Annotated in this window: 49 protein-coding genes, 7 tRNA genes and 1 riboswitch (1 of these 57 running past the window's edge); of the genes, 12 read left to right on the top strand and 44 right to left on the bottom strand. The window is 60.1% G+C overall.

The features are described from left to right. The 4 genes from FGQ61_RS04835 to FGQ61_RS04820 form a co-directional block, all read left to right on the top strand. A protein-coding gene (locus FGQ61_RS04835; protein ID WP_138374755.1) for a bifunctional metallophosphatase/5'-nucleotidase crosses the window boundary here: on the top strand, window positions 1-1001 show its 3' end. Its footprint begins 1024 nt before the window's first position; 1001 of the gene's 2025 nt are visible here — the last part of the coding sequence; the start codon falls outside the window, past its left edge; the stop codon is at window positions 999-1001. A 129-nt stretch (window positions 1002-1130) separates the two neighbouring features. Then, complete coding sequence (locus FGQ61_RS04830; RefSeq protein ID WP_138374754.1) at window positions 1131-1898, top strand: mechanosensitive ion channel family protein; 768 nt, start codon at window positions 1131-1133, stop codon at window positions 1896-1898. A 92-nt stretch (window positions 1899-1990) separates the two neighbouring features. After that, a complete protein-coding gene (locus FGQ61_RS04825) occupies window positions 1991-3907 on the top strand; it encodes a BMP family ABC transporter substrate-binding protein (RefSeq protein ID WP_138374753.1) in 1917 nt (638 codons plus the stop codon). After that, window positions 3904-4614 carry a metallophosphoesterase family protein gene (locus FGQ61_RS04820; protein WP_117799696.1) on the top strand — a complete coding sequence of 237 codons (711 nt, stop codon included), beginning with the start codon at window positions 3904-3906 and terminating at the stop codon, window positions 4612-4614. Before FGQ61_RS04825 ends, FGQ61_RS04820 begins: the two co-directional genes overlap by 4 nt. Before the next feature lie 125 nt (window positions 4615-4739). Here FGQ61_RS04820 and rplA read toward each other — a convergent pair whose 3' ends face one another. From rplA to FGQ61_RS04765, 11 genes are all read right to left on the bottom strand, one after another. Next, window positions 4740-5447 carry a 50S ribosomal protein L1 gene (gene rplA, locus FGQ61_RS04815; protein ID WP_022093892.1) on the bottom strand — a complete coding sequence of 236 codons (708 nt, stop codon included), beginning with the start codon at window positions 5445-5447 and terminating at the stop codon, window positions 4740-4742. Window positions 5448-5564: 117 nt separating this feature from the next. Then, window positions 5565-5993, bottom strand: coding sequence for a 50S ribosomal protein L11 (gene rplK, locus FGQ61_RS04810; protein WP_022093893.1), 429 nt, complete (start codon window positions 5991-5993; stop codon window positions 5565-5567). A gap of 120 nt (window positions 5994-6113) precedes the next feature. After that, a complete protein-coding gene (nusG, locus tag FGQ61_RS04805; protein WP_099432095.1) occupies window positions 6114-6650 on the bottom strand; it encodes a transcription termination/antitermination protein NusG in 537 nt (178 codons plus the stop codon). Between the two features lie 3 nt (window positions 6651-6653). Then, on the bottom strand, window positions 6654-6992 hold the full coding sequence (secE, locus tag FGQ61_RS04800) for a preprotein translocase subunit SecE (RefSeq protein WP_006234983.1): 339 nt from the start codon (window positions 6990-6992) through the stop codon (window positions 6654-6656). A gap of 76 nt (window positions 6993-7068) precedes the next feature. After that, window positions 7069-7144, bottom strand: a tRNA-Trp gene (locus tag FGQ61_RS04795). Window positions 7145-7157: 13 nt separating this feature from the next. After that, entirely contained in the window at window positions 7158-7307 is a 150-nt protein-coding gene (rpmG, locus tag FGQ61_RS04790) for a 50S ribosomal protein L33 (protein ID WP_022093895.1), read from the bottom strand. A gap of 279 nt (window positions 7308-7586) precedes the next feature. Next, window positions 7587-8777 carry an elongation factor Tu gene (gene tuf / locus FGQ61_RS04785; protein WP_035137538.1) on the bottom strand — a complete coding sequence of 397 codons (1191 nt, stop codon included), beginning with the start codon at window positions 8775-8777 and terminating at the stop codon, window positions 7587-7589. A 96-nt stretch (window positions 8778-8873) separates the two neighbouring features. Next, window positions 8874-8950: transfer RNA gene (locus tag FGQ61_RS04780), tRNA-Met, on the bottom strand. A gap of 3 nt (window positions 8951-8953) precedes the next feature. After that, window positions 8954-9029 (bottom strand) — tRNA-Thr (locus FGQ61_RS04775). 10 nt (window positions 9030-9039) lie between these two features. Beyond that, window positions 9040-9121 (bottom strand) — tRNA-Tyr (locus FGQ61_RS04770). A gap of 813 nt (window positions 9122-9934) precedes the next feature. After that, window positions 9935-10009 (bottom strand) — tRNA-Thr (locus FGQ61_RS04765). 224 nt (window positions 10010-10233) lie between these two features. On the opposite strand from FGQ61_RS04765, the gene FGQ61_RS04760 reads away from it, so the two are divergent. After that, window positions 10234-11574, top strand: coding sequence for a DNA-binding protein (locus FGQ61_RS04760; protein ID WP_138374752.1), 1341 nt, complete (start codon window positions 10234-10236; stop codon window positions 11572-11574). Between the two features lie 27 nt (window positions 11575-11601). Here the strand turns inward: FGQ61_RS04760 and FGQ61_RS04755 are convergent, their stop codons facing one another. From FGQ61_RS04755 to disA, 6 genes are all read right to left on the bottom strand, one after another. Continuing rightward, the gene (locus FGQ61_RS04755; protein ID WP_006234978.1) at window positions 11602-12279 is read right to left on the bottom strand and encodes an NYN domain-containing protein; all 678 of its coding nucleotides are present in this window, start codon (window positions 12277-12279) and stop codon (window positions 11602-11604) included. Window positions 12280-12282: 3 nt separating this feature from the next. Continuing rightward, window positions 12283-13203 carry a 23S rRNA (guanosine(2251)-2'-O)-methyltransferase RlmB gene (gene rlmB / locus FGQ61_RS04750; protein WP_138374751.1) on the bottom strand — a complete coding sequence of 307 codons (921 nt, stop codon included), beginning with the start codon at window positions 13201-13203 and terminating at the stop codon, window positions 12283-12285. A 186-nt stretch (window positions 13204-13389) separates the two neighbouring features. After that, complete coding sequence (gene cysS / locus FGQ61_RS04745; RefSeq protein ID WP_138374750.1) at window positions 13390-14856, bottom strand: cysteine--tRNA ligase; 1467 nt, start codon at window positions 14854-14856, stop codon at window positions 13390-13392. A 3-nt stretch (window positions 14857-14859) separates the two neighbouring features. Then, entirely contained in the window at window positions 14860-15354 is a 495-nt protein-coding gene (gene ispF, locus FGQ61_RS04740) for a 2-C-methyl-D-erythritol 2,4-cyclodiphosphate synthase (RefSeq protein ID WP_138374749.1), read from the bottom strand. Then, window positions 15344-16072 (bottom strand): 2-C-methyl-D-erythritol 4-phosphate cytidylyltransferase, encoded by a 729-nt coding sequence (ispD, locus tag FGQ61_RS04735; protein WP_138374748.1) that lies wholly within the window; start codon window positions 16070-16072, stop codon window positions 15344-15346. Before ispD ends, ispF begins: the two co-directional genes overlap by 11 nt. Next, on the bottom strand, window positions 16072-17112 hold the full coding sequence (gene disA, locus FGQ61_RS04730) for a DNA integrity scanning diadenylate cyclase DisA (RefSeq protein WP_369796797.1): 1041 nt from the start codon (window positions 17110-17112) through the stop codon (window positions 16072-16074). Before disA ends, ispD begins: the two co-directional genes overlap by 1 nt. 373 nt (window positions 17113-17485) lie before the next feature. Here disA and FGQ61_RS04725 point away from each other — a divergent pair, with 373 nt between their 5' ends. The 3 genes from FGQ61_RS04725 (at window position 17486) to FGQ61_RS04715 (ending at window position 19921) form a co-directional block, all read left to right on the top strand. Beyond that, the gene (locus FGQ61_RS04725) at window positions 17486-18064 is read left to right on the top strand and encodes a manganese efflux pump MntP (RefSeq protein ID WP_117745788.1); all 579 of its coding nucleotides are present in this window, start codon (window positions 17486-17488) and stop codon (window positions 18062-18064) included. A 120-nt stretch (window positions 18065-18184) separates the two neighbouring features. Then, on the top strand, window positions 18185-18616 hold the full coding sequence (locus tag FGQ61_RS04720; protein WP_035137547.1) for a helix-turn-helix domain-containing protein: 432 nt from the start codon (window positions 18185-18187) through the stop codon (window positions 18614-18616). Beyond that, window positions 18617-19921 (top strand): type II toxin-antitoxin system HipA family toxin, encoded by a 1305-nt coding sequence (locus FGQ61_RS04715; protein ID WP_138374747.1) that lies wholly within the window; start codon window positions 18617-18619, stop codon window positions 19919-19921. It abuts the gene before it with no gap. A 126-nt stretch (window positions 19922-20047) separates the two neighbouring features. Here the strand turns inward: FGQ61_RS04715 and FGQ61_RS04710 are convergent, their stop codons facing one another. The 18 genes from FGQ61_RS04710 to FGQ61_RS04625 all read right to left on the bottom strand — a co-directional run bounded on the left by FGQ61_RS04710 (window position 20048) and on the right by FGQ61_RS04625 (window position 42565). After that, the gene (locus FGQ61_RS04710) at window positions 20048-21505 is read right to left on the bottom strand and encodes an aminoacyl-histidine dipeptidase (RefSeq protein ID WP_138374746.1); all 1458 of its coding nucleotides are present in this window, start codon (window positions 21503-21505) and stop codon (window positions 20048-20050) included. Between the two features lie 214 nt (window positions 21506-21719). Beyond that, complete coding sequence (locus FGQ61_RS04705; RefSeq protein WP_138374745.1) at window positions 21720-24362, bottom strand: ATP-dependent Clp protease ATP-binding subunit; 2643 nt, start codon at window positions 24360-24362, stop codon at window positions 21720-21722. Between the two features lie 192 nt (window positions 24363-24554). Then, window positions 24555-25244: a TetR/AcrR family transcriptional regulator gene (locus tag FGQ61_RS04700; protein ID WP_138374744.1), complete on the bottom strand. Its 690-nt coding sequence runs from the start codon at window positions 25242-25244 to the stop codon at window positions 24555-24557. Further along, window positions 25228-29667, bottom strand: a complete 4440-nt coding sequence (locus tag FGQ61_RS04695; protein WP_138374743.1) for an acyl-CoA dehydratase activase — start codon at window positions 29665-29667, stop codon at window positions 25228-25230. Before FGQ61_RS04695 ends, FGQ61_RS04700 begins: the two co-directional genes overlap by 17 nt. Before the next feature lie 281 nt (window positions 29668-29948). Beyond that, window positions 29949-30497: a DUF2798 domain-containing protein gene (locus FGQ61_RS04690; protein WP_117848029.1), complete on the bottom strand. Its 549-nt coding sequence runs from the start codon at window positions 30495-30497 to the stop codon at window positions 29949-29951. A gap of 320 nt (window positions 30498-30817) precedes the next feature. Further along, on the bottom strand, window positions 30818-32386 hold the full coding sequence (locus tag FGQ61_RS04685) for a threonine/serine exporter family protein (protein WP_212745437.1): 1569 nt from the start codon (window positions 32384-32386) through the stop codon (window positions 30818-30820). A 334-nt stretch (window positions 32387-32720) separates the two neighbouring features. Continuing rightward, the gene (gene lysS / locus FGQ61_RS04680) at window positions 32721-34685 is read right to left on the bottom strand and encodes a lysine--tRNA ligase (protein WP_138374742.1); all 1965 of its coding nucleotides are present in this window, start codon (window positions 34683-34685) and stop codon (window positions 32721-32723) included. Window positions 34686-34764: 79 nt separating this feature from the next. Continuing rightward, window positions 34765-35235 carry a transcription elongation factor GreA gene (greA, locus tag FGQ61_RS04675; protein WP_006234960.1) on the bottom strand — a complete coding sequence of 157 codons (471 nt, stop codon included), beginning with the start codon at window positions 35233-35235 and terminating at the stop codon, window positions 34765-34767. 106 nt (window positions 35236-35341) lie between these two features. Next, entirely contained in the window at window positions 35342-35617 is a 276-nt protein-coding gene (gene tatA, locus FGQ61_RS04670; RefSeq protein ID WP_022094895.1) for a twin-arginine translocase TatA/TatE family subunit, read from the bottom strand. A gap of 112 nt (window positions 35618-35729) precedes the next feature. Then, window positions 35730-35806, bottom strand: a tRNA-Pro gene (locus tag FGQ61_RS04665). Window positions 35807-35855: 49 nt separating this feature from the next. Then, window positions 35856-36752: a 4-(cytidine 5'-diphospho)-2-C-methyl-D-erythritol kinase gene (gene ispE, locus FGQ61_RS04660; protein ID WP_138374741.1), complete on the bottom strand. Its 897-nt coding sequence runs from the start codon at window positions 36750-36752 to the stop codon at window positions 35856-35858. A gap of 2 nt (window positions 36753-36754) precedes the next feature. After that, window positions 36755-37051, bottom strand: coding sequence for a Veg family protein (locus tag FGQ61_RS04655; RefSeq protein WP_006234957.1), 297 nt, complete (start codon window positions 37049-37051; stop codon window positions 36755-36757). A gap of 130 nt (window positions 37052-37181) precedes the next feature. Then, on the bottom strand, window positions 37182-37628 hold the full coding sequence (dtd, locus tag FGQ61_RS04650) for a D-aminoacyl-tRNA deacylase (protein ID WP_138374740.1): 447 nt from the start codon (window positions 37626-37628) through the stop codon (window positions 37182-37184). A 3-nt stretch (window positions 37629-37631) separates the two neighbouring features. Continuing rightward, a complete protein-coding gene (rdgB, locus tag FGQ61_RS04645) occupies window positions 37632-38273 on the bottom strand; it encodes an RdgB/HAM1 family non-canonical purine NTP pyrophosphatase (protein WP_138374739.1) in 642 nt (213 codons plus the stop codon). Window positions 38274-38416: 143 nt separating this feature from the next. Next, on the bottom strand, window positions 38417-39142 hold the full coding sequence (rph, locus tag FGQ61_RS04640; protein WP_138374738.1) for a ribonuclease PH: 726 nt from the start codon (window positions 39140-39142) through the stop codon (window positions 38417-38419). 55 nt (window positions 39143-39197) lie between these two features. Next, entirely contained in the window at window positions 39198-40082 is an 885-nt protein-coding gene (gene murI / locus FGQ61_RS04635) for a glutamate racemase (protein ID WP_117778584.1), read from the bottom strand. 53 nt (window positions 40083-40135) lie between these two features. Then, window positions 40136-41047 (bottom strand): HAD family hydrolase, encoded by a 912-nt coding sequence (locus FGQ61_RS04630; protein ID WP_138374737.1) that lies wholly within the window; start codon window positions 41045-41047, stop codon window positions 40136-40138. Between the two features lie 33 nt (window positions 41048-41080). Beyond that, window positions 41081-42565, bottom strand: a complete 1485-nt coding sequence (locus tag FGQ61_RS04625; protein ID WP_229025912.1) for a Mur ligase family protein — start codon at window positions 42563-42565, stop codon at window positions 41081-41083. A 317-nt stretch (window positions 42566-42882) separates the two neighbouring features. On the opposite strand from FGQ61_RS04625, the gene FGQ61_RS04620 reads away from it, so the two are divergent. The 3 genes from FGQ61_RS04620 (at window position 42883) to FGQ61_RS04610 (ending at window position 47132) form a co-directional block, all read left to right on the top strand. Then, window positions 42883-44931, top strand: a complete 2049-nt coding sequence (locus tag FGQ61_RS04620; RefSeq protein ID WP_138374735.1) for an ABC transporter permease subunit — start codon at window positions 42883-42885, stop codon at window positions 44929-44931. Between the two features lie 190 nt (window positions 44932-45121). After that, complete coding sequence (asnB, locus tag FGQ61_RS04615; RefSeq protein ID WP_138374734.1) at window positions 45122-46999, top strand: asparagine synthase (glutamine-hydrolyzing); 1878 nt, start codon at window positions 45122-45124, stop codon at window positions 46997-46999. Between the two features lie 57 nt (window positions 47000-47056). Then, window positions 47057-47132: transfer RNA gene (locus FGQ61_RS04610), tRNA-Val, on the top strand. A gap of 138 nt (window positions 47133-47270) precedes the next feature. Here the strand turns inward: FGQ61_RS04610 and FGQ61_RS04605 are convergent. The 9 genes from FGQ61_RS04605 to FGQ61_RS04565 all read right to left on the bottom strand — a co-directional run bounded on the left by FGQ61_RS04605 (window position 47271) and on the right by FGQ61_RS04565 (window position 56657). Then, entirely contained in the window at window positions 47271-48554 is a 1284-nt protein-coding gene (locus FGQ61_RS04605) for an aspartate aminotransferase family protein (protein WP_138374733.1), read from the bottom strand. Between the two features lie 69 nt (window positions 48555-48623). Then, complete coding sequence (gene argB / locus FGQ61_RS04600; protein ID WP_117765156.1) at window positions 48624-49604, bottom strand: acetylglutamate kinase; 981 nt, start codon at window positions 49602-49604, stop codon at window positions 48624-48626. Between the two features lie 81 nt (window positions 49605-49685). After that, entirely contained in the window at window positions 49686-50951 is a 1266-nt protein-coding gene (gene argJ, locus FGQ61_RS04595) for a bifunctional glutamate N-acetyltransferase/amino-acid acetyltransferase ArgJ (RefSeq protein ID WP_171021512.1), read from the bottom strand. Window positions 50952-51085: 134 nt separating this feature from the next. After that, window positions 51086-52156: an N-acetyl-gamma-glutamyl-phosphate reductase gene (gene argC, locus FGQ61_RS04590; RefSeq protein WP_138374731.1), complete on the bottom strand. Its 1071-nt coding sequence runs from the start codon at window positions 52154-52156 to the stop codon at window positions 51086-51088. 267 nt (window positions 52157-52423) lie between these two features. Continuing rightward, complete coding sequence (locus FGQ61_RS04585) at window positions 52424-52834, bottom strand: pyridoxamine 5'-phosphate oxidase family protein (protein WP_138374730.1); 411 nt, start codon at window positions 52832-52834, stop codon at window positions 52424-52426. Between the two features lie 54 nt (window positions 52835-52888). Beyond that, complete coding sequence (locus FGQ61_RS04580; protein WP_138374729.1) at window positions 52889-53335, bottom strand: pyridoxamine 5'-phosphate oxidase family protein; 447 nt, start codon at window positions 53333-53335, stop codon at window positions 52889-52891. A 30-nt stretch (window positions 53336-53365) separates the two neighbouring features. Then, a complete protein-coding gene (locus FGQ61_RS04575; protein WP_138374728.1) occupies window positions 53366-54166 on the bottom strand; it encodes an energy-coupling factor transporter transmembrane component T family protein in 801 nt (266 codons plus the stop codon). Next, window positions 54166-56070: an energy-coupling factor transporter ATPase gene (locus FGQ61_RS04570; RefSeq protein ID WP_138374727.1), complete on the bottom strand. Its 1905-nt coding sequence runs from the start codon at window positions 56068-56070 to the stop codon at window positions 54166-54168. Before FGQ61_RS04570 ends, FGQ61_RS04575 begins: the two co-directional genes overlap by 1 nt. Then, entirely contained in the window at window positions 56067-56657 is a 591-nt protein-coding gene (locus tag FGQ61_RS04565; RefSeq protein ID WP_138374726.1) for an ECF transporter S component, read from the bottom strand. Before FGQ61_RS04565 ends, FGQ61_RS04570 begins: the two co-directional genes overlap by 4 nt. Before the next feature lie 5 nt (window positions 56658-56662). Beyond that, window positions 56663-56855: riboswitch (FMN riboswitch) on the bottom strand. 525 nt (window positions 56856-57380) lie between these two features. Here FGQ61_RS04565 and FGQ61_RS04560 point away from each other — a divergent pair. Beyond that, on the top strand, window positions 57381-57620 hold the full coding sequence (locus FGQ61_RS04560) for an IS110 family transposase (RefSeq protein ID WP_171021510.1): 240 nt from the start codon (window positions 57381-57383) through the stop codon (window positions 57618-57620). Window positions 57621-57671 lie beyond the last annotated feature (51 nt).

The raw sequence follows: 57671 nt of genomic DNA, 5'->3' as shown, positions 1-57671 counted from the left end.
GCCTTGAAGCCGTCCGCAACAAGATCAAGCCGCTCGACGAGGCCTTTGAAAACGAATCGAACAAGGTGCTCGGCACATCCACCACCAACTATTTCTACGGCGAGGACGCCGCAGGCACGCATGGTTGGGAAATGGTGCGCACCACCGATTTCCGTCCCAGCAAGGAGGGCGACACCACCAAGGCCCAGACCATCGGCCGCGTGATTTGCAGCTCCTATCTTGACCTGACGGGCGCGGACCTCGCTATCGAAAACGCTGGCGGCATCCGCGGCGGCATCGCGGCGGGCAACGTGACCGCCGGCAACGTCATCGCCATCTCGCCCTACGGCAACACCGTGGAGACCTGGACCATGACCGGCGCGGACTTCCTCGCAGCGCTCGAGCACTCGCTACAAATCAGCGACGATTGCAACGACAGCTACGAGCTTCAGCAGGCTTATGTGGCGGCCGGTCACACCGAGCAGGAGGCGCAAGACAAGTACAAGTGGCGCGATGACTCTGGCAGCGTTCTCCCCTTTGGCGGCATCAACGTGACGATTGATTGGACGCAGCCCGAAGGCAAGCGCATTGTGAGTGCCACACTCACCAAAGACGGCAGCACGCTCGACCCCGCCAAGACCTATACCGTCGCCACCAACAACTACATCATTACCAACACGACCGACTTTCCCACCTTTGCACACGCCACCAAGTACACCGAGTGGGGCACGTGCGAGGCGGCGCTGAGGGCGCTGATTGGGCAGAACGGCTGGGAGAGCAAGATGGCCGGGCTCGCCGGCACCATCAGCTTCGGCTCCGTAGCCGTGGACCCCACGCCCACACCGGCCCTGACGCCTAAGCCCTCGCCTAAGACGGACACGACGACCACGAAGGTCAGCACCAAGAAGACGAGCGGTAAGCTCGCCGCAACGGGAGACCGCACGCTGGCAGTAGTTGGCGCGTGCCTTATCGGCGGCATCATCGTCATCATCCTCGGCATTATCTGGAAGCGTCGACGCTAAGCTACACCGCCGGGCCTTGCAGCCCCGCCGCGTAAACCTTATATCGAGCACAGAAGCCCGTCTGAATTTGATCGGACGGGCTTCCTGGTGGGTATCATGGTTGGACGATCATTAGGAGGTTTTCCCTACATGGAATTGTTTGAGCCGATTCTTCATTTCTTTGAGCAACGGTGGGTCCACAACATCATCTGGGCCGTCATCTTGGCGATAGGCACCGCCGTCGCCGCCGAGGTCGTATCCAAGACCCTGAACCATCTGCTTAACCGTGACGATAACCCGCTTCCGGCATCAAGTATCTTCATCAACATCGCGCGCGCTGTCATCTGGATGATTGGCGGCAGCTTTATCCTCGACAACTGCTTTGGCATTAACGCAAACGCGCTCGTCGCCGCTCTTGGCGTCGGCGGCATCGCCATCTCGCTCGGCTTTCAGGACACGCTGTCAAACCTTATCGGCGGCATGCAAGTGACCTTTATGGGCATCATCAAACCCGGCGACAATATCGAGGTCGGCGGCGTATCCGGCGTGGTCCAAGACATCACTTGGCGTCATACAACGATTGAGGATGCCTGTGGACAGACCATCATCGTCCCCAACTCCAACATCTCCAAGAACACGCTCGTGCATTTGATGCCCTTTGGGCGCGTGGCTGTGCCCGTTGCCGTAAAGGACACGTCCAAGTGGGCCTCGCTCGACGCGCTGGCAGACGAGCTGACCAGCGCCACCAAGGCCGCCGTGCTTCCCATCTCGGGCTTTGACAAGGAGCCGTATGTGCTCTTTAGCGAGATCGGCGACTTTGGCATCAAGGGCAAGATCATCTTTATCGTCAGCGACGACAGCACCACTTTCACCGCTGCCGACGCCTGCATCCGCGCCATCGCCCCCATCATTGCCTAAACCACCACAAAGGGGACAGGCACCTTTGTTGTGGTTTTCATTCGTGGTACCATGGTTTATATAGTTGTTTAAACGACTAAGGGAGCAACATCATGGAAGAGGCCTACCGTCAAGCACGCAAGCGCGGCGAGCAAGGACGTCGACGCGCCATTAGTCAAAGCGAGTATCCGTACCTCACGGACCTCGATAGCTTGGTTGCCCAGCTCCCCTTAGGCCAGCGAGAGAATGTCGGCCTGAGAGACATTCCGCTCGAAATGGTCGTCGGTACGGTTACCAAGGGCCGTCAGTCCGCCTTTTCATGCAACTTTATGCCCCTGCTGCCGTTTGGCACCGAGTTCGCCCGCAAGTGGTCCAACCTCTACGACATCCAGGTAACCGAGGGTTATCGCGACCCCATCATCGTCACCGAGTTCATGCATCGGTTCTATGTCCAGGAAGGCAACAAACGCGTCAGTGTCCTCAAATTCCTGGACGCTCCGACGGTTTCGGCCAAGGTCACCCGTCTCTACCCCGGCACATGGGATTCCGTCGAAAGCCGCCTGTACGGCGAGTTCTGCGCGTTTTGGCGCGTCTGCCCCCTATACGAGATCGAGTTCTCGCGTGAGGGAAGCTACGAGACGCTCGCCAAGATGCTCGGTCAGAACCTTATCGAAAAATGGCCGCAGAAAAAGGTCGACTACCTGCGCCACACCTTCCTGCTCTTTAAGCGCGCCTACCTTCGCGCAGGCGGCGACCACCTGGACATTACGCCCGCCGACGCCATGCTCGTCTACCTCAATGTGTACAACCAGGACCGCCTGCTGGATACGCCGACGGATATCGTCGTAAACCGCCTGTGCAAGATCTGGCGCGAGCTGGTTATTGCCGGCAAAAATGACGAGGACAAGGTCGATCTTGTCGAAGCACCGAGCGTCGACGAGGAGGAGACGCCCGCCAAGTCCACCTCTGGCGTGCTCAACTTCTTTATGGGCAAGACCGTCTACTCGACGGCCAACCCCCTGCGCATCGCCTTTATCCATGAGTTCCCCTGTGCGACGTCGAGCTGGGACAGCCTGCACGACCAAGGGCGTCAGTATCTCGATGAGCACTTTGGCGGTATCGTGCGCACCGAGGCGTTCGAGGACTGTCACGATCCGGATGTGTTCTACGCCGCCGTGGAAACGGCTGTCAAACATGGAGCAAACGTCATCTTCTCGACCTCGCACCGCCTGATGGAATACACGCTCAGGGCTGCCGTTGAGTATCCCCGGGTTCGGTTCCTCAACTGCTCTATCGGCCTTCCCCATCAAAGCGTCCGTTCGTACTTTGGCAAGATGTACGAGGCCAAGTTTCTGCTGGGCGCCCTTGCGGCCAGCATGGCGGACAACCACCGCATCGGTTACCACGCGTCGGTCTTCGCCTCGGGCGCACTCAGCGAGATCAACGCCTTTGCGATTGGCGCCTCGCTGCTCGACCCGCGCGCGCAGGTCATCCTCACCTGGGGCGATGTTCCCGCCGGCGGTCTTGCCGAAGCCATGTGCCGCGAAGGCTTAAGCGTCATGACCGGCGCTGACATGTCAAAGTCGCTCGAAGACCCAACGGCCTACGGGCTTCACCGCTTGGTCGACGGCAAAGTCACCGGCATCGCCATGCCCGTATGGAACTGGGGCCGTTACTACGAGCTCATCGTTCGCAGCCTTCTTCACGGCACGTGGGACGAGACCAGCGACGACAACCAAGTGCGCGCTGTCAACTACTGGTATGGCATGAGCTCCGGCGTTATCGACATTCGTTACGCTCCGGGCCTACCCTACCAAACGCGCAAACTCGTGCAGTTGCTCCGCAACGGCATTGTTGTGGGATCCATCAACCCCTTTGGCGGCGAGCTCCACAGCCAGAACGGCGTGGTACAGATCGAAGGCTTCCCTCCGCTGCCGAGCACGCAGATTGTCGAGATGAATTGGCTGGCGGACAACGTGGTAGGCACCATTCCGCAGCTCGACGATGAGCCGAAAGTCCCTGCCCTATGAAAATCCTTGCCATAGCCGATACCGAAGAACGATGCCTTTGGGAGTGCTTTCGCAAGGAACGCTTTGAGGGAGTCGACCTGATTTTGTCCGCCGGCGATCTGGACCCGGACTATCTTGAGTTTTTGGTTACGGTCATCAACAAACCGCTCATCTACGTGCGCGGCAATCACGATGACCGCTACGCACGTCATGCACCGGGTGGATGTATCTGCGTAGAGGACAGCGTGTACACGTACCGAGGGATTCGCATTGCGGGCCTTGGCGGGTCCATGCGTTATCGCGACGGCGCCAACATGTACACCGAACGCGAGATGTCCAAGCGCATGCGTAAGCTGTCGCGTAAGGTTAGGATGGTCGGCGGGTGCGACATTCTGCTTACCCATGCACCCGCCGCCGGTATGGGTGATCTGGACGATCTGCCGCATCGAGGATTCGAGTGTTTTAACACAGCACTCGAATCCTGGAATCCCGACTACATGGTGCACGGGCATGTGCACCAAAGCTACGGTTGCGATTTTCAGCGCGAGCGTCAGCATGTGTGTGGAACGACGATCATCAACGCTTGCGGCTATACGCAGTTTGAGCTCGACCAGACGCACTACCCCATCCGCGGCTGGCAAGCAGCTTGGCTCAACTCACAAACCATGCGCCGCGAGCTCAAACGCCACGAAGCCATCGAGTCTTCAACAGCCAGAACACCCTGGTAACCACCATAAAGGGGACACTGTCCCCTTTATGGTGCTTTTGACGCGATAACAAGAAACCCGGTCCTGCACAAGGCAGAACCGGGTTTCTTTAGCAATGCTTGCTGTACTCAGGCAGTAACTAGCAGTTACTCAGCCAGGAAGTCACGCTGGACAGCGGGATCGACCTTGACGCCAGGGCCCATGGTGGAAGACACGGAGATGGACTTGACGTACTTGCCCTTAGCAGAAGAGGGCTTGACGCGCAGAATCTCGGTGTACAGGGCAGCGTAGTTCTCGACGAGCTGCTGCTCAGAGAAGGACTTCTTGCCCAGGGGCACGTGGCAGATGCCGTAGCGGTCGGCGCGGTACTCAACGCGGCCAGCCTTGAGCTCGGAGACCATCTTGGCGACGTCCATGGTCACGGTGCCGAGCTTGGGGTTCGGCATGAGGCCACGGGGACCAAGGATCTTACCGATGCGGCCAACCTTGGCCATCATGTTCGGCGTAGCGATAGCGGCGTCGAAGTTGATCTCGCCCTTCTGAATCTGGGCGACGAGCTCGTCGGAACCGATGATGTCGGCGCCGGCAGCCTCAGCCTCACGGGCCTTCTCGCCCTCGGCGAAGACGGCAACACGAACGGTCTTGCCGGTGCCGTGGGGCAGGGAGATGGAACCACGGATGTTCTGGTCAGCCTTACGAGTATCGATGCCCAGACGGAAGTGAGCCTCGACGGTCTCGTCGAACTTGGCGGTGTCGAGCTCCTTGATGAGCTTGGCAGCCTGAAGGGGGGTGTAGAGCGTGGCGCGGTCGATCTTCTCGGCAGCGGCGTTATAGCTCTTACCATGCTTAGCCATGTGCATTACCTCCTGTGGTTAAACGGGCGTGAGCCCTCCCACATCGTATCGTGTGCCCTATTGCACACATTTAACGGGCGCCCCGGTCGGAGCACCCGCCGTTACCATAAGAAATCGCTACTCAGCGATGGTGACGCCCATGGAACGGGCGGTACCGGCGATGATCTTCTTGGCGGCGTCAATGTCGTTGGCATTGAGGTCCGGCATCTTGATCTCGGCGATCTTGGTGAGCTGCTCCTGGGAGAGCTGACCAACCTTGTCAGCCTGGGGCTTAGCGGAACCAGACTTGAGGTTCAGCTCCTTCTTGATAAGGTGAGCCGCCGGCGGGGTCTTGGTGATGAAGGAGAAGGACTTGTCCTCGTAGACAGAGATCTCAACGGGGATGATGTCACCCTTCTTGTCCTGCGTCTCGGCGTTAAAGGCCTGGCAGAACTGCATGATGTTCACGCCAGCAGCGCCCAGGGCGGGGCCGACGGGAGGAGCAGGGTTTGCTGCACCAGCAGGAATCTGGAGCTTAATGACGTTGGCAACCTTCTTCTCAGCCATGGTCATTCCTTTCGAATCACGAGTGTGAAGTACTTGCTATATCGTAAGCACGCACGTGTTAGAAGCACTCCTGAGATGAGCAGTCACAGAAGAAGCACGCTCGCGCGAACGGACGAAAACTTAAGCGATGACAGCGACCTGGTTAAAGTCGAGCTCGACCGGCGTCTCGCGGCCAAAGATCATCAGCGTGACCTTGAGCTTGCCAGCCTCGGTGTTAACCTCGGAGACCTTGCCATCAAAGTCGGTAAGCGGGCCATCGGTGACGCGGACGGACGTACCGACCTCAATATCAACCGAGGTGCGCTTGGGCGAATCGCCCTTACCGGGACGACGAGTCATCTTGTTGTACTCGTCGCGGGAAAGCGGAGCGGGCTTGCCGTTGCCGCCTAGGAAACCGGTGACGCCAGGCGTGTTACGAACACACGTCCAAGCATCATCATCCATCTCCATGCGGACAAGGACATAACCCGGGAAAATCTTGGAATCCTTGGTCTCACGCTTGCCACCCTCTTTAATCTCGGTGACACGCTCCATAGGAATCTCGATATCAAAGATACGGTCCTGCATGCCCATAGTCTCGATTCGATGCTCGAGATCGGACTTAACACGGTTCTCGTATCCAGAGTAAGTGTGAACGACGTACCAACGCTTAGACATGGTTTAGCCCCTCAATCCAGAGAACAGAGCAAGAGCCTCGCCAAAGCCAGCATCGAGCAGAGCGATGACGACGCCGACGACGATCAGAGAAGCGCAAACGACGACCGAGTAGTTCACGAGCTCCTTCTTATCGGGCCACGTGACACGCTTCATCTCGGACTTGACCGAAGCGAAATACTTCTTGGTGCGGGCGAAGAAACCAGGCTTCTCGTTCTTCTTGGACTTCGCAGCCTTCTCGTTCTTCTTGGCAACGGCCTTCTTGGCCTCAACCTTGGAGTTGGCGGCAGCGTTGTTGGCAGGCGCCTGCTGCTGAGCCTTCTTCTTGTTCTTCTTGTTGGCCATTTGGGTTACCTCCGCGCAATGCGCTTATACATGAGTAAACCGTAAGCCCCCAATTGGGAGCTTACGGAATAATGACTGGCACGCCAGGAAGGACTCGAACCCTCAACACTCGGTTTTGGAGACCGATGCTCTACCAATTGAACTACTGGCGTATGTGACTAGAGACTAGCGAGTCTCTTTGTGCAGCGTGTGGTGACGGCACCAGGGGCAATACTTCTTGATCTCCATACGATCAGGCATGGTCGACTTGTTCTTGGTGGTCGTATAGTTGCGGCGCTTGCACTCAGTGCACGCAAGAGTAACTAGAGTACGCATGTATCCTGAACCTTTCATTTCCGCCCCGTACGGGCACGAGTTGTTACTTTATCAGCTCCACGTAAGTGCTGTCAATGAAAACCTCGAGTCAATTGGTTCTCGGTGGATCCATTCATATTTGGAACACATCAATGAAGCCATCGAGATCTAATCGACGGTGCATCCAGGACCATTGTCGATCCTCTCGACACCAGCAACGGCTCAATATCCATTGCAGAAAAGAACCCGGCACCCATATAAGTGCCGGGTTCTCTAAGTCAGCTATATCAAAGAGCTAATTTACTCAATGATCGTGGAGACGATGCCCGAACCGACGGTGTGGCCACCCTCGCGGATAGCGAAGCGCAGGCCCTCCTCCATGGCGATCGGGTGGATGAGGTCGCCCTCGATGGTGATGTGGTCACCAGGCATAGCCATCTCGGTGCCCTCGGGGAGCTTGACCGTACCGGTAACGTCGGTGGTACGGAAGTAGAACTGAGGACGATAACCATCGAAGAACGGGGTGTGACGGCCGCCCTCCTCCTTGGTCAGAACGTAGATCTCACCGGTGAACTTGGTGTGCGGGGTAACCGAACCGGGCTTGCAGAGAACCTGGCCGCGCTCGATGTCCTCGCGCTTGATGCCGCGGAGCAGCAGACCGACGTTGTCGCCAGCCTCGCAGAAGTCCATGGACTTACGGAACATCTCGATACCGGTAACGACGGTGTTCTGGGTATCCTTGATGCCGACGATCTCGACGGGCTCGTTGAGCTTGAGCTCACCGCGCTCGACACGGCCGGTAGCAACGGTACCACGGCCGGAGATGGTCATAACGTCCTCAACGGCCATCAGGAAGGGGAGGTCGTTGTTACGAGCAGGCGTCGGGATGTACTCGTCGACGGCCTTCATGAGCTCGCGGATAGCGTCCATCCACTTGGCGTCGCCCTCGAGAGCGCCCAGAGCGGAACCACGGATGACGGGAATGTCGTCGCCGGGGAAATCGTACTCGGAGAGGAGCTCACGGGTCTCCATCTCGACGAGGTCGATGAGCTCGTCATCGTCGACCATGTCGCACTTGTTCAGGAAGACGACGATGTAGGGAACGCCGACCTGACGGGCGAGCAGGATGTGCTCGCGGGTCTGAGCCATGGGGCCGTCGGTAGCGGCGATGACCAGGATAGCGCCGTCCATCTGAGCAGCACCGGAGATCATGTTCTTGACGTAGTCAGCGTGGCCCGGGCAGTCAACGTGAGCGTAGTGACGGGCAGCAGTCTCGTACTCGACGTGGGAGACGGAGATCGTAATGCCGCGCTCGCGCTCCTCGGGAGCCTTGTCGATGTTCTCGAACGCAGTGAAGTCAGCCTTGCAGCCCTCGGTCTCGGAGAGAACCTTGGTGATGGCAGCGGTCAGCGTGGTCTTGCCGTGGTCGACGTGACCAATGGTGCCGATGTTAACATGCGGCTTAGTGCGCTCAAACTTCTCTTTGGCCATAAAGCCCTCCTCTAAACAGGTCGTCCCCGGACGGGACTTTGCCTTTATACCATAGTGGCCTCTCAACATACTATTGAGAAGCCACCGTGTTACCTATGGTAGCGGTGACTGGATTCGAACCAGTGACGCCACGGGTATGAACCGTGTGCTCTAACCAACTGAGCTACACCGCCGGATGGAGCCTGCAACCAGACTTGAACTGGTGACCTCTTCGTTACCAACGAAGTGCTCTACCGACTGAGCTATACAGGCACTTGACGGGTGGGAGCTATAGGATTCGAACCTATGTAGGCAGAGCCAACGGGTTTACAGCCCGTCCCCATTAACCACTCGGGCAAACTCCCAATCGTTCAAGTATCCGCAGGTCCTTTGGTCTTTTGGACCGCCGCCCCCGCGAACGAAAAAGATAATACGATGCAACCTTGGGGGCTGTCAACGAAAACCTCTAGATACACGGTGCCGGGCGTATCTATATAGCTGTGACCTGCGGTTTTGTTGAGTTTGGATATGAAGGACGGTGGATTTGGCTACGCTTGTGACATTTCACGAGGGAACACTTTGTCACGGTGGAGTACATCTGCAGCATCGACCTTCGATACCAGCTTATTTGCACCTATATATAGGTCGAGATCGGGGCTGCCCAGACAGAAGATTGCTCTTCCCAGGCAAAATCGAGCGTGGATTTTCTTCCGTTTGAAATCGAGCGTGGATAATCTCCCACTTTGCCGTGCCATCGAATCCAAAGTGGCAGATTATCCACGCTCATTCACTAGGCGGAAGATTTTCCACGCTCGTGTGTCCGATAATCCACGCTCGATGACGATGACCAACCTCGCCCCGGCCTATGTCTCGACCTGTAACAGTAAGAGGGTTATTCCTCCCCTATCTGTTACAGATCGAGATGTTTCGCAGAAACCCCCGCTTACGTCTCATTCTGTAACAGTAAGAACGGTTTTCAGCCTCTTCGTGTTACGGATCGAGATGTTATCGGCCTTCCCTTGGCAATGTTTCGATCTGTAACTATAAGGAGGGTCTTCAGCCCACTCGTGTTACGGATCGAGACAAACCTGAAGCTTGGTTGGCGCCAAACACGCTGACTTATCGACATAAATAGAAACGGGCCCTGTCCCACAAGGAAACAGAGCCCGAAACTCTCATGGAGCCAGTGACAGGAATCGAACCTGCAACCCACTGATTACAAATCAGTTGCGCTACCGTTGCGCCACACTGGCACACTTGGCGCTTTCACGCGAAGCGAGTTAAGAATAAAGGAATTGCGGACGGGGCGCAACAGGCCGCACGGCGTTATACAAATATGCAAAATCCAGCAACAACGCGTACCAGGCCCGTTCATTTCTGTCAGTGCGCCCTCAATCTTAAAACCATTCGCCAGAACGAATAGTTTTAATTACAATTGCTATATATAAAACTATTCGTTCTGGCGAAGGGTTTCGCGATGCTTACTACCAAAGAAGCCGCCGAGCTGCTCGGCATCACTCCGCGCAGGGTGCAGGAGCTCATAAAAAACGGAGCACTTGAGGCCCGCAAGGCTTCTGGTGTATGGCTCATCGACAAAGACAGCGTCGACACGCGACTCCGCTCCGTGACCAAAACGGGGGGACGTCCCCGCCGCGGCCACGGTAAGAGCGAGATCGCGTTCACCCTCATGAATCGCACGCACGAAGTCGCTCAGCTGGTCTACAGTACATCGCGAAAAGACTTTACCCACATCGGTGCCGACATCGATTACGCCCACGCCCCTATTGGAGTATTTGGCCCTAATAGCCCCATATCGCTAGACTCCTTCCGCATCTGGTGGCGCGGCCGCGGTATCCCGCTCGCACGCATTGGGCTAGCCTCCCTGCTTGCAGAAGCCGCAGTCGATGTTCCCGATGAACTCGTCCAGCGAAATCTCGGCCTCTCCTTATCCGACCAGTATTGGATTAGGCCCCAAGGTTCCGGTCTCACCTGGGAGGATATCAACTTCTTCAATAACGCCTTTGATGACGTCTCGCTGTCCATTGCACCCTTTGCCCCAGAGGGAAAAGCGGCTGCCGCAAAGCCCGATAACACCTCGGACGGCAATCTTCAAAAGTACTGGACGTGCGAGGGCGAACGTCGAATTCTGCATAAGGCAGGAGCGCACCTGGACCAGGAACCTTATAACGAGCTGGTGGCGACCGCGCTCCACCGTCGCATCCTAAACGCCTGCGATTATGTGCCTTACTCGCTCGAGGGCACGGGCACTTCCGCCCTGAGCACATGCGATGTCTTCTTAACTGATGAAGAAGAGTATGTCCCTGCGTTCTATGTAAACCAGCATGCAAATGCAGACGAGCGACTAACCGATTACGAACGGTATGTAGCAAACTGCGAAGAGCTTGGAGCGACAGATATAAAAGACGCCCTTGACCGCATGATCGTGTGCGACGACATCATCGCCAACTATGACCGCCATTGGCGTAACTTTGGCCTTGTGCGAAACGTAAACACGCTAGCCTGCAGACCAGCCCCCATCTTCGATTCGGGCTCATCACTCTGGTGCAACATATCACTAGAAGAGCTTAGGGCGGGAGAGCACAGTTTTACCAGCGCACAATTTCATTCAAGCCCCGCCAAACAAATGTTGCTCGTCGAGGACATGGGCTGGTTTGACGGCGACAAACTCGAAGGCTTCGTTGACGAGGCAATCGAGATTCTGTCCAGAAACGACGCGCTCACGGCAAGGCTGCCATATCTAAAAGAGGCGCTTACATGGCGCCTCCGTAGAATGATCGACATCGCTGAATGGAGTTAGCGAGACAGCGTCGCGCCGTCAGCTCCCCTACCGTCCGCGCAGGGCCTTGAGCTTGGCCAGGGCATCGGGGCTCAGGCGGCTGCCCAGGGTCATCTTGATCTGCGGAGCTTCCTCTGCCTCGTGAACGTCGTTATCGATCTGTTTGATCTCGTCCACCAGCATACGGCTCGAGATGCGCGTAACGCCCTTGCCCATGACGACGGCCTGGATCGTGCCGTCACTCGATACCACGGAGCACGCGCGGCCTTCCTCGCGTGCCTCGATACAGAGCTTCTGCACCACGGTATCGGCAGAGACGCCCGTCGGCGAAAACTCGATGCGCACGCCACGGGCCGGCAGATTGGGGCGCTCGCTGGAGATATTGCCCGCGCCGTCAAACACGATTACGGCCTCGTAGCGGCCTTGGGCAAACGCGGCAACGTCGTTGATGAGGGCAGTGCGCGCCATATCGTGAACGTCGCTGGAATACGGATCGTCGGAATGGTCGTACACGAGCTTTTCGTAGCGCGGCGTGCAGTGGATCACGTTGTAACCGTCGACCACCAGCAGCTCGGGCTTGTTGGAGTGCACCGTCGAGACTGGGTCGGCGATAGCCTGCGCAAACGCATTGCCGCCCACGCCATAGGTCGCAGCCGAAACAATCGGCTTGGCCGAGCCCTCGCCAAAGCGCTTGGCCTTGGACTTGGCGCGGTTCTTCTTGGACATGCGCTACTCCTCCCCCATGAGCTCGCCGGCATTGCGGCGCAGCCACTCAAAGCACAGCGCCGTTGTCGCCTGGGCAACATTGAGGCTCTCGGTCATGCCGCGCTGGGGAAGCTTGGTCAAAAAGTCGCATTTCTCAAGCACCAGGCGCGAGATGCCGTCGCCCTCGGAGCCCATGACGAGCGCCACGCGGCCCTCGAAGGGAGCATCCCAGCAGCTGCCCTCGGCGTGCTCGGAGGCACCGCCCACCCAAAAGCCAGCGGCCTTGAGGTCATCGAGCGCACGGGCGATATTGGGAACCTGTGCGATAGGCAGGTGCATGACAGCACCGGCAGAAGTCTTGTAGCTGCCAACGGTCACGCCGGCGGCGCGCTTGTTGGCAATGATGACGCCCGCCGCGCCCACGACCTCGGCAGAGCGCACAATGGCACCAAAGTTACCGTCGTCGGTCACATGATCGAGCACGACGACGAGCGCCGGTCCGTCACCCGCGCGGCCGAGGATGTCGGCGACGTCGGCATAGGGGAAGTTGCCAACCTCGAGCGCAATACCCTGGTGAGCGCCATGGCTCGACAGCGCATCGAGCTGCGCGCGCGGCACATACTTAATGCGGACGCCCGCGGCATTGAGGTCATCGATCAGGCGCGACAAGGCGGCATCGCGCTCCCCGCCCTCGGCAATGAGCGCACACTTGATGGGAAAACCAGTGCGTAGCGCCTCGGCGGCAGCACGGCGACCTTCGATAAACTCGCCCTTGGGAGCCTGAACGTTGTCGCGGTTGCGATCTCGCTGCGGACGTGCAGCCTGGGCTTGGGAGCGCTCGCGCTGGCCCTTGGGAGCGGCAGCGCGGTCGTTGCGGCGAATCGGACGCGAGCCAGAAGCAGCCTGCTTGCCTCCACGCGGCGCACGCTTGCGATTGTCGGCCATAAAGTGACCTCCTAAATACAACTATCAAACGAAACAAAATAAACGACCGCCCATGAATATTAATTCGGGCGGTCGGTACGGGTTTTCCAAGTGCCCGAGATTGCCGTGAAAGAGGAGCGACGCGTACTTGAGTACGCGAGCGACGGTTTGAACGGCAAGGTCGGGTGCTTGGGAAACCCGCGGGGATTAGAGAGATTTGATACGAGTGCCGGCGGCGGTATCTTCAATCGTCAGGCCCAGGTCCTTGAGCTGATCACGGATGGCGTCGGCCAGATCCCAGTTCTTGGCGGCGCGGGCCTCGGCGCGGGCCTCGAGAATCTTGGCAGCGGCCTCGTCCACGTCGTCGCCCGTGTAGGCGACCAGGCCGGCGGCAACGCCTAGCAGACCCAGCGGCAGCTCGACCTTGGGCTCGGGGAGCTCAACGCCAAGCGTATCGAGCAGCTCGGCCAGCGTGTCGGCGGCGGCAAGCGCGGCGGCCTTGTCGGCAGCGTCGCCCGCCTGCTCCAGGTACTGGTTGCACTCGGTCACAAAGCCAAAGACGACACCCATGGCACCAGCGGTGTTAAAGTCGTCGTCCATGCACTCCTTAAAGGCGGCACGAGTCTCAGCGGCCTTGGCGGCAAACGCCTCGGCGGCAGCCGCATCGGCATCGGCCGTCGCATGGTTCGCGGCCCAGCGCAGGTTCTCGACCGTACCGGCGATACGCGTGAGCGAGTTCTCGGCACCCTCCAGGCGCTCCCAAGAAAAGTCGAGCGGCGAGCGATAGCTCGTCTGCAGCATCAGCAGGCGCAGGGCAGCAGCGGAGTGCTGCTCGAGCACCTCGGCCAGCGTAAAGAAGTTACCGAGCGACTTGGACATCTTCTCGCCGTCGACCAGCAGCATGCCCGTGTGCATCCAGGTGTTGGAGAAACCCTGGTGCCAGGCGCAGGTGGCCTGGGCGCACTCGTTCTCGTGATGCGGGAAGGCAAGGTCGGAGCCACCGCCGTGGATGTCGATCGGGGTACCCAGGTAGCGGTGCACCATGGCGGCGCACTCGGTGTGCCAACCGGGACGGCCCTCGCCCCAGGGACTCGGCCAGCTGGGCTCGCCGGGCTTGGCGGCCTTCCACAGGGCAAAGTCGAGCGGATCGTTCTTGTCCTCGTTCTCCTCGATGCGCGCGCCAACCATAAGGTCGTCGATGTTGCGGCCCGAGACCTGACCATAGTTGGGATCGCTGCGCACGGCAAAGTACACATCGCCGTTATCGGCGGCGTAAGCGTGGCCCTGCTCGATAAGCGTCTTGATCATGGCGATCATGGGGCCGATCTCTTTGGTGGCACGAGGACGCACATCCGGATCGAGCACGTTGGCGGCGCGCATGACGCCGATGAACTTGTCGGAGAACTCTGTCGCGACCTCGGCGGCAGTGCGGCCCTGCTCGTTGGCGCGCTTGATGATCTTGTCATCGACATCGGTGAGGTTCTGGGCAAACGTGACCTCGTAGCCGCTCGCGATGAGCCAGCGACGAATCACGTCAAAGCTGATGAACGTGCGGGCATTGCCGATGTGAATGTTGTCATAGACCGTGGGGCCGCACACGTACATGCGGACCTTGCCGGACTCGATGGGCTGGAGCTCTTCCTTTTTATGGGTAGCGCTGTTGTAGATACGCATTCGTTACTCCTTAACGGTTTTCTGTAGCAGGCAGACGGCCCAGGCGCCGATTCCCTCGCCCTGGCCTTCCCAACCGAGCCTTTCGGTCGTAGTGGCGGCGACGCCCACGTTTTCGACATCGACGCCCAGGGCATGGGCGAGGTTGGCGCGCATGGCATCGCGGTGCGGGGTGATCTTGGGTTGCTGACAGGCAATGGTGCAATCGGCATCGACAAACTCAAAGCCCAGCTCGCGCGCATAGTCCATCACGCGGGCAAGCAGCACCATCGAATCGGCACCCTCGTAGGCGGGATCGGTGTCGGGGAATAGCTTGCCGATGTCTCCCCCGCGGCAGGCGCCCAGAATGGCGTCGGCCAAGGCGTGCGCGAGCACATCGGCATCCGAGTGGCCCAGCAGGCCGCGCTCGTAGGGAATGTCGACACCGCCGATGATACATCGACGCCCCTCCACCAGACGGTGGACGTCGTAGCCATGGCCAATGCGCAGGTTACTGAACATGGGGAAGGTCCTCTCCCTCGGCCATGCGGCCAAGCAGAATCGCGGTTACGGGACGCAAGTCCTCGGGCACCGTCACCTTAAGGTTATCGCGCGGGCTCTGGACGCAGCGGACGCGCCCACCCATGCGCTCGACCAGCGACGAATCATCGGTGCCGATAAAGCCCTCGGCAATGGCTGCAGCGTGGGCGCGCTTCATAGCATCGACGCTAAAGATCTGCGGCGTCTGCGCGGCCCAATAGAGCTCACGCGGCGGCGTCTCGACGATATTATCGCCGTCGACGATCTTGAGCGTGTCGATCGCGGGCTGACCGCACACGACACCGTCGAGCGAGCGGTCACCCATGAGCACGTCGATAGCGTGGTCGATGGCCTCGGTCGTAATGAGCGGACGAGCGCCATCGTGGATGGCGACATATTCGAAACCCGCCGGAACCGCATGCACGCCGGCACGAGTGGAATCCTGACGGGTATCGCCGGCATCGGCAAAGCTGATGGGCGTGTCATAGTCAAACGGGTCGATGGCCAGGCGGCGCATCTCGGCACGGCGCTCGGCAGGACACACCACCACGATGTGGCCGACCTTGTCGCTACGATCGAACGCGCGGATGGACCAGCTCATGAGCGGACGGCCCGCCACGTTAACGAGCTGCTTGCCGCCGGGATTTCCAAAGCGCTGGCCGCTGCCGCCGGCAACGACCACAGCGCATACGGGCGCCATTATGCGTTCCCCTGTTTGGTGCCCTTCATGCGGTACAGCGAGTCCGCAAGAATGGCAGGGTTGTTGACGCCAAAGTCGCCCAAGCGCTCCGGATCCTCGCTGATGTCGTCCATGAGCTCCTGCAGCGAGCCATACTCGTCGACGATCTTCTCGGCCACGCCGTCGCGCACGACGGACACGCGCGAAAGCGTGCGCAGGCCCAGCGGCGTCATGACGGAGTCCTCGTCCAGGTCGTCATAGCCCAGAACTGCCGCCACGTGCTGCGGGTCAGACAGGTCCTTAGGCGTCATGCGACTCAGCTCGGCGCGAATCTTCTCGGCGTTGGCCTCAGAGGAATCGCTTGCGTAGTCGCGGATCATCAAGTCGTATTCGGTATCCATGCTGGAGCCCGCGAGCTGCTCAAGCTGCATCTGCACGAGCTTGCCCTGGTTACCCAGCTTGACGATGCAATCCTTAAGCTCGGTCTTTGCCTGTTGCATGATCTCGAAACTCGAGAAAATGCCGGTGATGTCGGCGAGCGTGACGTAGTCGTCGAGCTCGAGGGCCGTCAGGCGCAGCAGGGAGCGATCGAGCGACTGACGGGTAGTCTGGAGCGTGGCGACGAGCTGGTTGACCGAGCTCATGATGGTGGTGACGGGCTGGATCTCGTAGCTCTTGCCGTGGACGTACACGTTGACGACGGCGCGACGAGCCGAAACCGAGATCACGATGGCATCGGTGAGCACCGACATGCGAGCGGCAGTACGGTGACGCATGCCCGTCTCACTCGTGGCGAGCGAGGGATCGGGATTGAGGTGGAAGTTGGCGCGCAGGATCTGGGTGAGGTCGCCATCGATAACGATGGCGCCGTCCATCTTGGAAAGCTCGAACAGGCGGTTCGAGGTAAACGAAATGTTGAGCGGGAAGCCGTCGTTACCGGCAGCGAGCACGTTTTCGGTGTCGCCGACGCAGATAAGGGCGCCCAGGTGACCGGCGATGATCATGTCGAGGGCGGTGCGGATCGGCTGACCAGGTGCCGTCAGGCGGATGGCCTGTTCCATACGCTTTTGCAGCTCGTTCTTATCCAAGGCATCGCTCCCATCGTATACGCTCCATAAACGCTAAATAGTTTCTCACGGTTTGTCCCTGCGGCGCTTGCGAAATCCGATGCTTACAGAATGAGCGAACACAGCTGAGAGCCCAACCCAAATCAGCTGTTCATGTGGTAGCATCGGGATTCGCATAAATGAGGGAGTAGTCGCGTGATCGGGTTCGCCTCCGGTGGCGCGGCAAGTCAACACACTGGCCGATGCGGCCTGGCTTGCCTTAATGAACGAGACTCGTGGCTGTGCGCGCAACGCGTACGCCACGGGTCTTTTTTGTTACTCCCCCAAGAGGTACACGCGGGCCCGCCCGCAGAGAGGGAGCCAGACTATGGGACTCGCAGAGCTTGTGTTGCTCGCTATCGGCCTTTCTATGGACGCTTTTGCCGTATCCATCTGCAAGGGCCTTGGCATGAAAAGGATCAACCTTAAGGTCGCCGTGATACTCGGCCTGTTCTTTGGCGGTTTCCAGGCCGGCATGCCCGTAATTGGGTGGGCCCTTGGTAGCCAGTTCATGGGCATCATCAGCCCCATCGACCACTGGATCGCCTTTATCCTGCTCGCCTTTATCGGCGGCAAGATGCTGTGGGAAGCCTTTACTGAGGACGAGAACGAAGGCGACGGCAAGGATGCCGAAAAGATCGACCTGGGCGAATATCTAATCCTTGCCATCGCCACCTCGATTGACGCGCTTGCCGTGGGCATCTCGTTTGCCGCGCTCTCGGTCGATATCGTTCCCGCCGTGTCGCTCATTGGCATCACGACCTTTGTCTTCTCCGTTGCCGGCGTAGCGATCGGCCACACCTTTGGCGCGCGCTACGAAAAGCCCGCCACCATCGTGGGTGGCGTCGTGCTCGTCCTCATCGGCCTCAAGATTTTGCTGGAGCATCTGGGGATTTTGGCGCTGTAAAACACCCTTCAAAACTAAACGTCCGGATGAGGCCTCATGCAGAGTTTTGCATGAGGCCTTTTCATGCAGACTTTTGCATGTCATGCTATGATGCAAAAGTCTGCACGTTAGGAGATCGCCGTGGATACCCTTCCCATCACCACACCGCGCCAAGCTGGCATCTACGTGCGCCAGGCACGCGAGGCTCAGGGTCTCACCCGTGCCGCCCTCGCTAATAAGGCCGGTGTTTCGGAGCGCCTGCTCGCATCGCTCGAGCTGGGAGATGCCACGGGCATTCGGCTCGACAAGCTGTTGACCGTCTTTAACGCACTCGGCATAGGTCTCTTTGCGCAAAGCGATAACGACTCCATCGCATCACCCTCCGAACATCCGATGACGATAGCGGACCTCCCTATCGCGAACTCGAATGCCCTGCCAAAGCCAAGCGTAGGCAGACGACCCGCTCGACAAGGAACGCCAGCTTTCTATGGTGCCTTGCTGGCCCAAATCGCAGCCGAGCAAGGCCTTTCCGGCACTTCAGACCTCTCCTTTGGCTGTAAGGTTGTGAAATAAATGGCAGAAATGGAGCTTGCGACCTTCATTTGTGGCGAAATCGCCGGCACTCTCCGGCAAGACGAGCATGGACTCTGCAGCTTTGTATACGCCCCAACCTATCGCGGAGCACCGCTATCGTTAACAATGCCGCTTTCCAATCGCACATATGGCCATAACATCGTCCGTCCGTTCCTATTTGGCCTTTTGCCCGACAGCCAAGAGCAGCGTCGCGCTATTGCCGCCGAGCATGACGTTGCATCCAACAACCCCGTCGCCCTCTTGTGCCATATCGGTCTAGACTGCGCGGGGGCCGTTCAGTTTTGTCGAGCCGATCAATTAGATGCCGCCCACGGCAGGGTCTCAGCATACCGCCCGCTTACCAATTCTCAAATCGCTCACAAGCTCAAAGCAATTCGCGATGACGAAAGAGAGACATGGATGGGCTCCAACGAAAGCTGGTCCCTGGGCGGCAACCAAGGCAAATTTGCACTAGCTTGGCATGATGGACAATGGTGCGAATGTCTAGGGTCATCCCCCACTACCCATATCTTCAAAAATGGTGTCGTTGGGTTCAAACATCAGGCCTTAAACGAATTCGTCTGCATGAAAACAGCTCGGCGTGTTGGCATTCCAACTGCCAACGTCTCCTATTGCACATTTGAAGACGAAGCTGCGCTCGTCGTTGAACGGTACGACAGAATGGTCAATAGCAGCGGAAATATCGAAAGGCTGCATCAGGAGGACTTTTGCCAGGCACTCGGTGTATTGCCAACCCAGAAATACACCGCCGACGGAGGACCAACTACACGAGACATCCAAGAACGACTGATTAACACAGTCCCCCACCACATGAATCTTGTGCTTTTTACCTATATGTTGTTCTATAACGCCATTATCGGAGCGCCTGACGCACACGCTAAAAACTACTCGCTCATCCTAGGCAAAGGCACAAACGCGGCGCTCGCACCCATGTACGATGTCGCATCGGGCTTAGCATACGAACGTATGCGGCGAAAAGCGCGCCTCGCCATGAGCGTTGGCGGCGAAAATCGTGTGGGGCGAATCGGTCCAGGCGCTATCCGCCGATACCACGGTATGGGCGATCCCGCGCTGGAGGCGGCGCTTACCGATGCCGGGCTATCCGAGAAGTTTTGCTTTGCGACCATGATGGACCTCGCCTACGAGGTACCCATTTGCATGGAAGAGGTCATGGACGAATACGCCGACCTGCCCGGCATGGCGGACCTGCGCGAGCATATGCTCGGCCCCGTCCGCGAAAACTGCCAGCGCACCCTCGACCTCATCAGGGCAGAAATGGACTAGGTGACCGTAATTTCGCAATTATCAAACAAAAGAGGGGGGCACCCGTCGCAAACGCTCGAATGCCCCCTCTCGTAATGTCATTTGCAATCCGCTAGCACGTGGCTCGGACTGCTGCTAGCGCAACCTTTACGCAGCGAGGCGCTTGAGCACGTCGATGAGCAGCTCGTAGAAGCGCTCGGCAGAAGCGAGCTCCATGCTCTCGTCCGGGGTGTGGACATCGGAGAGCGTCGGACCCACGGCGATGGCGTCCAGGCCGTGCAGGGCCTCGGCAAACAAGCCGCACTCAAGGCCGGCGTGAATGGACTCGATGCGCAGCTCGGAGCCAAAGAGCTCGCGATAGCTCTCGACAAAGATGTCGCGGACCGGCGAATGCTCGGCATAGCTCCAGCCGGGATACTCGAACTCAAACTTGGCGTCGAAGCCCAGGACATCGGCAAGCGTCTGCAGGCGGTCCTTGAACTCGTTCTGCAGCGAGGTGATCGAGGAGCGCGGGGACAGCATGATCTTGACCTGGTCGTCAGAGGTGGCAACCACACCGATGTTGGAGGAAACCTCGACGGAGCCGTCGGTGGCGACGTTGCGGCGAATCACGCCGTTAGGGGCAAGACGCAGGGCACGGATGAGGGCAAGCGCGGACTTCTCGTCCATGGCCTCGACCTCGGCGTCGTCGGCAATCTCGACGGTGCAGGTAAAGCCGGGGTCAAAGACCTCGAGCTCGGCAGTAACGTCGGCGATGATGCCCTTTGCGATCTGGGCCGCGGCCTCGGCGGCGGCGTGGTCGGCGTAGACCAGAACAGCTTTGCACTCACGGTTGATGGCGTTGTCCTTGGTGCCGCCGTTAAAGCTAACGATGGCGGGCTCGCCGGCGACCATCAGGCGGTCGATGATGCGGGCCATGATGAGGTTGCCGTTGCCGCGCTCCAGGTGGATATCGCTGCCGGAGTGGCCGCCCAGCAGGCCGGAGATGTCGAGCGTGAGGGTGCTACCGGTCTTGTGCTCGCGCGCGATCGGGCAGGTGTAGGTAACGACGACGCCGCCGGCGCAGCTGACGGTGGCAACGCCCTCTTCCTCGGAGTCAAGGTTAATCATGGTGCGGGCGCTAATCTGGGACTTGTCGAGCGTCTCGGCGCCAACCAGGCCAGTCTCCTCGTCGGTGGTGAACACGCACTCGAGGGCCGGATGAGCAATCGAATCGTCGTTGAGCACAGTGAGCATCAGAGCGACGGCAATACCGTTGTCGGCGCCCAGAGTGGTGCCGTTAGCGGTGAGGACGCCGTCCTTGACGACCAGGTCGATACCATCAGTCGTAAAGTCGTGCTCAACGGAGCCCAGCTTGTCGCACACCATGTCGATGTGGCCCTGCAGCATCACGGTCGGGGCATTCTCGGCGCCGGCAGATGCGGGCTTGCGAATGATGACGTTGTAGACCTCGTCCTGATACACATCGAGACCGCGCTCCTTGGCAAACGCAACCAGGAAATCGCTGATGCCCTTCTCGTTGCCAGACCCACGGGGGATCGCGCTGACCTCCTCAAAGAAATGGAACAGCTGGGCGGGCTCGTAGCCGGTAATCTTGTAGTCCATGGTGCCTCCTTGGCGCAACTGGTTAGACAGTAAGACATGCGCCTTGTATATTCCCAGACTTCGTTTGCATAAACCAGTCGAAAACGCCGAGCGCTCTCGCATCATCGGCTAACGGTGGACCGCATAGCGTAACGGTCACAGTTACCGCAGCTCTACAAATCGAGGCGCCCTTGCCGGAACGCCTCGATTGCACAGATCAAATTGTCGCCACGCCCTACAGCGCGCCGGAACCGGCTTGCATCATGCCGCCGGGGCCCGAGCTCACGCCACTGCTCACAGGCGCGGCGTTTCCGGTGTGCGGCGCTGCCGGAGCGGTATCGCCCCCGAGCGCACCTGCCGGACGCGGCGCTGGAATCTCGCCTGTGCCATGGCTAAAGACGAACTTGCCGTCGGCCACGTCGCACAGGACGGTATCGCCCTCGCCCCACTCGCCGGCCAGCAGCTCCTCGGACAGCGGGTCCTCGATGAGCTTTTGGATGGCACGGCGCAGCGGACGCGCACCGTTGGTGAGGTCGGTGCCCTCGGCCACGATCTTGTCATAGGCCGCATCGGTGAGCTTGATGTTCATGCCGTTGGCAATCAAACGCTGACGCAGGTCGTCCACCAGCAGGTGCGCGATCTTGGTAAGATTCTCGCCCGAGAGCTTCTGGAACACCACAATGTCGTCGATACGGTTGAGCAACTCGGGGCGGAACAGGCGCTTGAGCTCGCCCATCGCGCGGCCGCGGATCTCACTCGACGTGAGGCCCTGCTCGCCGGTGGTGCCAAAGCCAACGCTCGCATCCTGCGCGATCTCGCGGGCGCCCACGTTTGACGTCATGATGATCACCGTATTGCGGAAGTCGACCGTCTTGCCCTGGCTATCGGTCAGACGGCCCTCCTCCAACACCTGCAGCAGGATATTGAAGATGTCGGGGTGCGCCTTTTCGATCTCGTCGAACAGCACGACCGAGTACGGGTGACGGCGAACAGCCTTGGTGAGCTGGCCGCCCTCGTCGTGGCCCACATAGCCCGGGGGGCTACCGATGAGCTTGGAGACCTCGAACTCACTGCCAAACTCCGACATATCGAAGCTGATGAGCGCGTCCTTGCTGCCAAAGAGATACTCGGCGAGCGTCTTGGCGAGCTCGGTTTTGCCCGTGCCGGTGGGGCCCAGGAAGATAAAGCTGCCGCCGGGGCGACGCGGGTCCTTGAGCGGCGAGCGGCTGCGGCGCACGGCCTTGGCAACGGCCTCGACGGCCTCATCCTGACCGATGATGCGCGTCTTGAGCACGCTTTCGGCCTGCAGCAGGCGACGGCTCTCGCTCTCGGTAAGCGAAGACACCGGCACGCCCGAAGTCACGGACACGATGTCGGCGATCTGGGAGACATCGATGGTGAGCGGGCTGGCGTCGAGCTCGGCGGTCCAGGCGGCCTTGGCCTCGGCGAGCTCAATCTCGGCGGCCTTCTGCTGCTCGGTGATCTCGGCGGCCTTGTTCATGTCGTCGCTCTCGGTGGCCTCCTGCGCGGCGGCCTTAAGCTCCTCCACGCGATGCTCGGCCTCACGCACCGGCTCGGGCGCGCGATTCGCGGCGATGCGAGCGCGGGCGCCAGCCTCGTCGATGAGGTCGATGGCCTTATCGGGCAGGAAGCGATCCTGGATGTAGCGGTTGGAAAGGTTCGCGGCGGCCTCGATAGCACCCTGCGTATAGCGCACATGGTGGTGCTCCTCGTAGCGCGGCTTGAGCGCGGTCAGGATCTTGACCGTGTCCTCGACGCTCGGCTCCTCGACATCGATGGTCTGGAAGCGACGCTCGAAGGCCGGGTCCTTGGTGAGGTACTTGCGGAATTCCTCGGCCGTGGTGGCGCCGATAATCTGGAAGGCACCGCGCGCGAGCACGGGCTTGAGCATGGAGCTCGCGTCGATGGAGCCCTCGGCAGAGCCGGCACCGATGATGGTGTGCATCTCGTCAATAAACAGGATGACGTCGTCAGCTTCGGTGGCCTCCTGGATCACGTTCTTGAGGCGCTCCTCAAACTCACCGCGATACTTGGCGCCCGCAACGAGGCCCGGCAGGTCGAGCGTCCAGATGTTCTGGTTCATAAGGTTCTCGGGCACGTTGCCAGCTGCAATCTGCTGAGCCAGACCCTCGACGATGGCCGTCTTGCCCACGCCGGGGTCGCCCAAGATAAGCGGATTGTTCTTGGTGCGACGCGAAAGGATCTCCATCATACGCTGGACTTCCTTTTCGCGACCAATTACAGGGTCGAGCTCGCCGTCGCGCGCCTTCTGCGTAAGGTTGGTGGCGAACTGCTTAAGCGTATCGGTGCCGCTCCCCTTTTGCTGCGACGCGTCCGAGCCGCTAAAGAACGGCAGGCCCGCACCGGGACGCCCGGCACCGGCACCGGCGAGCGGACGCTTCTTGTCCTGGTCCTTGGCGGTAAGTTTCTCGATAGCCTTTTTGATGGAGGCGGACGACACACCCAGGCGCATGAGGATGTCCATGGCCATGCCGTTACCCTCTTCGACGATGCCAATCAGCAAGTGCTCGGTCGACACGTAGGTCTGGTTGTTCTCACGTGCCACGCGGAAGGAGCGCTCCATCACGCTAATGACGAGCGGCGTAAAGGCAAGCTTGGCAGCCTCGGTCTCCTCGCTGGGCTCGGGAACCGTGGTCTGGACCTCCTTGAGGGTGTCCATGATGTCGTCGTAGGAGATATCAAGCGAGCGCAGCGCCTCGGCAGCGATGCCCTCGTCCTCCTTGGCGAGTGCGAGCAGCAGGTGCTCGGTGCCCACCTTATTTGAGTGCAGATCGAGCGCCTCCTGTTTGGCCATCGACATGACCTTGCGCGCTCGATCGGTAAATCTATCTAACATGCTCGTTTCCTTACATGAGTTCATCGAAATCAAAACGCCCGCCCGTCGGCGGCGCTTTTGTCTCTTTACCCACAGGTTGTCTATGTTAACAGCTGGAGGAATATCTATAAACCCGGCTCACATGAATGCAGGTTATGACCGCATCGCGGGACTCACCGCGCGATGCGCGACAGGCGCCCCGCAAGAGAAACCCTAGGCGTCTTTCACCACGTCGGGACTCGTCGCACGCGATGCGCGATAGGCATCGACCTCCTTGGAGACGCGTTCGAGCAGCTCGGATGTATCGACGCCCTCGACTTGCGCGACCGTTTCCACCGTCTGCATGGCGACCGCCCTCAGGTACGCGCACGCGCTGTCCCCCGGCTGCTCGAGGTCTATCTCCTCGCCGCCCTCCCGGGCAAAGCCGACCGCCATCACAAAGCCCATGATGCCCGAGACCAGAAAGCCCACCGCAAAGCTCGAATCTGCCTTGAGCTCTTCTCCGTCGGGGTGGACGATCTCTCTCACGCGGTCGATGATGATCGTATGGATGCCCTGCACGACCTGCTCGGCGGCACCCGCCCTCATGGTGATGACGATGCGCCGCAGCAGGCAGCGGACGTCGCGCCGGTCGAACGCCGAAAGGTCGCCCTCGCTCGAAAAATGCCAGAGGGCATCGGTGATGAGCTCGTTATCCTGCAGCAGCTGGGCTATGGCGATGGCGACGAGTTCATCGAAATCGTGAAAATAGTAGTAAAACGTTCCGCGATTGCACTGGGCGGCGCGGGTCACCTCGCCAACCGACAGCTCGAAGATGCTGTTGTTCTCGATGAGCTCCCAAAACGCCTCGATGATACGGGTGCGTGCATCGGGCGCATCGGCGTCCTTACGCGGTCTCGCCATGCGCCTCACCGCACCCCTGCGCCTTGGCGTTCATGATGAGCATCTGAAGACGGTTCTCCACGTTGGCGAAGCTCACGTCGGGATCGTAGTCGAGCGGCAGGAACTGCGCCGTGGGATACTGCTCCTTGAGCGCATGGATGAGCCCGCGCCCCACGACATGGTTGGGCAGACACCCGAACGGCTGCAGGATCACGAAGTTGCGGCAGCCGCGCTTGGCGTGCTCGAGAATCTCCGCCGGAATCAGCACGCCCTCGCCCGCATCGAACGTATGGTGCAGGATCTTATCGCTCGCGCGCACGAGCTCGGGCATGCGCGTCGGCGGCTCGTAGAGCGGGCTCGCCGCGCCCAGGCGGTCGCAACGGTCGTGCGCGAGCTCGAACAGGTTGTCCGCCGTGGCGTACCAGGCCTTTTCGGGCAGCGACAGGTCGACGTGGAACTCGCGCGACTGCGCATGCTTGTAGAAATAGGTCTTGCGGATCACGTCGGTCATGCGCGCCTCGATGACCTCGAGCCCGTTGTCCTCGAGGTAGCGCTCGATCTCGTGGTTGGCGCCGAGATGGAAATTGAGCAGGTACTCGCCCACGATGAGAACGGTCGGATGCGGGTTCGAGCGGTCGTACGGAACGGCGTCCATGATCGCAAGCGCGCGTTTGAAGCCCGTCGCCTGGCCTCTCAGCCCGGAGCGCTCCATGCCCTCGATAACCTCATCGAGCGCGCGGTCGAACGCAGCGTCCGCCGCGCCCTTCTCGAGCTCGTAGGGACGGATGCGCCTAAGCATGGCCTCGAGGGCATCGATCATGGGAAGACCGTAGGCGATCTGGATGCTCGGGCCAAGGCCGAGCTTGAAGCCCGGATGCGCATTGTGGGCATCGACGTCGTCGTTGGTGAGCACCGGGACATAGTCGTATCCCGCGTCGTCGAGCGCGCGGCGCAGCAGGGGCATGTAGTGCGTCAGGCGGCAGTCGCCGATATACTTGCCAGTCACCACGGCGACGTCGTGCGGGTCGTACTTACCGCTCTCGAGTGCCGCGAGCGCCTCGCCGATCACGATTTGCGCGGGGAAGCAGATGTCGTTGTGCACATAGCGTTTGCCCAGGCGGATGGCATCCTCGCGCCCGATATCAAGGGCCTCGGCGCGCACGCCCTGATTGCGCATCGCCGCGGTCATGAGCCTGCAGAACGCATGGGAGGTGTTGGGGACCAGCGCGATCTTGTCGTGCCGGTCGCGCTTGGTGTACTTGACCTTATACGGGTCGTCGAGCGGATGGACCGCGTGCACCCGGGCGCCCTCGGCACGCTCCTCCGCGCGACGACGGTTGACCGACTCGATAAACGAACGCACGCGAATGCCCATGGGACCGGCGACGTCGCTCTCATCGAGCTTGATCATCATCGGAACCTTGGAGCCCATCTCGCCCATCATGCGCGCGATCTCGTCGGTGAGATACGCATCGTGGCCGCAGCCGAAGCTGCCCATCTGCACGAGCTCGAGCTCGGGCGTCGATGCGACGATGACCGCGCACGACAGCATGCGCGCATGGTAGTTGTTCACGATGTCGATGCGGCTGTTGGAAAGATCGACGTTGCAGACCCCCGGCACCGCATCGGGCGTCAGCACGGGGATGCCGCGCTCAGAGAAGAGCTTGGGCAGCCCGTGGTTGACCAGCGGGTCGTTGTGGTACGGGCGCGAAGCGATCACCACCGCGTAGCCGCCGTCCTCGTGCACGTTCTCGAGCACCTGCCTGCCGCGCAGCTGCAGCTGGTTCTCAAACGTCTCCTGCGCGCGGTCCGCCTGCTCGGTCGCCTTGGCAACCAGGTCGGCATCGATATCGAAGGTCTCCTTGCACCACGCCTTGAGCTGGCGGTTTCGGTCGCCCTCGTCGTACCAGTGGAACAGCGGCGTATCGAACGGAACGCCGAAACGCTCCTCCGGGTTATCGGAATTGCGCATCACGTAGGGGTATCCCTTTACGACGGCGCACATCCACTCGCTGGTAGAGGCGGTGTTTTCGGTGGGCACCGTCGTGATGACGGGCATGAAGATGCGGTCGACGCCGGCGTCGACGAGATTGCGGATGTGCCCGTGGACGAGCTTGGCCGGGAAGCACACGGTGTCGGATGTGACGTGCGCCAGACCGCGCTCGTACATCGCCTTGGTGCTGCGTCCCGAGACGCGCACCTTAAAGCCGAGCGTGCTGAAGAACGTCGACCAGAACGGCATGGTGTCCCAGAACTCGAGCACACGGGGAATGCCGATCGTGACATCGCGCCCCCCGCTGACGGAAACCGTGGGGTACGACTCGAACAGCAGCTTCTCGCGGTCGACAAAGAGATTGGGGGCAGCCGCGGTCCGGTCGCGCCCCGTGCCGGGTGCCTGTGCCTCGCAAGCACCCTGCGGACGCAGCTCCTCCGCCGCGGGAACCTCGCGCACGAGCTCATCCCATGAGATGGCGCCGCCGCGCGGGCAGCGATTGCCCGTGACGTAAAGCGAGCCGTCGCCAAATGCCACGACCGCGCGCTGGCAGCGGTTGTTGCACCGACGGCAGGTAACGCCGCCGAACTCGCGATGCTCGAAGCGCTCCACGGCATCGAGCCCGATAAACGACGTGCCGGCGTCGCCCTTGCGGCATTCCTCGCGCGCGAGCAGGGCGATACCGATAGCGCCCATCAGCCCCGGGTGGGGCGCACGCGTGACGGGTTTGCCCAGATACTGCTCGAATGCGCGCAGCACCGCGTCGTTTCGGAACGTGCCGCCCTGGACGACGACTTTGTCGCCCAGACGGTTGAGATTTGAAACGCGAATGACCTTGGTGAACACGTTCTCGATAATCGAACGGCAGAGACCGGCCATGATGTCGCCCGGACCCTTACCGCGCCGCTGCTCGGAAACGACGCTGCTGTTCATGAACACCGTGCAGCGGCTGCCGAGAACGGCGGGGGCTTTGGACGAAAATGCCTCGGTCGCGATATCCTCAACGGCTATTCCGAGGTTTTTGGCAAAACCCTCGAGGAACGAGCCGCAGCCCGCAGAGCACGCCTCGTTGACGACGATATCGGTCAGCACGCCGTGGTTGAGCCAGATGGCCTTCATATCCTGTCCGCCGATGTCGAGCACGAAGGTCGCATCGGGAACGCATGCGCACGCGGCGCGGGCGTGCGCGACCGTCTCGACCGTATGGTAGTCGGCGTGGAACGCGCGCGCGAAAAGCTCCTCGCCGTATCCCGTGGTGCCCACGGCATCGATCGCAAGCGTGACTCCCGCTGTCTCCCAGCGGTTCTTCAAGCTGACAAGACCCTGTTGGGCGACGTCGAGCGGTCTGCCGTTATTAGACGCGTAGAACGAATCGACAAGCTCACCCGCCTCATCGACCAGGGCGAACTTGGTCGTCGTGCTCCCCGAATCGATACCGAGCGCCACACGCACCGTCTCTCCGGGCGCATACGCATCCGGACCCTTTGCCGGCGTCTCTTTGCCATGGCGTGCCGTAAAATCCGCCTGCTCGGCAGGTGTGGCAAAAAAGGGCTGGGCAAGACGTCCCTCCCCGCTTGCGGGCGCGACCGTCTCGAGCTTATCCAGCCGGACAAAAGCGTCGGGAAGGTCGATCGGTTGGGACGATGCGAACATGTCGGTCAGCGACAGGGCGGCACCGCGCGCGACCATGATCTGCGGATCGCGCGGGACGATAACCTGATCGTCCGATAGATTCAGTTGCTCCCGGAACACGCGGACCAGTGTGGGGTTGTAGGCGAGCGTACCGCCCTCGAAGATTACCGGCGGCTCGATGTCGATACCCTGGGCCAGACCGCCGATCGTTTGGCGGGCGACCGCGTGAAGCGCCGAAAGCGCCAGGTCGGTGGTAGGAATGCCCTCGTTGAGCAGCGGCTGGATATCGGTCTTTGCGTACACGCCGCAGCGGCCCGAGACCTCGTGGACGGTCGTCCCCCGGCTTGCGAGCTGCTCGAACTCGCCCGATTCGGTGCCGACCCCCATGAGCTTTGCCATCTCGTCGATAAATGCACCGGTACCGCCTGCGCACGAGCCGTTCATGCGCATGTCGGCAACCTCGATGTCTCCCTTATCGTTGGTGCGGAAGAAGATCATCTTGGCGTCTTGGCCGCCCAGCTCGATGGCGCAGCGCGTCTGCGGATAGAACCTGCTGATCGCGAGCGCGTTGGCGACCACCTCCTGAACGTACGAGGCGCCCAGCGCGGTCGCGATATCGCGCGCACCCGAGCCGGTCACCGCAACGCGCAGTGACTCATGGGGAAAGCGCTCGGCGAGCTCGCCGAGCATGGCGCGCACGCTCGCTGTCTGACACGCCCCGTGGCGGCGATATCCCCACCACGCCTCGGTCATATCCTCGTGCATCGCGTAAACTTTGGTCGTCGTCGACCCTACGTCCAGTCCTACTAGCAACGCCATAATGCTCCGTCTCTCGCATTTTTCCCGCTAGAGATATACCACTCTACGTAATACAACAGACTGTTGTATTTAAACTCCGTATAAAAAGCGGCTGCCGAAACGCTTCAGCAGCCGCCGAATGCACCAACAGATTGTTCTGCGCGCTAGCACGTCGGGCAACGGAGCAGCACGGGCCCTCCGGTCATGCGCACCGCTCACGCCCGCGATGTCGCCGAGAGAGCTATCCACGCTTTGGGCTCCAACCAAGCAAGTCGCCCGCGCTCAGCAGATCCCTAAGCGAGCTACTCGCACTCAGGAGCCATAGCCTGCTCCAAGAGCTCGGCATGCTCCTCCTCGAAAACCGTCCCCACAGGGAAGGCGCGACGGAAGACGAAGCGGGAAATCGGACCGGCTACCAAAAGGTTCCACGGCAGCGCCATCACAAAATTATGCGGGATGTTGATCATCCAGATCGCGGGCACGGAATACAGGTTCGCAAGGATGCCGCCGGGCATGTGCGTCAGACCCTCACAGGCACCGTACAGCGACATGATGATGACCATGGGAACGACCATGCAGGAGCTGACGGCAAGCGTCATGGCAAGCGGCGAACTCTTGCCCGGCGTGACCAGGAATTTAAAGGCGAAACCCTTGGCAAGGGGGCTGGCAACAAACCAGTCGCAGCACATGGCAAAAATGTAGGCAACGGGGAAGCCGAGCCACGCGGCGGCAACAACCTCGCCGTTGATGGCCCCATGCTGCAGGGCAACGTTGTAGATGCTCATCCAGAGCACCATGCAAAAGCACATGATAAAGGTGAACAGCAGGCTCTCTCGTTTGTTGATAGGCATAAAGGGCATTGTCCTTTCTGTGTTACGCCGCGGCACCACGCAACAAAAACGGGCGGGCAAGATGGAGCTGTTGGGACTTCATCTCGCCCGCCCGTGGTACGTGCGTCTGCGACTACTTATGTGGTGGAACTACCCTAACACGAACGGCGCGCGCTTCGTAAGCGTTGAGTTTATGGAGATGCAGGACACCAATAATCCCCCCCCCCGACCCCATAAGTTGCGGTGGAATACGGACTGTTTTGACCCTTTAAGCAGCAATTCAGTCCCTATTTCACCGCAACTCATTGGGGGTGCAAAGTAACCTGTCCCCTTTGCACCAATTAGCTGGTGTGGCGCCAGCGAGGGTCGGTGAGTGTACGTGCCACACCCAGACCAACGGGCAAAAACGCCACGATGAGCACTGCACGCACAAACCAACCGAGCATATTGACTGTGTCGAAGGTGCACATGTAATACATCGAGCGATACAGATACAAACCCGGCACCATAATGACAATCGAAGGCACCGTGAGAGCGATACGCGGGTAGGTGAGCTTGACTTCGGCCAAGCTTGCCAGCAGACCCGATACCAGCGCGCCGATAAACGCTGCTGCCTCGGGAGGCATTCCCGTGCTGAGGCCCAGGAAGGGAATCATCGTCGGCGCATCGACGAGCGTAAGGCGCAGGGTATTGGAAACGGCGCCGATCAACCCAGCTGCCGCGGCCATCTTTACCGGGCTGTTGAACATCACCGAGAAGCCGAATACGCCAACGAAGCTCATCACCACGCGCAGGAGCGTAAGGGCAAGCGGCGAAAGGCCCAGTGGGGCAAAGTCGTCCGGCGCCAGGCCAACACACTCGGCAACCATCCAACCTACGAGGGTCGCCATCACAATAATCGATACGGCATATGAAAGGCGCTCGATACCGCTTCGCATGTCGAGCTTAGCGATGTCGAGGCCTGCCGTAATGAGCGGAAAGCCGGGAATCACAAAGAGCATGGCGCCGATATAGCCTTCTTGGTGCGACATTGCCCCCGGTATGACCTGGCCAAGGCCGAGCAATGCCAGCAGATACGAAACGCAAGCGAGCGCAACACCGGTCGTCAGCGCGCTGAACTGACCAAGGCCTTGCTTGAGAATATGGGAGCGAGCAAAGTTACCGACACCAGCGCCTACGAATGCACAGGCCATCTCGATAGGGCCGCCGCCGAGCAAAAAGACGAAGGCGCCGCAAGCACAGGCTGCCGCAAGGCCCTGTTGCCAGGGAGAGTAATCGGGCTTTGAGCTCTCAACGGTCCTGAGCATCTCGTGATACTCGTGTACCGTGAAGCGACGACCATAGGTCTCGATTTCCTTGAGGAAACTCTCCATCATCCAAATGCGATGGGTATTGACTCCCGTTGTGGGCAGGCTGACAACCTCGTTAAAGCAGTGGCCATCTTCGATGCAGGTGCACTCAAACGACAGAAGACTCAGGTCGACGTGAATCGTGACGCCCAGTACGGCAGCAACACGATTCATGGTATCGCGCACGCGCCAGGCACCCGTTCCGCTTGCCAGCATAAGCATGCCGGTGCGGCAGATGATGGATGATTTATCGGTGAGCGGCGCATCGACGGCAAGTTCATCGCCTGCCGTCACGATCTGGTGCCAGTCAGTTTTCATATGGAGCGCGCCGGCACGAACGCCGTGATGCATGGGGGCTCTCGAAAGCAGCGAGTCAAGGCGCGAAGGCTGTGGGGGCTCCGTTAATTCGCCCTCGTCCTCGTCGGGCTCTTCATCGACCAGATCAAAGGAATCAAGCGGCGCTGGCTCGCGACGGTCGATCAGCTCCTCGTCCTCATCATCAAAGTAATTGAACTGATCGAGCATGTCCTCTTCGATTGAACGCTCGCTCGCGTCGTCCATATAGACGCTCCCTTCCTACCGACTAACCCCCATCCTAGGCAGCAACGGCTAAAGGAAACATAAAAGGACGGCTGTCATGCGAGCCATGTGCGCAATAGCCGTTGGGTAGTCGTTTGAGAACGCCCCCAATGACTACATCGATGTTCTAAGTGTCAACCAAGTCAACGCCGCAGATAGAGGACGGACAGCGAGCGACGTCCAGGGCGAACAAGTTGGCATGAAAAAGGCAAGGCATAGACCTTCTGGTCATGCCTTGCCTTTTGAATGACAAATTGTCGCCCTGGGCGTCGCGCAGCGTCGGCTGGTCCGCCGTTCGGTAGAACGGCGGAACCAATTAGTACATCTTTGCGCCGGCGGGAATGGAGGCGTCGAGCTGGATCAGGTTGAGGCGCTCCTCGCCCTCCTCCTCGTGGACAGCGCTGATCAGCATGCCGCAGCTGGGAATACCCATCATCTTGCGCGGAGGCAGGTTGGTGATGGCGAGCAAGGTCTTGCCAACCAGGTCCTCGGGCTCGTAATAAGCGTGAATACCGGAGAGGATGGTGCGGTCGGTGTCGGTGCCGTCGTCGAGCGTAAAGTTCAGCAGCTTCTTGGACTTCTTGACGGCCTCGCATGCCTTGACCTTCACAGCGCGGAAGTCGCTCTTGGAGAAGGTATCAAAGTCGACGAACTCCTCAAACAGCGGCTCAACGGCGATCTTGGAGTAATCGAGCGTGGGCTTAAGCGACTTAACGAACGGGCTCGCGGCGTTGCCGGCCTCGGCAGCCTTGGCGGCAGCGGCACCGGACTGGAAACCCTTCTCGGGCTTCATGTGCGGGAACAGCAGCACGTCGCGGATAGAAGCCTGGTTGGTGAGCAGCATGACCACGCGGTCGATACCGATGCCGATGCCGCCCGCGGGAGGCATACCGTACTCGAGGGCGCGCACGTAGTCCTCGTCGTACTCCATGGCCTCGTCGTCACCGCCGGCCTTCTCGGCCATCTGGGCGGCAAAGCGCTCGGCCTGGTCGACCGGGTCGTTGAGCTCGGAAAATGCGTTGGCGTACTCGTGGCCGGCAATAACCAGCTCAAAACGGTGGGTCAGGCGCGGGTCATCCTCAAAGCGCTTGGCAAGCGGGCTAACCTCGATGGGGTAATCGCACACGAAGGTGGGGTTGACGATGGTGTCCTCGCCCAGCTCGTCATAGATCTCGGCGATGATCTTGCCGGCGGTCCACTCGGGCTTGATCTCCAGGCCCTTCTCGCGTGCGGCGGCAGCAAGCTCCTCAACCGGCGTGTCGATGGTGACCTGCTTGCCGAGCACGTCGGAGACGATGTCGGTCATGGGACGGCTGGCCCACTCACCAGAAAGGTCGATGGTCTGGCCCTGATACTCGATGACCTCGGGGTTGCCGATGGCCTTGTTAGCTGCCTTAATGACACCCTGGGCGAGCGCCTTCATGCCCTCGAGGTCGGAGAAGGCACGGTAGGCCTCCATCGTGGTGAACTCGGGGTTGTGGGTAAGGTCCATGCCCTCGTTACGGAAGATGCGGCCGATCTCGAACACGCGCTCAAAACCACCGACGATGCAGCGCTTGAGGTGCAGCTCGGTGGCAATACGCAGGTAGCACTCCTGATCGAGCGCGTTGAAGTGAGTGATGAACGGCTTGGCAGTAGCGCCGCCCTGGATGGTCTGCAGGATGGGGGTCTCGACCTCCATGTAGCCGTCGGACTCCATAAAGCGACGGAAGGTGGAGAGAATCTGCGAACGCTTACGGAAGGTCTCGCGAACGTCGTCGTTGGCGATCAGGTCGACATAGCGCTGGCGATAGCGGGTCTCCTTATCGGAAAGACCGTGGAACTTCTCGGGCAGCGGACGAACGGCCTTGGCAAGCAGGGTCGCGCTCTTAGGGGCAACGGAAAGCTGGCCACGCTGGGTGCGCACGACCACGCCGGTCACGCCCAGGATGTCGCCCAGGTCGAGGGCCTTGAGCGTACTCCAGGCAGCCTCGTCCATGTCGTTGATGCGGCAGAACAGCTGAATCTCGGCAGTCGCATCGCGCACGACGATGAACATGATCTTGCCCTGACCGCGCTTGGCGACCACACGGCCAGCGATCTTCACGACGTCCTCGGTGTCCTCGCCATCGGCAAGCTCGGCGTACTTAGCCTCGATATCGGCGACGTAGTCCTCAAGCTCAGAGTGCTCAGGATAGGGGTTCTGGCCCGCCTCGAACAGGGCGGCGCGCTTGGCCAGACGGGTGGCGCGCTCGTCGTTGAGCGTCGATGCCTGATCGGCGGCGTTCTGGTTCTCTGCCATAAGTTAGCTCCTCAAACTAAATCGCTCCCTAGGATTCGGTCCCAGGGAGCGAAAACATACCTTTACGCGGGACCGTGGTCTAGCGTGCGATCTTGGCGATGGTGTAGACGCGAGTCTTGCCGGAAGGCGTAACGACCTCGACGGAGTCGCCCTCGCCGTGACCAATGATGGCGTGACCGACCGGAGACTCGTTGGAAATCTTGTGCTCGAGCGAGTTGGTCTCGGTGGTACCGACGAGCGTGACTTCCATGACCTCGCCGTTGGGATCAATCAGCGAAACGGTGGAACCGATGGAGACGGTCAGGTCGCCCGTGGTGGCAGCAACCTGAGCGTTGGCGAGGATGGCCTGGATCTCGGCAATACGAGCGGCGTTCTGGGCCTGCTTGTCCTTAGCGGCGTCGTACTCGGAGTTCTCCGAAAGGTCGCCGAACGCGCGGGCTTCCTTGATGTCCTCGACGATCTCCTTGGCGTAATCGCCCTCACGCCAAGCGAGCTCCTCGACGAGCTTCTGGCGGCCCTCAGCGGTCAGTACGATCTGGCTTGCGTCCATACGGATATCTCCCCAACTCTGATCAAACAATCAACTGTCAACAAAACGAAAAAGACCGGCTAGCCTGCGGGCAAGCCGGTCAGGTGCTCACCCCAAAGGGATGGGACTACTCTGCGTCCGCGTCGCTGTCCTCTGCCTGCTTCTTCTTGGCAGCAGCGAGCTTGGCCTCGAGCTCAGCGATCTCCTTGTCCTCCTCGGACTGCTCGACCACGACCTCCTCGGCCTGCTTGGTCTCGGCCTTATCGTCGCCCTCCATACCCTCGCGGATATTCTTGACGGTAGAGCCGAGGGACTTGCCGAGCTTCGGCAGGTTCTTGGGCCCGAAGATAATCAGGACAACGACGAGAATAATGATGAGCTCAGGAGCCCTCAGTCCAAACATGTAGACCTCCACAATACAGCGAGACAAGCTCGAATGAGTATACCGCGGGTATCGCGGTATCACAACACTAGCTAAAAAAAGGGACCGCAAGAAGCGGTCCCTCCTCATGCTCTGGTCGGGTTGACTGGATTTGAACCAGCGACCCCTGCGTCCCGAACGCAGTGCTCTACCAAACTGAGCCACAACCCGTTAGCTCGACTATAGTAACAAAGATTTTCGCCGCGTGCTAGAGAAATTTTTATTTCTTTGGCGCGTCGATTTGAACCGTGTTGGGAATGAGCTCAGTCGCGCAGGCCCACCAGCCATTTTGCTGGACAGCGTCGGCAAGCCTTTCGGCCGTGGCGGCGGTGTCGCAAATGGCAAACGAGCAGGCACCCGATCCGCACACATCTACAGCAACGGTGCCGTCCTGTTTACGCAGCCAATCGAGAACCGTTTGAATCTGCGGCTCCATCTGTGCGGAAATGATACCCAGGTTGTTATGGATGAGCGCATATGCCGTCTCGGCATCACCAGCACGCAAGGCAGAAGCTATCGCGCCGAGCTTGTCCGCAGGCACCGGGGCCTCGTCAAAACGTCGATAGGCTTCAATTGTCGAAACACTTGCCTCGCGCGGCTTGACCAGCACGACGGGCGTCGCGGGCAGCGCGGGGTACTCAGTTGCCAGCACGTCTCCCCCACCTACGTAGAACGCAGGGCTCACGTGCAAAAAGAACGGGACGTCGGCACCAATGCCTCGCGCAATATCGTCGAGCGCTGGGTCGGTGCGATCAATGCCCCAGAGCTCCGCCAAGGCGACAATGACCGCGGCCGCATCCGTCGAGGGGCCGCCCAAGCCGGCGCACAATGGAATGCGCTTCTCAATCGTCACGCAGATGTTTGCCTCGCGACCATAATGCTCGGCCATAGCAACCGCAGCCCGATACGCCGTATTCTTTTGCATGGGAAAATCTGATGCTGGAACCGTCTGGACGGTCAGCGCCTGCGCCGGCGTGACCGTCACGGTATCGGAAAGACCGACGGCTGCCATCAGGGAATCGACCCTGTGGTAGCCGCGGTCATCGCGCTCGGTATGAACCCCCAGGTAGAGGTTAATCTTTGCCGGCGCGGAAAGAGTCAGGGACCGATCGGTCACCGTTAATGCTCCTCGAGCTGATTGCCGAGCGGGGTAAAGATGTGCTCGCCGCTCTCGGGGTCGAACAGCTCGACCTGACCGGTGAGGACATCGATATACTGGTAGGACTGACGCGACTTGCGGCCACGGCGCTCGTCGACCTCGACGATAAAGACTGCCGGATGGACGCTCTTGATGGTGCCCATGCGCTCGACGACGCGGGTGCGGCCCATGTTGGCCTTCACCTTAACGCGATCGCCCACCATATCGGTCAGCTTCTCGTGGATGTCGTCGACGTGATTGACTTCCATCTCTTCCATGAACAGGGCCTCCAGAAGGTGCAATTCAAAAAGGGGATAATACCCCTAAGATAGACAAAACTCTAATACTATAGCACTCTGTTGTGGCCATACGCAAGTAGCTAAAAAAGCCCGGTCCCAAATTGACTACTTACAGACTATCGGTGTCCAAGACGATGGTGAATGGGCCGTCGTTGACGAGGTCGACCTTCATGTCGGCACCGAAGATGCCATGCGCTACGTGCTCGACGTCCTCGCGCACAAGCGTCAGGAAGTACTCGTAGAGCTCGTTGGCGACATCGGGGGCGCCGGCATCCGTAAACGATGGGCGGCGGCCGTGACGGCAATCGGCAAACAGCGTGAACTGCGACACCACGAGAACCTCGCCGTCGACATCGGCAAGTGCCAGGTTGGTCTTGCCGTTCTCGTCCTCGTTAATGCGCAAGCCCCGGAGCTTGCCCCACAGCTTATCGGCCTCGGCGCGCGTGTCGCCGTGGCCCACGCCCAGTAGCACCAGATAGCCGCGCCCAATTTTGCCCACGCACTCGCCGTCTACCGTCACGCCGGCGTTGAGCACGCGCTGCACCACCGCACGCACGGCCTACTCCTCGCCCGTCAGTTTGGCGGATAGGTGCTCGAGCGCATGGAATCGATGGCTGATGGCGTTCTTCTCGTCCGCCGTCAGCTCGGCCATGGTCTTGCCCGGCGTGTCGACCGGCAGGAACAGCGGGTCGTAGCCAAAGCCGTGATCGCCGCGGCCCTCGTGTGCGATAACGCCCTCGCAGGTGCCCTCACCATAGGTGACCAAACCGTCCGTGTCGATGAACGCGACGACGCTCATAAAGCGCGCGGTGCGGTCCTCGTCGGCCACGCCCTCCAGATTCACGAGCAGTTTGGCATTGTTGGCGGCATCGTCGCCGTGAACGCCCGCGTAGCGCGCGCTATACACACCGGGCTCACCGTCCAGCGCGTCGACGACCAGGCCCGAATCGTCGGCAATGGCCATAAGGCCCGTCTCCTCCACCGCAGCCTGGGCCTTGATGATGGCGTTCTCCAAAAACGTCGTGCCGTTTTCCTCGGGGTCCTCAAAATCGCCCAGCTGGCCGAGCGCCACAAAGCGAACCTCGGGCATAACCTTGCCCAAAATGGCCTCGATCTCGGTGAGCTTATGGGCGTTGCCCGTTGCCACGACGATGGTCGCCGCCGGGTCGAGGGTGTCGATGTCGATCTTCTCAAGTGCCATGAGTGGTCTCCTTGTCCGTATAGCAATGCCGTGTTGAGGACGACGAGGTCTCGGCCTCTCCTCCTCTTAATCAGCGGCAGTCTTATACTTCGGCGTTTCCGCAGATAAAACCTGCCAAAATAAACCTGTCCCTTTTTGGCAGGCTAGGCGAGAGCTTGGCGCTGGAGCTCGATGAGCTCGGCAATGCCCTTGTCGCCCAAATCGAGCAGGGAATTGAGGCGCTTGCGGTCGAAGGGCGCCTGCTCGCCAGTGCCCTGAAGCTCGATCATCTCACCGGTATCGGTGGCGACAAGGTTCATGTCGACCTCGGCGTGACTGTCCTCGGAATAATCCAGGTCGAGCAGGGTGTTGCCGTCGACAACGCCCATGGAAATCGCGGCGACCTGGCCCGTGAGCGGAATGCGCTCGAGCTTACCCGCCTCGACCCACATGGCAAGGGCATCGTGCAGCGCCACCCAGGCGCCGGTAATGCTCGCCGTACGCGTGCCGCCGTCTGCCTGAATCACGTCACAGTCGACGGTGACGGTGTACTCTCCAAGCGCCTTCATGTTGACGACGGTGCGCAGGCTACGGCCGATGAGGCGCTCAATCTCCATGGAGCGACCCTTGCGGTTGGCGTGCTCGCGCTTGCAGCGCTTGCCGGTCGATGCCGGCAGCATGGCGTACTCCGCCGTTACCCAACCGGCCTTGGCGCCCTTGCGCCAGCCCGGCACGCCCTCCTCGATGGTGGCAGCGCACAGCACGCGCGTATCGCCAAACTCGGCCAGGCACGAACCGTGGGCGTGCTTCATGACACCGCGAGTAAGCTTGATGGGGCGCAGCTCATCGGCGGCGCGGCCGTTGGCGCGATTGACCTGCATATACTCCATAGAAAAATCCTTTCGGCAAAAGGTGAAAGTGAGCCTTTGGTCGGTGACCTTTTATCTATTTCAGTTCGTCGATATCGATATGCTCAATGCTCTTGAGCGGCTGGCCAAAGATAAAACTGCCCGCCACCGCAAACTCGGCAATGTTATCGGCCGTCGTTGCAAAACGATGCTGCGGCTCGGCTGCGTCGCCCGCCAGCTGCTCGCGGCGCGTGAGAATATCGGTCAACTCACGCGTGGTCTCCTCGGCGGAGCTCACCACGCGCACTCCGGGACCCAGCGCATGGCGAATAGGCCCCACGAGCAGCGGAAAATGCGTGCAGCCGAGCACCACGGTATCGATGCCGTGGTCGCGCAGCGGTTCAACCGTGGCACCGACCAGCGCGCGTACGGCAGGCGTATCAAAGATGTCCTCGTTCTCGAGCCACTGCTCTTGCAGATGTGCGCCCGAGGCGAGCTCGTGCTCAACGACCTCGACAAAGCTCGAGGCAGGGCAGCCGTATACGTCGACGCCGGCATCCAGGTCCTGAATGGCACGCGTGTAAGCGCCTGAGCGAATGGTGAGGTTGGTGGCGAGCACGCCCACCCGGCGCGTGCGGGTGCTGTTGATTGCCGCGCGTGCGCCCGGTGCAATCACACCGATGACGGGGACGTCGAGCACCTGCTGGGCCAAACGCAAGGCCGCAGCGGTCGCCGTATTGCAGGCGATGACCATGATCTTGACGTCGTGCTTCGACAGCCAACGGCCCGCCTGCAGCGCAAACGAGCGCACCTCGTCCTCGGTGCGGGTGCCGTAGGGGCAGCGCTTGGTGTCGCCGAAGTAGTAGACGGACTCGTGCGGCAACGCCGTCGCAATCGCGCGCGCAACCGTCAGACCGCCTAGACCCGAGTCGAATACGCCAATGGGGCGTGTGTCGCCAGCCAGATTCTCAATATCGGACATGACCTCACCAGATTCTCTCTCGAAAAGATATGGCTCAGCGCGATAGGACCGCACTACGAACGAGCCGCGACGAGCAGCTCTGCCGTTGCCGCCCAGCCGTCGACAATCTTGCCGCGCGTGACGTAGGCGTTATCGCAAGCATCCAGGAACTCGGGCGCGCCGGCGCTGGTCAAACCGTTCTCGACCAGACAGAACGTGCCCACGTGGTCAGCCATGTAGAAGTCGGACTCGGAATCGCCGAGCGCCAGCGTCTCCTCGCGCTCGATACCAAGGTGCTCGCAGAAACGTGCGATAGCGACGCCCTTGTTGAGACCGGCGGGATTGATGTTAAACGCGCGGCCATCCTCGACGCGTTCGAGCTCGAGCGTCGTCGGTTTGGACAGATGGGTCAGGTGACCGTTGCAGGCCCAGACCAGGCCGCAGCCGGCCTCGTCAAGAATGGCCTGGACCTCGTCGTCGGGCACATCACCGCGCATGCCGACGGTGACCTCGCGGTACTTGTAGCCAGTCGACATGTCGTTGTGGTACTCGATCTTATGCGGCCAGCGGGCGAGAATCTTCTCGCACACGCCGGTTTGCTCGATCACCTGATGCGGCGTGAGGCCGCAGGCGGGGTCGTAGGGCATATCGCCGGTCAGGTACTCCCAATCGTTGGCCTTGAGGTCGTACATGACCAGACCACCCATCTCGCCGATGTAGGAGTTGAGGCCGAGCACGCGCGCATCCTCGTGGATCATGGTACGGTTGCGGCCCGAGGTGGGAACCACCTGGATGCCGGCGCGGGCAAGTGCCACGACAGCCTCGACGAGCTTGGTCGAGGGGTTGCCGTCGTTGTCGCGCAGCACGCACGAGCCGGGTGCGAGCATCGTGGCGTCCAGGTCGGTAAAGACGTACTTAACCTTGGCAAGACGCTCGCGCATCTCGCCCGAAAGCTCAGCGACGGTCGGCAGGGTATTGTGGGACATGGTCACTCCATTACGTAGAAGGGGCTTCTGGTCTTAGGCGTCGTACGCCGCAAGGGTGCGCTTGAGAATCGAACCGTCGCGCTCACAAGGCTCGGGTCCGTTCTTGCACAGCATACGCTCTTCCTCGCCCTTACCGGTCACGATGACCACGGCAGGACGGACGGTTTCGCGCACGGCAGTCTCGATAGCGGCAACGCGATCAGTCACGATTTGCCAGTTATCATTTCCCTGCGCTTGAACGTTGCGCGCGATCTCAGCGCAAATATCCTCGACATCCTCGGGGCCGGGGTCATCCTCGGTAATCACGATTCGGTCGGCATACTTGCCAGCGGCGATACCCATTGTGGTGCGCCGATCGACACCCTTACCGCCCGTAGCGCCAAATACAACCGCCAGCTCACGCTCGGGATAGTTCTCGCGCAAGTCACGCAGGAGCGTCTCGAGGCTCATGCCGTTATGTGCAAAATCGACGATTCCCAGGATTTTGCCCGATACGGACGGATAGAGCTCCATGCGGCCGGGAACGAAGACGCCCTCAAAGCCGTAGACGATACCCTCTTCGGAAATGCCCAGGGCCTCGGCGCAGGCAATAGCGGCAAGCGCATTGGAGACATTGAACTTAACCGGCGTGGGAATCACAATGTCGCGCGTAAAGCGGGGCGTGCGCACCGTTGCCACCACGCCGCAGTCGTCATTACGAATCGCCAGCGCAAGCACGTCGGCACGCTCGTCGGTCAGGGAGAACGTCACCGCACGTTCGCAACGAGATGCCGCCTCGAGCACACGATCGACCTTATCCATATCGAGATTGACCACGGCAAAACGGCTCTGCGAGAAGATTTTGAGCTTGCTGGCAAAGTAATCCTCGAGCGTCGGATGCTCAATCGGCGAGATGTGATCCTCGCCGATATTGGTAAAGGCGCCGACTTCAAAGGCGATCTTGCCCGTGCGCTCGTATTTGAGGCCCTGGCTCGATGCCTCCATAACCAGCCACGGGGCACCCGCCTCCGCAGCATGCGCAATGCGAGACTGCAGCAGGAAGGATTCGGGGGTTGTCAGTTTGGAAGGGCCTGCCTCGATGCCGTCGTCGAACTCAATGCCCGTATTAAGAGCGGGCCGATGACAGCCCGTAAGCTTGGCCTCGTTGGCGAGAATGCCGCGCAGATAAAAGCTGCAGGTCGACTTGCCCTTGGTGCCTGTAAAGGCGCAGACCTTCACCTTACCCGACGGGTGCCCATAAAAGGCATCTGCCACCACGGCGAGCGTGCGACGAATATCACTCACAATCACCGCGGGAAGATCAACATCGTAATCGACCTCGGAAACGTAGGCCACGGCGCCATCGGCGATTGCCGAAAGCAGGTACTCGCGCTTAAACGCACGGCCCTTGCAGACGAACAACGTGCCCGGACGCACCTGGCGCGAGTCATCAGTCGCAAACTCAATGCGCTGGTCGCACGAAGCGCTCGGTCTGGAAACAACAAGGTCATCTTCCTCGAGCAACTCTATATAGCGCATCAGAGTTAGCTTCTCTTGTGTCGGACTCGACATACAAAGACCTCTCTCGCTAAATTCAGCCTTAAAGGGCAAAAGACGTCCCGCGGCAGAAACGATGAAACATTCTGTATTATCAACCATCCTAATATGCCACCTGACCTTGCGCGCACTGCAGCCTTCTAAAAAATTGCATGGACTGTGCCGTGGATTAATAAATGACAACAGTGTTCGCCCCGCGTAAAAACAAGGAAATCTGGGTGCTATTCTTTATCCAAATGTCTTGATGTGCCTCATTGACCCGCAATGCCGACCCATCATGCCAAAGCAAAGGATTCCAGATGAAACGACACTTCGAACGTCGCCACCACTCGACACGTGTCCAGTTGACCCGGCACATCGTCTGCGCCTTCGCGACGGTCATTGTGGCCCTTGCCACCATCATCGGCGCGAGCGGCTGTTCGTCCTCCCAGAACGCCTCGAGCACCTACACACTCGTCGAGAATGGCAAGCTCACCGTCGCAAGTGACTTGGCCACGCCCCCGTTTGAATACGTCAACGATTCCGGCGAAGACCAGGGCTTTACCTATGAACTCATGGGCATGATCGCAGACGAACTCGGTCTGGAGCTCAACTACTTGCCGGCGCAAAAGTTCGACGGCATTATCCCCATGGTCAAGCAGGGTGTAAAGACCGATGTCGGCGCATGTAACATCACGATTACCGACGAGCGCAAGGAAGAGGTCGACTTCACCGATCCCTATATCGACTCCAACCAGGGCGTCGCAGTTGCAAAGAACACTGGATACGACACGGTCGATAGCCTCAACGCACCGGGCGTCAAAATTGCCGTGCAGTCGGGTACCACGTCCGAGGAGTGGGCAATCGAAAACCTGCCGCAGGCAACCACCGTCAACTTTGACGACTGGACGGCAGCCTTCACCGCCGTCATGAGTGGTCAGTGCCAGGCGGTCGTATGCGATCTGCCCGTTGAGCAGTGGATGGTTTCGAACTCCTTTACCGGTATGGAGATCATCAAAGAGGTTCCGACGGGCGAGCAGTTTGGCATTGCCGTCTCTAAAGACAACCCCGAGCTGACACAGGCCATCAACGATGCCCTCGCCAAGATCAAGAGCTCCGGCGCCTATGACAAACTGTACGAGAAGTGGTTTGGCATGGCACCCACGAGCGGGTCCGATAACGAGGATGCCTCGAGCTCAGACGACGCGACGGGCACTTCACTCGCCGTCACCTCGGCGACCGCCAAGTCAAACGAAGACGGCGGCAACGGCGTGCTCGGCGGCATCGCAACCCGCCTGACCTGGGAAGCGACAACGGGTAGCGACGAGGGCGACGTTTCGCAAATTGAGCTTGAGTTGCCCGAGGGCGGGTCATTTGAAAGCACCGATGTTAAGGTCACGCTGCTCGACGGGCTGAACCAGACGGGTGTCAAGGCATCGTGCTCGCTGGACGGCTCAAAGCTCGTCATTAAGTTCGCCGATCCCGTCGCCGCCGGCTCACAGATTCGCGTTGTCGTCCCCGACGTCGTATTCCCGAGCAACGCGGGTGCCTATGCCGTCACCGGCAGCTATGTCGCCGTCGGCGACAAGCGAGATCTTCCCGAGAGCCCCACCATCAGCGTCTCGGAGAGCACCATGGTGCAAGAAATCGTCGCCTGGCTCGATGCCCAGCCTTGGGTTGCCGCGTGGAACTCCAACCCGTTTTTGGGCATGTTCTGCAAGCCGCAGATTATCGTCACCTCAATCGTCTCGCTCTTTAAGGGCTGGGGCATAGCACTTGCCGTGACCGCTATCGGTTTTCCGCTCGCCATCCCCATCGGCTTGCTGTTTGCCTTTATGAAAATCAGTCATAGTCGTATGCTGCGCGGCATCGCCGTAACATACATCAACGTCCTGCGCGGAACCCCGCTCTTCCTGCAGATCTGCATTGCGTTCTTTGGGTTCCCTATGATCGGTCTCAACGTGCCCAATCTGCCGCTCGGCGTTGGCGTCCTAGCCATCAACTGCTCGGCCTATCTTGCCGAGATTTTCCGCGCCGGCATCGAGAGCGTACCGCATGGTCAAGCGGAAGCTGCCTACTCGCTTGGCATGACTTGGTCCCAAGTTATGTCGCGCATCGTGATCCCGCAAGCCGTACGTTACGTTATACCGACTATGACCAGCGAGTTCGTTATGCTGTACAAGGACACGTCACTGCTTTCGAGCGTTGGCGTCATGGAGCTCATGCTGTTCTCCAAAAACCTCACGGCCACCACGGGCAACATTACGCCCTACATTTGCGCCGCACTTTACTATCTGGTCGTGACGATTCCGCTCATCCACATCGTCACCAAGGTGGAGCACCGTCTCGCCGAGCGCAGCAAGCGTTAACCGCTCATACATAGCATTCGCAACCACGGCCCGACGCTTCGTCTGAAGATCGGGCGTGGTTTTTTCGGTTCGCTCGGCGCTTATGCCCTATCACGAAACAAAAGATTGGCATGATAGTAAAGATTATTTGACATCAGCTGCCACAATCCTTGCGGCAGTACACCTGAGCCGTCAGCAGAAAGGATCTTGCATGTGCGGTTTTGTCGGTTTTACCGGTACAGATGAACAGAGTGAGCTGGTTCTCACGGCTATGATGAATCGCATCATCCACCGTGGTCCCGATATGGGCGGCCAGCATATCGTCAACAACGTTGCCCTTGGCTTCCGTCGTCTTTCGATTCTTGATCTTTCCGAAGCTGGAGCTCAGCCCATGTCGAGCGACGACGGCAAGGTCACGATTGTCTTCAACGGAGAGATCTACAATTTCCAGGAGCTTCGCGCCGAGCTGGAGGCAGCCGGCTACGCCTTCCACTGCAACGCTGATACCGAGGTCCTGGTACACGGTTACGAGGAGTGGGGCGAGGACCTGGTCAACCGCCTGCGCGGCATGTACGCGTTCGTGATTCACGACCAGAACAAGAACAAACTCTTTGGCGCTCGTGACATCTTTGGTATCAAGCCGTTCTATTACTACCAGGCATCCGATGGCTCGCTGCTGTTTGGCTCCGAGATCAAGAGCTTCCTGGACCATCCCAAGTTTGAGAAGGCCGTCAACCACGACGCGCTGCGCCCCTACCTGACGCTGCAATTCCCCGCCACGGAGGAGACCTTCTTTAAGGGCGTGTTCAAGCTTGCTCCGGCGCATTGCTTTACGTATGACCTGACGACCAACACCATGGACATCAAGCGTTACTGGAGCTGTGACTTCACCGACGACAACTCCAAGACCTTCGAGGAGTACGTGGACGAGTGCGACAAGGTCGTGCACGAAAGCGTCGCTGCACACCGAATTGCCGATGTTAAGGTGGGCTCGTTTCTTTCTGGCGGCGTGGACTCCAGCTACATTGCCGCCTGTCTTATGCCCGACACCACGTATTCTGTCGGCTTTGATTACAAGAACTTCAACGAGACCAACTACGCTGCTGAGCTTTCCGACAAGCTGGGCATCAAGAACGTGCGCAAGATGATTACCGCCGACGAGTTCTTCGATGCACTGCCCGATATCCAGTATCACATGGACGAGCCGCAATCGAACCTGTCCAGCGTGCCGCTGTACTATCTGGCGCAGATGGCTTCCGAGGAGGTCACCGTCGTCCTTTCGGGCGAGGGCGCCGACGAGCTGTTTGCCGGCTACGAGTGGTACGAGGACACCCCCGAGATGCGCTCCTTTAAGAAGCGCGTGCCGCTCGGCGTACGTCGCGCCCTGGGCTCGCTCGTTCAGCATCTCCCCTACTTTAAGGGCCACAACTTCCTGACGAAATGCGCCGAGGTTCCCGAGCGCTGGTATGTGGGTCAGGCAAAGGTGTTCGATCCCTCCGAGGTCGACGAGGTGCTCAAGCCCGCTTATGACACCGGCAAGAACGCCGCCGAGATGTGCGCCGAGTACTACAAGCAGGTTCCCAACTGCTGCGAGCTTTCCAAGAAACAGTATCTGGATATGAACATGTGGCTACCGGGCGATATCCTGCTCAAGGCAGACAAGATGTGCATGGCGCATTCTCTGGAGCTTCGCGTCCCGTTCCTGGACAAGAAGGTCATGGAGTTTGCCGAGCACATTCCTGCCAACTACCGTGTTAACGAAGAAGGCTGCAAGCTCGTTCTGCGTCACGCTGCCAACCGCACGCTGCCCGACGAGTGGGCAACGCGCAAGAAGGTGGGCTTCCCCGTACCGGTCAAGTTCTGGCTGCGCGAGCAAAAGTACTACGACTACGTAAAGGAATACTTCACCGCACCGTGGGCTGCTGATTTCTTTGACACCGATGCGCTCATGAAACTGCTTGACGATCACTTTGAGGGCCGCGCGCTCAACCAGCGCAAGATCTATACCGCGCTGACGTTCCTCATCTGGTACAAGCGCTTCTTTATCGACGAGGACAAGGGCGCCGAAGTCGCCGAAGTCGCCGCGTAAGTTTCGTTATGAATTAGCGGTGAACAGCACGGGGTTTCCGCTATACTCAATCCCTGCGGGCGATTGGCGCAACGGTTAGCGCAGGTGCTTTACACGCACAAGGCTGGGGGTTCGAATCCCTCATCGCCCACCACTGAATTGGAAACGGTCCTCGAAAGAGGACCGTTTTTGTTTGGGCCCATTTCATGGGATTCGAACCCGCAAGGGTGCGGAGCTGAGGAAACGCGTAAGCGTTTTCCAGCGCAGCACGCGAGGAGCGAAGCGCGCTGTGTTAGGCCAAAACGTCCGACAAAATCTCGATCAGGCTGTCCACGTCGGCTTCCTCGCAGATAAGCGGCGGCAGGAAACGCAGCGTATGAGCTCCGGTCGCGTTAATCACGGCGCCAGCGGCCAGCGCGCGGGCAACAATATCATGTGCATCGCCCGCAGCGTCATCCAAATCGCAGCCGAGCATTAAGCCGCGACCGCGTACCTCAACCACGTGCGGAAGCTTGGCCAGCGCCTGCTCCATATAAGCACCCACCTTGGCGGCATGCTCAGCGTAATCGCCGCGCACAAGCGCGGAGAGCGTCGCGGCGCACGCCGCGACGGCCAAGCAGCTACCGCCAAAGGTCGAGCCGTGGTCGCCCGGCTTAAACACATCGGCGATCTCCTTCTTTGCCACCACGGCACCCATGGGCACGCCATCGGCAATCCCCTTGGCAAGGCTCATAATGTCGGGCTCCACGCCATAGGTCTGGAATGCAAACGGCTTGCCGGAGCGGAAGATGCCACACTGGACCTCGTCGGCGATAAGAACGGCGCCCACCTCGTGCGCCAAGTCGCGCGCCGCCGCCATAAACTCCTCAGTCATGGGGTGCACACCGCTCTCGCCCTGAATCGGCTCGAGCATGACGGCGCAGACCTCGCTTCCCAGCTGCTTAAAGATCGAGCGCAGTTCGTCGACATCGTTGGGCGTGCAGGCCACAAAGCCACCCGGCAGCGGACGGAAGCTGTCCTGTAGCCAATCCTGCATGGTGGCGGCAATGGTCTCGAGCGTACGACCGTGGAAGCCGCCGCGCATGCATACGATGGTGTTGCCGCCGTTACCGGCACGCTTGGCGTACAGGCGCGCGAGCTTCATCGAGCCCTCGTTGGCTTCGGCGCCGGAGTTGGCAAAGAACGTCTCCCACACCTGCTCGTCCGCAGCCGGGGCACCGAGCGCAGCGGCCGTGGTCTCATCGCCGGCGGCAATGGCATCGGCCAGAACGCACGCACCATCTACGTCGTCGTTGGCAAGCTTGGACAGCAGCGCCGCGACCTGTCCACGCTGCTCGATGTAGAAGTAGTTAGACACGTGCAGAAGCTTTTTGGTCTGAGCCTCGAGCGCCGAAAGCACTGCAGGATTACCGTGGCCTAGGCTACACACGCCAATACCAGCGAGAAAGTCGAGATACTCACGACCATCGTCACCGATGAGCTTCATGCCGTGGCCTTCGACAAACTCTACCGGAGAACGACCAAAAGTATGCATAACGTAATGGGATTCGAGCGATTGTTGAGTTGCAAGTGACATGGGATGCCTTTCGTTGGGCGCCGTACGGCGCAGGGCTATGGGTGCAGGGACGCGACGACCGCGGGTCAGCTAGACCGTCTGGAGCTTCTCGACCTCGTCGAGGTTCTCGGTCAGGCGCGCCGCAAACGTCGAAAGCGGGTGCGGATGCGTATCGAACTCGTAGGCCGTCTCGGTGGAGTGGATCACAGTACCGACGCCGGCATCGGTCAGCAGCTCCAAGAGCAGCGAATGCGGCGTGGTGCCGTTGATGATGTGTGCGCGGAACACACCGGCGGTAAGCGCATCGACGGCGGCGCGCAGCTTGGGGATCATGCCCTTGTCGACCTCGCCGCCGTAGAGCATCTCATTGACCTCGTCGAGCGTCAGGTTGGAGATAAGCGAATCCTTGTCGCTAAAGTCCTTGTACAGACCGTCGACATCGGTCAAAAAAATCGCCTTATGCGCATGAAGCGCCGCCGCAACGGCACCGGCGGCGGTATCGGCGTTGATGTTGAAGAAGCCACCGTCCTCCCCCGCCGCGACCGTGGCGATAACGGGAATGTACTCACTGTCGAGCAAACGCTCGATATAGTCGGTGTTGACGTGCGTGACCTTGCCTACGCGTCCGAGCTCTGGATCGAGTGGCTCGGCGATAAGGGTACCGGCGTCGCTGCCGGACACGCCCACGGCCAGGTTGCCGTGGTGGTTGAGCGCCGCGACCAGCTCCTGGTTGACTTTGCCGCCCAGCACCTCGCGCACGATATCCATGGTGGCAGGCGTAGTCACGCGCTGGCCGTTCTTAAACTCGACGGGGATGTCGTAGTGGCTGAGAGCCTCGTTGATGGCCTTGCCGCCACCGTGCACGATAACAGGGCGCATGCCAATAATCTTGAGCAGGACGATGTCGCTCATCACGTCACGACGCAGTTGCTCGTCGACCATGGCGGCACCGCCGTACTTGATAACGACCGTCTTACCGGTCAGGTTCTTAATCCACGGCAGCGCCTCGAACAGCAACTGCGCGGTAACTTCGTTGGATTCGCTCGAGCGACAATCGCGTGCGAACTTCATAGTCTGCCTCGTCTTTCGTGTAGCTATCGCGCCGTACCTCGTTGCCCGCTATTGCAGCGGGGCGCGCGGCACATCGGGAGTCTAGGAACGGTAGTCGCCGTTAATGGAGATGTACTCGTGCGTGAGGTCGCAAGTCCACACGGTGGTCGCCGCGTCCCCGGCGCCCAGGTCTGCCGAGATCACAATCTCGGGCGCCTCAAAACGTCGCAGGGCTTCGTCCTCATCGAAGGGGACCGTCAGGCCATCGCGACAGACGGGCATACCCATCATGTCGATGGACACATCTTCTTGGTTAAACTGCACGCCGCACTTGCCGAGCGCCATGGCAACGCGGCCCCAGTTGCAGTCGTGGCCGGCGATGCAGGTCTTGACGAGCGGCGAGTTGGCGACAGCACGGGCGGCGATATCGGCCTCCTCGTCGTTTACGGCGCCGGTTACGTTAACCGTCACGAGCTTGGATGCGCCCTCGCCATCTGCGGCGATGTTGCGCGCCAGGCTCTCGCACACTTCATGCACGGCAAAGGCCAGCTCGTCGAAGGCGTCAGAGCCCTCGACAATAGGCTCGGCATCTGCGGCAGCGCCGGAAGCAAGCATGATGCAGGTGTCGTTGGTCGAGGTGTCGGAGTCGACCGTTACCTTGTTGAAGGTCTGCTTGACGGTGGAGAGTAACAGGGCGTGAAGCGCCGCCGGCTCGACGGGGGCATCGGTAGTGATGACTGCGATCATGGTGGCCATGTTGGGCATGATCATGCCCGAGCCCTTGCACATACCGCCCACCGTATAGGCATTACCTGCGTGCCCCGCGGCCTCGCTGCGGTAACACACAGCATACTCCTTGGAGTGCGTGTCGGTTGTCATGATGGCGCGAGCGGCATCGGCGCCACCGTGGGCAGAGAGCGCCTCGTAGGCAGCAGGAATGGCAGTCTCAAACGTGTCGATCGGCAGAATCTGGCCAATCACACCCGTGGAGGCAACCAGAATCTGCTGGGGCTCGCAGCCGATGACCTGCGATGCGATGCTGCACGTCTCGCGCGCGCATGCAAGGCCGGTCTCACCCGTGGCGGCGTTGGCATTGCCAGAGTTGACCGAAACGCCGGCGATGATTCCGTAGCCCTTGTCGGCACCACCCAGGTTGGCACGGCTCACCTGCACGGGCGCCGCGCAAAAGCGATTGGTGGTAAACACGCCGGCACCGGGACAGGGTTTATCGGGCACGACGAGCGCATAGTCCAAGCGCTCGGGATTCTTCCGGAATCCCGCATGGATGCCTGCGGCCTTAAAGCCGGCCGCTGCCGTAACGCCACCCTCGACGGCGCGAATCTTGATATCAAACAGCTCGGTATTCATCGTCTTTATGACTCCTTATGTCAAACAAAAAACGGACATCGGTTGGTGCGCCATGCCAGTCGTGATCATGAGACCAGCTTAAGAGTGGCGCCCCACTCGATGCCCGACTACCAAATCGTTAACAATCGAATGTGCTACACCGGGCACGCCACTGTGGGCAAGCCTCGTCGCTCGTCAAAACCAAAGACGATGTTGGCGCACTGGACCGCCTGGCCTGCTGCACCCTTGCACAGATTGTCGATGGCGCCCGTCGCCACCAGAACGCCCGCGCGCTTGTTGAGCGCGAGGCCAATCTGGGCGGCGTTGGTTCCGACGACCGAAGCCGTCTTGGGCTGCTGGCCGGCGTCGAGCACGCGCACAAAGGTGCGTCCAGCGTAGAACTGCTTGTAATAGTCGACGACATCCTCAAGAGCCAGGGAGTCGATGGCCTGCGGCGTGAGCGGCAGCGTCACCGTGGAGAGCAGGCCGCGCTTGAGCGGTGCCAGATGCGGGGTGAAGACGACGCGATCGGTCAGGCCAAGGATTTGCTCAATCTCGGGCGTGTGGCGATGCTTGCCCACGCCGTAGGCCTCCAAGTTCTCGTCGGCGCTGCAAAAATGCGTGCGAGCGTTGCAGGACTTGCCGGCACCCGTCACACCGCTGATGGCATCAACGATCACGGGGCCGCTCTGGGCAACCCAGCCAGCGCGCACGGCGGGCGCGGCGGCAAGGCTCGTTGCGGTGGGATAGCAACCGGCGCAGGCGACCAGCACGGACTTGCCAGCGGCATGGCTGGAAGCAGCGGTCTCTAAGTCCTGGCAGAACAGCTCGGGGAGGCCGAAAGCACGCGTCTTGAGCAGCTCGGGGCTCGTATGCGCGGCGGCATACCACGCCTCGAACACGGCCGGATCGCTCAGACGGTAGTCGGCAGACAAATCGAAGCAGGAAACGCCTGCGGCAAGGAGCGCGGGCACCTGTGCCATGGCAGCCGTGTGCGGCACGGCAAGAAAAACCGCATCGCAGCTCTTGAGCTCGGGGGCGTCGTGCGTGGTAAAAACCAGATCGCTCACGCCGGCAAAGCTCGGATAGACCGAAGACAGCGGCCGGCCGACATCGGCGTTGGACGTAATGGCAACAAGTTCAAACTCGGGATGACCGAGCACGAGGCGAATGAGCTCGGCGCCGGCATATCCAGCCGCACCGACGATTCCAACCTTTAAAGACATATCAGACTCCTTGCCCGCACAGTTATGCACCAATACGTATCTCGCAGCCGTCGTTATGAAGTGGGTTGAAACTTTATCACCAAAAGATGCATATATACGCAAATCTTTTACATATTCATGCATTGAAACAGTCCCGACACATTCACTCGAAGGAATTGACAAATGAATACGGGCCCCATATTGCTCAGCGCACCTTACGGTGACGTTGCAATGTGGGGCCCGCTACATGCGAGAATTTGAATTGTCGAAGCTTGCTGAGAGACTCGTTTAGAGCTCGACCGGCACCCATTCGTCATGGTTGCAGATAAAGGCCTCGGGTTCCTCCACGCTAAAGAAGACGAGCGTGGGATCGCCTGCGCCCTCGTAGTGCTCGCCTAGGCGCTCCAGGTGCTTCCAGCCTGCCTCGCGCATATCGGGAGCGGCCTGGTCATCAAGACCCGCACGCCCGCGCAAGATGAGCCAGCCATGGCCCGGCCACCAACTCGTGGCCTCAAAGCGTTGATTTTGCAGCAACTCTTGCCACACGTCTTTGGTGCGCGCCGTTACAAACCACAGCTTGCCGTCCTGGATCTGCGCAAACGAAAACGGACGCACATGCGGCTGTCCGTCAACGCTCGTCGCCAAATACCACGCCGGCACCGACGTCAGATACTCCAAAACCGTATTCAATCCGTCCACGTTTCCTCCTGTCACCTGACCAGTCTTTTTGGAATGGGAAGTCAATTTGGGAAATTAGAGCTCCAGACGCTCCTCGCTGCCGTCGATATCACAGAAGCGGACGGCGATATTGCGCACCGAGAAAAACGCAAGGCGGCCGTCGTTGGCGCTCTCGTGATTCTCGCCGATGCCCACCATGTGCTTAAAGCCGGCTTGGCGCACCCGGTCGCTCACGACCGCGTCGTCCTCGAGCGCGGCCTCGCCGGTCAGCACAATCCAACACTCCCCCGGTTTCCAACCCGAAACCTCAAACTTGGGGTTCGCGCTGAGCTCGGCCCACACGTCCTTATCGCGCGAGGTGCAAAACCACAGCTTGCCATCATCGACCATGGCAAACGAGAACGGCCTCACGCGCGGCTGATGTCCGTCCGTCACGTCGATCGTGGCGAGATACCACGCCGGAATACGCCTAAGATACGAACAGGCGCGCTCGAGCTGCGCCGTGCGATCGTTGTCGGTCATAGGGACCCCTTTCCTGCGCTCGAATCGCGCCTAAACAAGTTGAAGATTGATGACAATGACGCAGATGAGCAGCAACGCCGTCACCACCGCCGCCAACGCGTCGCCGCGGCCAAATGCAAGCGCATGCAGACGTGTGCGGCCCTGCTCGCCATGATAGCAACGGGCATCCATGGCGGCAGACAGCGTTTCGGCATGACGGAACACGCCCGTGAACAGCGGAATCGCCACACTGCCGAGCATACGCACGCCGCCGAGCGGGCCTCCCGTCACGCGCGCACCGCGGCTCGCCTGCGCATCGGCCGTCTGCTTCATCTCGGTGGCAAACTGCGGCATAAAGCGCAGCGCGATACCCATGATCATGCCGAGCTCGTGCGCAGGAAGTCCCACACGCGCAAACGGCGCGAGCAGGCGCTCAAAGCCCGCGGTGAGGTCGAGCGTCGGTGTGGTGAGCGTGATAGCGCTCATACCGGCCATCATCAAGGTCAGGCGGCACGCCATAAAGGCGGCGGAATGCAGCGAGCCCTCGCTTATCTGCAAAAAGCCGAGCTGCCACAGAATGCGCCCGCTCTGGTCGGAAAACAGGTTGAGCACCGCGACCACCGCGACAATCGCCAGCAGCGGCGCCATCGATGACAGGACGAGACGAGCCGGCACCCGGGACACGGTATAGATCAGGACAACGAAGATTGCGACCGGGACCAGTCCGCGGAAGCTGCTGACCGTGAGCGTCGTGATCAGAAACACAAAGCCCAAGAGCAACTTGGTTCGCGGGTCCAGGCGGTGGATTGCACTATCGCCGGGATAGTAGCTGCCAAACGAAAACGCCTCCATTAGCAGCCCTCCTCTCGCGCGACCGTTTCGGATTTGGCTTTGTCCGAGACGTCAGAAGAACCGTCCGAGCGACCGATAAGCAGGTCCACCAACTCGTCTGCCAGCGACTCAACCGTATAGAGGCCGTCAAAGCGCAGCGGCACGTCTGCCTTCGCAAGCGCCAGCGCCATGCGCTGGGCAGCGGGAACACCCAAGCCAATCGACTTGAGCTCATCCGCATGCGCAAAAACCTGAGCGGGCGTACCCTCGGCAAACACCGTGCCCTCGTTCATCACGACAATACGGTCGCAGCAATTGGCAAGGTCATCCATACTGTGCGAGACCATGACGACGGTCAGGCCCCCATGGTGAAGTCGATCGATGAGCTCCAGGAAATCACTGCGCGCCGCCGGATCGAGCCCCGCCATGGGCTCATCGAGCACCAGGACCTCGGGCTCCATGGCGAGCACGCCGGCAAACGCCACGCGCCGCTGCTGCCCGCCCGAAAGCTCAAAGGGGCTCTTGTCGCCCACCGTGGCCAGATCGAGGCCCACGCGCGCGAGCGACGACTCAACGCGGCGGGCAACCTCGGCCTGCGACAAGCCAAGGTTATGCGGACCAAACGCCACGTCCTGTGCCACGGTCTCGGCAAACAGCTGACGCTCTGGATACTGAAACACCACGCCGACCTTTGCCTTAACCGCGGCGGCATCTTTCTTATTTACCAGGTCGAGCCCCAACGCGTAAACGGAACCCTCCTGGGGACGAATCAGACCGTTGAGATGCTGAACCAGCGTCGACTTACCCGAACCGGTATGGCCCGCAAGGCCCAGGAACTCGCCACGACGCACCGTCAGCGATACATCACGCAGTGCCCACGGACTGCTGGGGTCGTTGCCCCAGAGAGCCTGTTTGTTCGATGCGCCCTCGACGGCTGAGCGCTTGTGCCAACGGCGACGCTCGCGGGCGCTCAGCGAGTAGCTATACGAAAGGTGCGAAACCTCGATGACGGGCTCCAGCGCGTCTGCGCCATCGATTGCAGAGGAGACGTTGTCGGGAATACGAGGATCGGATGCGAAAGGCCGCCCGGCGATGCCTGTCCTACTCCGCTCGGCATAAGCCTGCGCTATATCGGCGACCATATCCGCCTCGCGCACCTTCGCGCAAATGGGCATACCCTTCTCACGAAGTGCCATGCCCAAACGGCACGACTCCGGCATATCCAAGTTGAGCTGTGCAAGTTCGTCCGCCTGCGTCAAGATTTCATCGGGAGTACCGAGCATGGCAACGCGGCCCGCTTGGAAGACAGCAACGCGATCGGCCTCAGCGGCCTCTTCCATAAAGTGCGTAATCATCACGATGGTCATGCCGCGTTCGTGCAGCGCGTGACAGGCCTTCATAAGGCCCTTGCGCCCGCGCGGATCGAGCATCGAGGACGCCTCGTCCAAAATGAGCACGCGCGGCTCCATAGCGAGCACGCCGGCAAGCGCCACGCGCTGCTTTTGTCCACCCGAGAGCGCGTGGGTCTCGTGGCGCTCAAAGCCCGCCAGGCCCACGGCCTTCAGCGCCTCGCGCACGCGCTGCGCGATCAGGGGCGATTCGACCCCTAAGTTTTCGGGACCAAACGCAACGTCATCTTCGACAAGCGTCGCCACAAGCTGGTCGTCGGGATTCTGGAATACCATGCCCGCGGTCGAACGAATGTCGTAGACCAGCTCGGGATCGGACGCGTCCAAGCCGTTGACGCACACCGTTCCCGCATCGGGCTGCAGCAGCGCGTTCAAATGCTTGGCAAACGTCGACTTGCCCGACCCGTTGCCGCCGAGGATGCAGAAAAACTCCCCCTCCTCGATGTTCAGATCGATGCCATCGAGCGCCAGTGCAGCACCGTCATAGCAAAAGGAAACGCCCCGACACTCAATCATGCGCGGCCTTTGACCTGGTCCTTTTTAGGCGTGATGAGGTTGGAGACCGCCTTATACACCGCAAGCGTCAATACCGAGTTAAGCACGGTCTTGATAAGGTTGAACGGCAGCACGGCGGGAATCATGAGCGGGGCGATCACATCGACCGAGCCATACCAGAACCATACGCCAATAGTAAGGTTTGCGACCATAGACAGCACCGTGGCGGCAAAGACGCCGAGCACCAGGCCAATCATGGCACCCTTATAGGTATGCATCTTCTGGTAGACGATAGCCGCGGGCAGAATATAGCCCATCGTGGCAACCAAGTTCATAAGCGCGCCGACCCAGTCGCCCGTGGTAAGCGCATGGATAACGATCGCCATAGCGGCAACAGCGGTACCGGCACCGGGGCCATATGCAAACCCACACACCATCGCCGGCACCAGCGACGGGTCGTAGGTCAAAAACGGCGCCGAAGGAAGGATGGGCAGCTGCACGTACATAAACAGGGCACCCAAGGCGCACATCAGCGCCATGGTAACGAGCTGTTTGGTGCTCCACCTATTCGTGTTCTCAAAATGGATATGCTGCGACTGTTCAGACATAAGATCACCTGCCTCTTTCATCCGGACTCTAACCGTTGGTACTGGGATCTCACCAGTTCAGCCGGCATGCGAACCAACGCACACACGGGTCGCGGACTCATCAGCTCGGACGCAGATATCTCGCCCGCGCCACGGCGTCCCTTTGACACCGCCCGATTTACCGCCAGTGGGGAATTTCACCCCGCCCTGAAACAGCAATTGCAAGTGTAGCACCAGCAGGCTTTCGCGCAAGTATGCCAAAGGTAATTTATGGCTGGGACCAGTTGCCGCAACAACCACGTTCCCCACCCATTCCAAAGTAGCGCGCCTTTCGCGCAAAGCGCGAAACAGCGAAGGGGACACGTATCCCTATCAACCACGTCCTTCTCCGCCCGCCGACCTCAAGGCCGTAAACGCAGGGAATCCGGGGGCGTGACGGGGCTTCTCTCCGGAACATTTCCGCACTGATATCTTCTGTATTGAAGACGTCGATGATGCACCCGTATACCATTGACGTCGACACCATCAGATGCGGACCGCGCGGTGACCCCACATTCCGCTGGCGCCCATGGGGCTGCCCTCGTTTCCTGACATGTCCCGCGCGGGCCGCGGCGAGCCGAGACCGCCGCATGACCTAATAGGAGCATGGAGCGATACCGCGGACCCGAACAGCCGCATTCTATCGCGCCCCGTCAGTGTGCCGTCTGCCCGGTCCAGGCGAGCACGGAAAGAACGGAGCGAGACATGCAAAACGAATCGACACCCGACGCCCGCGGGCCGGTCTTCTGCGGGGTCGACACCCACGCCGACTCGCACTGGCTGTACGTCCTGGACTGGAGGGGCCGCAAGGTCCTGTCCCGCCAGTTCCCCGCCGACGCGGCGGGCTACGCGGCGCTCGCCGGGGCGATCGCGGCGGCCGGGGAGCCGGCCTGCATCGCGATGGAGGGGACGTCGTCCTACGGGGCGGGCCTCACCAGGTGTTAGCGCTACTGTAAAAACAACCAATTTCGCCATCGCACTTTAGCCGATTCCGCC

Origin of the sequence: Collinsella aerofaciens (genome assembly GCF_005844325.1) — a bacterium.
GTDB lineage: Bacteria > Actinomycetota > Coriobacteriia > Coriobacteriales > Coriobacteriaceae > Collinsella > Collinsella aerofaciens_G.
This window is presented reverse-complemented; position numbering and strand designations above follow the sequence as displayed.

Excerpts from the sequence above, each read along its gene's own strand:
- FGQ61_RS04830 (WP_138374754.1), top strand. The coding sequence starts at position 1,131 with ATGGAATTGTTTGAGCCGATTCTTCATTTCTTTGAGCAACGGTGGGTC.
- FGQ61_RS04825 (WP_138374753.1), top strand. The coding sequence starts at position 1,991 with ATGGAAGAGGCCTACCGTCAAGCACGCAAGCGCGGCGAGCAAGGACGT.
- FGQ61_RS04820 (WP_117799696.1), top strand. The coding sequence starts at position 3,904 with ATGAAAATCCTTGCCATAGCCGATACCGAAGAACGATGCCTTTGGGAG.
- rplA (WP_022093892.1), bottom strand. The coding sequence starts at position 5,447 with ATGGCTAAGCATGGTAAGAGCTATAACGCCGCTGCCGAGAAGATCGAC.
- rplK (WP_022093893.1), bottom strand. The coding sequence starts at position 5,993 with ATGGCTGAGAAGAAGGTTGCCAACGTCATTAAGCTCCAGATTCCTGCT.
- nusG (WP_099432095.1), bottom strand. The coding sequence starts at position 6,650 with ATGTCTAAGCGTTGGTACGTCGTTCACACTTACTCTGGATACGAGAAC.
- secE (WP_006234983.1), bottom strand. The coding sequence starts at position 6,992 with ATGGCCAACAAGAAGAACAAGAAGAAGGCTCAGCAGCAGGCGCCTGCC.
- rpmG (WP_022093895.1), bottom strand. The coding sequence starts at position 7,307 with ATGCGTACTCTAGTTACTCTTGCGTGCACTGAGTGCAAGCGCCGCAAC.
- tuf (WP_035137538.1), bottom strand. The coding sequence starts at position 8,777 with ATGGCCAAAGAGAAGTTTGAGCGCACTAAGCCGCATGTTAACATCGGC.
- FGQ61_RS04760 (WP_138374752.1), top strand. The coding sequence starts at position 10,234 with ATGCTTACTACCAAAGAAGCCGCCGAGCTGCTCGGCATCACTCCGCGC.
- FGQ61_RS04755 (WP_006234978.1), bottom strand. The coding sequence starts at position 12,279 with ATGTCCAAGAAGAACCGCGCCAAGTCCAAGGCCAAGCGCTTTGGCGAG.
- rlmB (WP_138374751.1), bottom strand. The coding sequence starts at position 13,203 with ATGGCCGACAATCGCAAGCGTGCGCCGCGTGGAGGCAAGCAGGCTGCT.
- cysS (WP_138374750.1), bottom strand. The coding sequence starts at position 14,856 with ATGCGTATCTACAACAGCGCTACCCATAAAAAGGAAGAGCTCCAGCCC.
- ispF (WP_138374749.1), bottom strand. The coding sequence starts at position 15,354 with ATGTTCAGTAACCTGCGCATTGGCCATGGCTACGACGTCCACCGTCTG.
- ispD (WP_138374748.1), bottom strand. The coding sequence starts at position 16,072 with ATGGCGCCCGTATGCGCTGTGGTCGTTGCCGGCGGCAGCGGCCAGCGC.
- disA (WP_369796797.1), bottom strand. The coding sequence starts at position 17,112 with ATGGAACAGGCCATCCGCCTGACGGCACCTGGTCAGCCGATCCGCACC.
- FGQ61_RS04725 (WP_117745788.1), top strand. The coding sequence starts at position 17,486 with ATGGGACTCGCAGAGCTTGTGTTGCTCGCTATCGGCCTTTCTATGGAC.
- FGQ61_RS04715 (WP_138374747.1), top strand. The coding sequence starts at position 18,617 with ATGGCAGAAATGGAGCTTGCGACCTTCATTTGTGGCGAAATCGCCGGC.
- FGQ61_RS04710 (WP_138374746.1), bottom strand. The coding sequence starts at position 21,505 with ATGGACTACAAGATTACCGGCTACGAGCCCGCCCAGCTGTTCCATTTC.
- FGQ61_RS04705 (WP_138374745.1), bottom strand. The coding sequence starts at position 24,362 with ATGTTAGATAGATTTACCGATCGAGCGCGCAAGGTCATGTCGATGGCC.
- FGQ61_RS04700 (WP_138374744.1), bottom strand. The coding sequence starts at position 25,244 with ATGGCGAGACCGCGTAAGGACGCCGATGCGCCCGATGCACGCACCCGT.
- FGQ61_RS04695 (WP_138374743.1), bottom strand. The coding sequence starts at position 29,667 with ATGGCGTTGCTAGTAGGACTGGACGTAGGGTCGACGACGACCAAAGTT.
- FGQ61_RS04690 (WP_117848029.1), bottom strand. The coding sequence starts at position 30,497 with ATGCCTATCAACAAACGAGAGAGCCTGCTGTTCACCTTTATCATGTGC.
- FGQ61_RS04685 (WP_212745437.1), bottom strand. The coding sequence starts at position 32,386 with ATGGACGACGCGAGCGAGCGTTCAATCGAAGAGGACATGCTCGATCAG.
- lysS (WP_138374742.1), bottom strand. The coding sequence starts at position 34,685 with ATGGCAGAGAACCAGAACGCCGCCGATCAGGCATCGACGCTCAACGAC.
- greA (WP_006234960.1), bottom strand. The coding sequence starts at position 35,235 with ATGGACGCAAGCCAGATCGTACTGACCGCTGAGGGCCGCCAGAAGCTC.
- tatA (WP_022094895.1), bottom strand. The coding sequence starts at position 35,617 with ATGTTTGGACTGAGGGCTCCTGAGCTCATCATTATTCTCGTCGTTGTC.
- FGQ61_RS04655 (WP_006234957.1), bottom strand. The coding sequence starts at position 37,051 with ATGGAAGAGATGGAAGTCAATCACGTCGACGACATCCACGAGAAGCTG.
- rdgB (WP_138374739.1), bottom strand. The coding sequence starts at position 38,273 with ATGGCACTTGAGAAGATCGACATCGACACCCTCGACCCGGCGGCGACC.
- rph (WP_138374738.1), bottom strand. The coding sequence starts at position 39,142 with ATGGAGTATATGCAGGTCAATCGCGCCAACGGCCGCGCCGCCGATGAG.
- murI (WP_117778584.1), bottom strand. The coding sequence starts at position 40,082 with ATGTCCGATATTGAGAATCTGGCTGGCGACACACGCCCCATTGGCGTA.
- FGQ61_RS04630 (WP_138374737.1), bottom strand. The coding sequence starts at position 41,047 with ATGTCCCACAATACCCTGCCGACCGTCGCTGAGCTTTCGGGCGAGATG.
- FGQ61_RS04625 (WP_229025912.1), bottom strand. The coding sequence starts at position 42,565 with ATGCGCTATATAGAGTTGCTCGAGGAAGATGACCTTGTTGTTTCCAGA.
- FGQ61_RS04620 (WP_138374735.1), top strand. The coding sequence starts at position 42,883 with ATGAAACGACACTTCGAACGTCGCCACCACTCGACACGTGTCCAGTTG.
- asnB (WP_138374734.1), top strand. The coding sequence starts at position 45,122 with ATGTGCGGTTTTGTCGGTTTTACCGGTACAGATGAACAGAGTGAGCTG.
- FGQ61_RS04605 (WP_138374733.1), bottom strand. The coding sequence starts at position 48,554 with ATGTCACTTGCAACTCAACAATCGCTCGAATCCCATTACGTTATGCAT.
- argB (WP_117765156.1), bottom strand. The coding sequence starts at position 49,604 with ATGAAGTTCGCACGCGATTGTCGCTCGAGCGAATCCAACGAAGTTACC.
- argJ (WP_171021512.1), bottom strand. The coding sequence starts at position 50,951 with ATGAATACCGAGCTGTTTGATATCAAGATTCGCGCCGTCGAGGGTGGC.
- argC (WP_138374731.1), bottom strand. The coding sequence starts at position 52,156 with ATGTCTTTAAAGGTTGGAATCGTCGGTGCGGCTGGATATGCCGGCGCC.
- FGQ61_RS04580 (WP_138374729.1), bottom strand. The coding sequence starts at position 53,335 with ATGACCGACAACGATCGCACGGCGCAGCTCGAGCGCGCCTGTTCGTAT.
- FGQ61_RS04575 (WP_138374728.1), bottom strand. The coding sequence starts at position 54,166 with ATGGAGGCGTTTTCGTTTGGCAGCTACTATCCCGGCGATAGTGCAATC.
- FGQ61_RS04570 (WP_138374727.1), bottom strand. The coding sequence starts at position 56,070 with ATGATTGAGTGTCGGGGCGTTTCCTTTTGCTATGACGGTGCTGCACTG.
- FGQ61_RS04565 (WP_138374726.1), bottom strand. The coding sequence starts at position 56,657 with ATGTCTGAACAGTCGCAGCATATCCATTTTGAGAACACGAATAGGTGG.
- FGQ61_RS04560 (WP_171021510.1), top strand. The coding sequence starts at position 57,381 with ATGCAAAACGAATCGACACCCGACGCCCGCGGGCCGGTCTTCTGCGGG.